The sequence below is a fragment of the Fibrisoma limi BUZ 3 genome, from assembly GCF_000296815.2.
Lineage (GTDB): Bacteria > Bacteroidota > Bacteroidia > Cytophagales > Spirosomataceae > Fibrisoma > Fibrisoma limi.
The window spans coordinates 1-57,671 of sequence record NC_019017.1 but is presented as its reverse complement, the minus strand read 5'-3'; the positions used below and the strand labels follow the sequence as shown (position 1 = coordinate 57,671).

Below are 57,671 nucleotides of genomic sequence, written 5' to 3'. Positions count from 1 at the left end.
GATCAACAAAGAAGGTCAACACAAATGCTCGTTAATCATTGATGAGTTACCGACAATTTATATGCTGGGTCTGCACAATTTAATTAACACGGCACGCAGCAACAGGATTTCAACCTGCTTAGGCATCCAGGATAAATCACAACTTAAACAACAGTACGGCGATAAAGAAGCCGAAGTAATGTGGAGCACCATAGGTAACATTTTCGCCGGTCAGGTGCTGGGTGAGACGGCCAAAGACCTCTCCAGTCGATTTGGGAAAATTCGGCAGCAATCCCGATCCGTGTCCATCAATGAGCGGGATACCAATATTAGTTTGTCGGAGCGAATGGAGCCGATGATTCCGGAAAGTAAAATATCGACGTTATCGCAAGGTTCGTTTGTGGGAAGTGTAGCCGACAATATTGATCAGCAAGTAAAACTCAAGACGTTTCATGGACAACTGGTGGTCGAACCAGACATGCTCAATCAGCTAAAAAACCTTGCCAAAATTCCTGTCCGTCCCGAGATGGAAAAGTATACGGATCAGGAAATGAATCAACTCGTGGCTGACAACTTCAAGGAAGTTAAACGAGATATTAAAGCGCTGGTTGAAGCCGAGCTAAACCGGTTGAGTAACGACCCTTCGTTACAACACCTGGTCAGCCAGTATCAGGAGGCCGATGAAGATTAATCTATAAAATCTCAGTTCTATGTCATTATTTAGCGGATAATTAACACGAATTAGACGCGGAGAATAATGTTGGAAAGTTTACATACCCGATTGCGATTAGCCCGCGTTGAACTGGGCTTGACCCAGGCTGAGGCAGCCACCGCCATTGGTATTAAACAACCCATGCTTCACCGCGCTGAAACTTCAATGGAGATCAGTAGTAACCGGTTAATGCAGATCCTGAATTACTACGTGAATCAACGCAGCATCAACCCCGCTTGGCTACTTAGCGACCCCAACACGGCGTTTACCATCATGGCCACCGAATCGAACGTTAATGAGCAAAAGCTTCAGCTCTTAGAGGTTTTTCGGGAAGCGTTGGATGAGCTGGACAAACCGAATCGGTAGTCCACTATTTTCTGGTTAGGGTGGTGGTTTGTTTTGCCGTTTTTGACAGCAAAAAGCAGTAGGGTAGGGGATCAACAACCTGCCCGTTGTAGCGAACGCCATAGTGCAGGTGTGGGCCGGTGGTCATACCCGATACGCCCACCCGGCCGATAACCTGCCCTCGCTGGACAAAATCGCCAGGTTTAACCGAGCTTGATAGTAAGTGGCCATAGAGCGTTTGATGTCCTCGACCGTGCGTTAGATAGATGGCCAATCCTATTCCGTCAGGTTGGTTGATTACTTGCCGACAGAAGCCATCCGCAGTTGCATATACGTAGGTCCCCAACGGTGCCGGTAAATCGATGCCCGCATGCGAAACAAGACTGCCCAAGACCGGATGTTGACGCATTCCAAATCCTGAACTCATTCGGGTCCTGGCCAAGCCCGTTACTTTACTGGCTGGCACGTAAAAGGGTAAAATGGAAGGAACGTCACGTAACCGGTACAAAGCACGATCCCGATCAGTAACGCCTTTTTGACTTGTTTCCGTACGACTACTGGACGATACCCGACCAATTGCTAGGCTATCGACGTACCGTAGAAAGTGTAAACTGTCGTTTTCTGGCTTAGCCGCTAGGGATACAGAAACGGGCCTGGATAAGCTGGCCAGCGAGTTGGTCTGATCCAGGTAGGTAATTGGAAATGAATGCCCACCGGAGTGGGCAGACGTGTCAGCAGAAACTGGTTGTGAATAGGTGGAAAGCTGGGCGGGCGAGGTGAACACCCCCTGCGAAAAACCAGCATTTGAGCCAATCAACAACGGAATGAAAAGAAGTATCTGTGTCGAAATACGCATAAACAAAAATACGTAAATCACGCTACAAGTATGGCAAAACGAAACAATCCCAAGCCGGCACCTTCCCTTAAAGTTACCCCCCTCGAAAGGGAAGCCCCCGAAGCCGAACAACTTAAAGAACAGTTCTATGAACTGCTTTTGCCGGAGGAGTTTCAGGAACTTCGACAGTATTTAGGAAATGATGGCTTTTTAAGCAACGATGAAATAAGCCGGGCCTTGCGGGACGGGCGTTTAGAAAAGGATGAACTTGCCGAAAAGGTTAAGACGCTGAATGTTCCCCAAGACAAGGATTTGCAAAAAAAGATGGTGGACTACCTCTGGGAGCTTCACCTGATTGTACAAGATCCGGTTTTTGACCGTATTCAAACGGATCGGATCTACCGGGTTGAAAAGATAGAACCTGCTCTACCGCTACCCGATACGGAACGAAAAGTTGGGGATGAGCAAGCCAAACAAAAACAACCGGATAGGAGCCTTGAGATTATTAATGGAGGACTGTTGGCTAACTTCTTACACAATTTTAAGAAAGCGTACAATCTGGAGGAAAACCCTCAGCTAGACATGGATAAAAAAACACGCTACCAATGGCAGGATGTGGAAGCCTCCTTGGAAAAATTCGGTCTAACGCGGCAAATGCTCGCCGAAACAGGTAATCTTGACCGGCTATTAAAGGGCGAAAAAACGGGAGTTATAGATTTCAAGGCTGAGTACAACGGTCAGGACACCCCGCTACGAGGTAAGATTTATTTAGTAAACCAAGGGGAGGAAGTAAAGCCCTACTTTCAATCCATCAAGCAATCGGTGATGGTGCCCGATCAGAAATGGGGGTACAGCTTTAGCCAGGAGGATAAAGACACGTTAAAACAAAAAGGGGAGTTAGGGAAACAAGTTGAATTGGAGGACCAATCTACGAAGCAAAAATTCAAAGGGTATGTAGGAGTGGATCAAGAGACCAACTCCTTGATGGTATGGCGCGCTGACCGGGTTCACATTCCTGTTCAAATAAAAGGGGTTACTTTGTCCAAAGAACAGCAGGAAACGCTGGAGCAGGGTGGTGCCATTCGTTTGACCGGTTTGACCGGTGAGAACGGTCAAAAGTTTGATGCCGATGTCCAGGTGTCAGCAGGTAAACGAAGCCTAAGCTTTTCGCCCCCATCGGAGGCAATCAAGCAAACCATTGATCTAAGAACGGCGAAGGAAATGGAACGCACCTCCGATCAGTTACAGGGCACGTCGGCCGGAGGTGCTACCACGAAAGACAAACTACCCGAGCAGAAACTTAAGAAAGCAGAATCAAAAAATAAGGGTATTGACCCCGAAATTGCCATAGTCGGGGAACCCATCGCTAAGAAAGAGCCAACTAAGAATCGAAGTCAGACTAAACACAAAAAAAACCAGAAGGATCAAGGTCTCAGTGTTTAACCAGCTTAGCTTACTGTCTTGACCAAGTAAGCGTAACGGTATGCGTCTGCTTGTCGGGGCTGTCGACTAAATCAATGTGGCGGTGCCAGATCATCGTAGTTTGATCAACCGTCACATTGAAATAATCGCCGGATGCGTAAGGTGACAAAACGCTCAGGGTTGAGCCGGACGCTTTCCAGGTACCTCTTTCGGTAAAACCAAACAGGGTCAGCGTCCGAGAATCACAATTGTCCGTAGTTGTCCTTGCTATTTTTCCGGCGCTGGTCATGTTCATGCGAAAGGTATCGATACACTCGTCGCCAATCTGTTGACGATAAGCAGCTAGCAGGTCAGTAACATTTTTACCCCAAACGCCTGTTTCCGGCGGGTCAGTGGTTAACGCCTGGAGTTTCCAGCTACCGGCTACCAGCGCCGGATCGAACGCGGGAGTTACCTGGTCACCACCTGATTTTTTACAATTCCAAAGGAGGGTAAGTGTTGCGAAAAGAATCAAACGTTTCATATGTTATTTGTTATTAATTGGATAAAAAATGCCTACCTACAACCAACCCAGTTTTCAGGATTATCGAAGTCAGATATCAATTATTGAACTGGCTCTCCATGCGGGGTATGAATGGCAACCCAAAAAAGGGAAGACGATGCCTGTACTCTACAACCAGGCATTTGATGATCATATTGTAATCAAGAATCCAAATGATCCAGCCAATCAAGTGTACTTCAAAACCGGTTCGTACTCGGATCGCGGTACGCTGATCAATTTTATTTCGAACCGGCTAACGAGCTGTTTCAGCCAGTATAATAACCCCAACCGGACCCCGGCGCAGTGCATTAATGATGTACTGAAGGATTACTTAGGTATCGTTCCTGAACAAAAGCAAACGGTTAAAAAGTTAGAAAACTTTATTCATACAAGCTACAAAGAGGCTAGCAATGAAAAAGAATTTTCTCTCGAGCACTATAAGCTCAGTCAACTACCAGCCAAAAATTACCTGACCCAAGAACGCCACATCCTGCCCGATCTACTCACCTCGGCCCAATTTTCGGGAACAGTGGCTACCCAGCGGGTATATTTTGACGAGGGTAAGCCCGTTTCTTTGGCCGGTAATGAGCAACCCCCCAATGGGGAGCGGGTCCTGGAGAATATTGCGTTTCCTTATATTCCCGGCGACGGCGAGGCCATCAACGGTTTAGAGCTGCGCACGTCAACCTTCAAAAGCCATGCAGTAGGCTCCGACCGAAGGAACGGGGTGTGGATCTCCAACGCTAACGAAACCCCTACCGAGCGGCTCGTTGTTGGGGAGAGCGCTATTGACCTTTTATCCTTCCGCCAACTGGAGCTAAGTACGGGCCTGCATCCCCAGACCGACAGCCGGTACGCTTCGATTGGGGGGAGCTTGTCACTGGATAACCTAACGACGCTGGAGCGATTCATGAACAAGTCAACCCAGCTAGTATTCGGTTTTGATAACGACGATAAGGGAGCTCGTTACGCACTTACCGCCTTAACGGCTTTGTCAAAAGATAGTTTAGCCTTGACTCAGGCCAGCCAGCAAGGGTACGTAGCCTTACAGGTGTCTTCACCAACGCTCCAGCGCGTTTTTTCCGCCTTAATCGAAGAACACAACCAAACAATGAAAACCTATATGCCCGAAACGGCAGGTGAGTTAAGTGCGGATATAAAGAAAAATATGTTTCATTGGCGAGGGGACACCAAAGTGCCTACCCTGGAAATTCCAATTAATACTGCCATTCTCAACACGGTAAATAATCACCTCATTCAACACGGTCAATTCTCGCGTTCGGTCGCCATCGCGCGGCCCAGGGGCAAGGATTTCAATGAAGACTTAAAAGCGGAACAACTTCGCCAGGTGAAGCGACCCATTCTGATAATTAATCAGGAGAAAGGGCAAGTTGTTGGTCGATTTGCTAGTGAGGAAGCCGCCCGGCTTTATATCGAAAAGGACTTGCCCAAAAAAGCATTACCGGTCGGCACTGAACTGCAAATTGTGAAGGCAGGCCCTAATCAATTACGTCCTATCCCGCTGGGCGAGGTTCGACTGACACCAGCCGGTATTGAAAAAAACTTTGCGGAAAACTTTAAAACGCAGGCTAACCGGCAACGCCTTGAGCCTAATCTAGGCAACGAGCAGCGTATATAATAGGGTTATTGACTCTGCCTTTATCCCTAAAATACGGTCCGCTCCAAGCAGCTTCCTCCCCGTTTACTTGCGTCAACCCCTTCAACATTTTCAGCGCGTATAGCTATGAAACTACTAATTGTGGAATCTCCCAATAAAATTAAAAAGCTTAAATCGTTACTTGGCTCCGGCTACGAGGTTGCGGCCAGCGTAGGGCACATCCGCGACCTACCAGCCAAAGAGCTGGGTATCAATCGGCAGGCTGGTTATAAGATGGATTACCAGGTATATAGTGAAAAACAGGATGTCGTAAAACGACTGCATTACCTTGTGAGTCAAATCGGTAAAGAGAACGTGTTGCTGGCCACCGACCCAGATAGGGAAGGAGAGGCCATTGCGTACCATTTGTCACAGGTCTTACAAATTCCCTTGGCGCAGGCGCAGCGGGTTACGTTTCAGGAGATAACTCAGAAAGCCCTGCAAAGTGCTCTCAACAACGTGCGGGGGTTAGATCTGAAATTGATCTCGGCTCAAGAGGCTCGCCGGGCAATTGATCGATTGGTAGGCTACGAAATATCACCCGTACTCTGGAAAAAACTTGGCGGAAAGCTCTCGGCAGGCCGGGTGCAATCAGTAGCCCTCCGGTTAGTCGTCGAGCGGGAACGAACCATCCAGGAATTCGCCGAAAAATTTTCGTACCGAGGCAGTGGCGAATTTATAACCCCAGCCGGCGAGATAATCAAAGCAACGCGTCCGGCCATATTCGCCGATGAAGCAGCCGCGCGTAGCTATCTGCAAAGTGCCGATGCCAAATCGTTTGTTGTGGCCGACGTGCAAACTAAACCCACTGAAAAGACGCCCCCAGCTCCCTTTACGACCTCAACGCTGCAACAGGACGGCATCAAAAAGTTTAAGTGGAATGCTAAGAAAGTTATGGACGTGGCCCAAAAATTATTTGAGAGCGGTCATATTACCTATATGCGTACGGATAGTCCTAACTTGAGCGAAGAAGCCGTAGCGGCCATAAAAGCGCACGTAGAAGCCAATATCGGTACGGAGTATTTTCTGGCTCGTCGGTTTAAATCGAAAGAGTCTGCCCAGGAAGCCCACGAAGCTATTCGGCCGACACACTTTGAAAATTCGGCCGCTGGTGATGATGATGATCAGCAGAAACTATACCGGTTGATCTATACCCGCGCGCTGGCCAGTCAAATGGCAGCGGCCCGTTACCAGCAAACGGTGGTCACCATCGCCGAGCGCGACCCCCAGGATATTTACCAGGCAAAAGCCAGCGTACTCGAGTTCGACGGCTTTTTGCGGGTCTATCAGGAAAGCGACGAGGAGGATGCTGAAAAAGAAGAAACCCTAACCGCAGCTATATCAACAGGCGATGCGCTAACCCACCAACAGCTTCGCATCAAACAAACCTATACCATGCCTCCACGACGCTACGACGAGGCCACCTTAGTTAAGGATCTGGAGAATCGGGGGATTGGCAGGCCCAGCACCTACGCCAGTATTTTAGCCAATATTACCAATCGCCAGTACGTTGAAACGGCTACCGTTGCGGGTCGAAAGGTGCAGGCGCTGGTCCTCACCTGGCAACCGGGTAAGGGCGTACGCTCCACTAGTGAGTCTGTGTCAATGGGAGGAGATAAAGCTAAATTGGTACCAACCTCAATCGGCAATTCGATCACCGAATTTTTAGAGCAACACTTTGGCAGGATGGTCGATTATGAATTTACGGCCAATGTTGAGGAAGAACTGGACGAAATTGTGGCAGGCAAACGCAAGTTCATTGATGTTGTGAGCGGCTTCGATACCAGTCACCGCCAGCAAATCGAAGCGGCCAGTCAAACCGTAGCGGATGCCGCCCCGAAAGAAGGGGCCAGCAAGTTAATCGGTGAGTACGAGGGAAAGCCAATCCGGGCTGGCCAATCAAAATTTGGTACGTACATTGCTTACGACGGTCAGTTCTACAACCTGCAACATGTAGAACCCGATCAAGTGACTGTCGATCATCTTCATCAGGCGATGGCCCAGAAACAGGCGGCTAAAGCCCTCAACGAAGCAGGTTTAATCGCTAAAGTGGGTAAGAAATACGAAGTTCGTAAAGGTCCGTATGGTATCTATATTACAGATGGTACCGTAAAAGCTTCAGTACGAAATAAAACGGAGGAAGAGGCCGCAGCCCTGTTGGCCGATGAGTGTAAAGAAATTATTAAAGGCTACCTGGCTTGGGTAAAAGCAAAGAAAGTGAAATCGTGATCTGCTCATAATATTTACCACTTAGGACAGAAGCTTTCTCGCTTCTGTCTCTTTTTATAAATAGGGTAAGGTGTGTACTTGATTTTTATAGTATAATACTTGCTCAAAAAAGTACGTTTTCGTAGGTTTATGACATAATCAAAGAGCAGACCATGAAAACGATTGTAAACGCGCAGGAACTGGTTCAACTGGTTGAGCAATCTCATCACTTTTTTACCTCGATCGGGGGCATAACGCTACCAATTAAACGCGAAGTCGTTCAACAGGCACTAACGGAAGCCCCAACGCAGTGCAGTGTTGGTTACCAAGCGGGTATTTTATTCATCTACTCCTGGATAAGGGATGGAATCAACAGCTAGTATGAAATCAACCGGTCACACCGTCGCTTTTGAATCGCCCCTTAATTTCGAATACAGTTCTGGGTTTACGGTCCCCATTAGCGACTTGGCGAAATCCGAAATGGAATTGTTTACCCCCAATGGCGAGCTTTGCGAAACTGAACAGGGCCTAATTGAGTGGGTGTATAACGTGGGAACGGCTGATGAGGACGTTGTACACATTGGCGTTTCCTGGGAGGGGTGGGCGCTTGTAGATTACGACGGTGTTTTTGAACTACCAAGTCAGGCAATTCCTCTACTTGAGAAAGCAGGTGTACAAGTGGGGCCGGATTTTCGGCCTGAGCCGGAATAAGATTTGATAATCAATTAATTTGATGATTTTTGTACTTAAACAAACGAGTATTAAACTTGTTTATTTAAGTACAAAATGTTATCTTTCTTCTGTAATCAAAGAAGAAAGTCATGAATCAACCACAAGCGCCACGTGAATCCGGTACCGTCTACCTTATCCATCTACATGAAAAAATGCATCACTCCCAGCATTACATTGGATTTGCCCTTAACGTTGAAGGACGCTTATACCATCACCGCCGTAACCGGGGAAGCCGCTTTTTAGCCGCAGCTAATGAGCGGGGAATAGGCTACGACATTGTTCGGCAGTGGCCAGGGGATAAGCACTTGGAACGGCAACTAAAGAATCGGAAAAAAGCCCGGTTGCTTTGCCCAATTTGTAACAAAATTCATTGATGTTTCACCTGAGCCGGGACCAGCGCCCGGCTCTCAATCCGATACCTTATGTCGCTGTTAACCGATAAAACCTGTGAGAATTGCGGCCGAGTGCTTCGGGCCATGAATCCGCAAAAAGGATCTTCTTACTATTATCCTTGCGCCTGTAACCGGCCCATCCGAACGATTTCGGGTGTTGTCCTTCCAGGAACGGAGCAACACGAGCAAATTCTAGCCAGCGGCTACTGGAATTTGAATGACTTGTTGACGCCCCAGCCCCAGAAAACGCTACAACTTAACGTCGAGAACGGATATTGCCAACATCGCACGACGCAGGGTGATAATTACGGTATAACCTGTATGGATTGCGGAGAGGCCATCGCTGGCTACGGTTATTGGGGGGAGGGCTCTACCGTCTGTAAACATGATTGGGCACGTTTGGATGAGGAATCAGACGAGGAGATGTGTATGTACTGCCAGGCAGTACGATCCGCTCCACCAAAGCCAGTAGCGCACCGGTGGCAAAAAGGTGATTTAGGCATAGTTAACAATACGTTAGTGTTGTTACTGGAAGAAGAGCGGAGCGTCTGGATCAGTCAGCGGGGCGATTGCGGCTATTATCCGACTTCAGGAATTAAATTCATTCAGCGTATTCCCTTGCCGTACCGGTTCGTTGATTGGAAGCAAACAATAGCGGACTACCTAGGGGGCAAATTCACGTCTTATTTTGCACTCGCTAATTTATAACCCTATAAACCGCAGCATACCCTTTTTTCGACGGTTAGGCTTAATCGATGGCTGTTCCATCGAATGACGGTTTAAGAAAGCTATTACCTAAGCGATTGGGTTTGATTACAGAACCGAAGAAGTACAGTTAGTTGACTGTACTTCTTTTTTTACCAAATTGGCACTATGCAACTAGTAGGACTTTTTGACGAATGGTTAGAGACCTTAACTAAGTTTAAAAATTTGCTTATCCAGCAAGTTAAAAAACATGGACAGAATAAGGTTCTAGCTCAAATTATGGTGTTCGATAAAACAAGTCAGCAGTCAAAACCCATGACGCGCAGCATGTATAATGCTCGGCTTTTGCATTCTCAGCACTGGCCGTTAGGGTTGGTCGAGCAATTTGCCCAGGTGCTGGCTTGTCCGGAACTACTGATGCTGTACCAAAAACAGGAGGCTATCATTAGCCAATTACCAGGTCAGTTGTCCGCTTATATTAAAGCCGCCAAAACGTCAAACGTGTTCGTTATTCATTTACTCGGAATTAATCAGGCAACTTTCTACGCCAAGCAAAAATCCCCTAAGACGTGGCAACGCGATGAACTTGTGCGCATTGAGGAGATTTTTACCACAATCAAATCGCTTGAACCGCCAAAGAAATGAGTTAACCCTAACCCTTTCGGATGTTTAAGCCGAGACGGTTCAAGGTACCGGGTTGAGGTAAACCTTTAATCTGGACCTCTCGTCAGAGATGGTTGAGTTACTGAAAAATTCATTTCCAAGGCAACCAGTTAGGATTTTCAACGGCCATCTTGTATGAACAAAACTAGTCGACTACTCGAACCAATTATACCGTTACTCTGTGTGATCGCAGCATCGTTGCTGTTGAAAGGAGCTTATACCGGTCCATTCCTTGAGCCAGATGGCGTGAGCGTCACATTAGCCGCCAGGTTGTGGATGATAGGCCATATGTTGTTGTTGTACCCATTTCATCATTATATCCTGTTAGGAACCCTATCCTGGAGCCTTGAGAAAAGCTCGCCTTCGGTGACAAAGCGTGATAAATAGCGCTTATTCGTGGGCGGTTTATTCATCGCGGCTAGTATAGGGATTGAGTTTAGTTTACAGACTGTCACATTTCCGAAAGTCCTTTGGTTTTCTCAAGTAATACGAGACTTATATACCGATATGTTAATCGTGGGTCTTTTGATATCTTTTATTTACGGTAGTGGTATCCGAGTCAGTTATCCTAAGCGGATGCAGTGGTCCCTCAACGCCCGTAAAAAGCAACGGTCAGTAGCCGCCTAGGCTGAACGATAAGTTCACTTCAACAAGGAGGATTTAGAAAGCACTAACCAGTAAGGTCTAATAAAATACGTTAAACCGCTCATTCTTTCAGCGGTATGTTTACATATTATATAAACATACCGCTGATTCGTTACTGTACACCTCGTGGTATCAATACGCAGTCACATAACTGTCTGTAAATTAATAATATATAAAAGGGTGAAAGGTGGTTTTAGGCTAAAATAATTTCAAAATTACAAATAGTATTCTTTGTAAAAATGTAAAAAGTGCGTATCTTTAATACATAATCAAAGAGTAAAAAACACCTTAAAGTCATGACAATCAGCACCGAAACCAGCTTCGATTTTGAGTTCAAATACACGCCAGGTGTGCCAGCAACCCGTGATTACCCAGGCGATGGCCCAGAGGTAGAAATCCTGACAGTACGGCTAAACGGAGTCGTAATACCCATAGAAGCGATTACGGCTGAACAGTACGAAGAAATGGTGCAGCACGTTCACGAACACTATTACTAAGCATAAGCCCGACGACCCAGCGGGCTAAGTCTGGGTCAGTTTCACTTTTAACTATTGCCGCACATGAACTCTTCTAATTCTCTTCGTAACGACGCCCTTATGCTGGCTAACCAGATCGTTAAGCAAACTGGAATGAGCTTTGGTAAAGCCCAGAAACAGGCATGGGCGACCCTCAAATTAACATCACTGATGCATCAAAAGCCGGTAAGTTTCTTCTACATCAAGGGAGACGGAACAGAACGCTTTGCAATAGGTCATTACGGAGCCGCTGAGCCTACTCCGGTCAATGGCAAACCGACTAATTCGATTGTCGTCCGCTACTTTGATACCCTTGCCAACCATTGGAGATCATTTAGGGCTGATCGACTCATAGTCTGTTAGCCCCACACCCCGAAGGCCGGACGGGGTTTGTTCCAGCCATTTTACATCTTTTACATTCTTGATCATGGCTAAGTCCAACACCCCTGCTTTAGTAGAGACTACCAACTCGTTGAAACCGTATCAAAAAGTGAGTGAGTTAACCGGCGAGGTTATTAACAAATACAAATACCTGGAGGGCCACCCGCGTCAGTATCGATTTGATGCCAAAGAAGGTGTGTTCAATATCAATGGTAGCGAAAAGCTCGGTCGGACGTTCACGTTCCAGCCAATCGCTTGGCGCATTTTCAAGGACAATATTCTTAACATGGGTGTCAAAAATTGGGCGGAACTCTTTTTTATTGATGAAAAAGATTGCGTCTCATCCATCCTGTTTCACGGCTATTCGGTCGATAACATTTTCCGGTTGATCGAACCGCTTTACTACGATGATCTTACACTGGCGGATGTAGTCATCACGGCAATTGCTGAAAAGAAAGAGAACACCAAGATTCAGCCAAAGGGCGTTTATTACATCGCTACTTTTTCTTACAAGATGGCGGAGACACAGCGGTCTAGCGAATTGAAACAGTTTTCGCGGGAGGTAAGAATATTCCGTCAGGAGACCCTTACTGACATCGCCAGTTTAAAGACAGCATATAATTTCTATAACCCGTTTGCCAACGGTGAGGTAGTTGATGAACTACCAGCAGGGGTAACCCCACAGGGTCTACGGGACGCAGTAGAAGAGCATTATACTCAGGCCGAAGCCGTCTAATAAGTCCAATTCCGGCTTGCTGAGTTGAATCACCGATGCCGGAACGAGCCAGCAAGCCGGAACCTAACTAAACCGTTTATCATGAATTACCTCACTACTGAGTTAACCGAGAAAGAAGTAGGTGCCATCGGCAAACTATTACTTAACGCCTGGAGTGCAGAATATGCTTTACGGTTGACCCTAACAATGCGGGACATTGACTTCTTGAAAAGTTCGGTCGAGTGGATTTTTCCCCAGGCGTATTACGCGGCTTTCTTTTCGGCTCGCGCGGTGTTGGTTTGCGATGGGTTACAGATAGCCAATCAAAAAGGGGTGAATCTGAAGATGAACCAGCGGGCCGCAACCGGTTTTTACGGCCCCAGCGTAAGCGGTGTTCATTCATTCTCCGCCCTAACCGTCTACCAGTTAGGGAATAACATCAAGCCTAAGTCAGTTACTGGTATCCAAGCGATCAAGTTACAGCGCAAGTTGGTTACTGACGTTCACGCGATTGCCCAAATTCATGAGACGTATATATATAACCGTTTGGGTGTTGAAGCGTCTAAACGCATCATCAATGCGCTGCCAGACTATTTAAAGAACGGCTTTGTTGGCGATAGAGCGACGCTGTTACGTCAAGACAACTAATCAAATGAGTTATTCCGACTATGGCCTTGATGTTGTTAAGACAGCCAAGGAAGAAGGCAAACAAAGCCGGTCGTTCTTTTGCCCCTGGACGCAGGCCCGTTACACCGGCAAAAACTTTTATCTCTGCTTCGCCGACTGGATCATCAGTCGGCCAGCCATCCGGGCCTTCCAGCAGCAGGAGCCCGAAGCCGCCGAACCGGACGACCGTTGCCAGAAGTGTAATCAACCCGTTGCTCTACTGCACTACACGGCCGAAGGATACACCTTTGAAACCGGCATGAAACTCGGTATCTGTCCGAACTGCGTGGCCGCAGCTGCTCACTATATTTTTGGCGATGCCCTATGAAAAAGCACCGGTATCAGTGGATTATTAGCAATAACCCGCTTTGTGACAATCCGACTACGCTCGTCTCCCAAAGTAGTCGCCCAGTGACGTTCGTTTTCTCCATCTACTACGGCTTCTTGAGCAAGAGCTGGATAGAGGGTCAGCATTATCTGGCTGGTTGGCGATTTTCCTGTAACATCTGGTTTAGCAACATTGCCAGTTGTGAGGGACGAAGTGGACGGACGACGGTATGTTTATCGCCCAGCTTCGATGAACGGGGTTACTTGTACTTTGACAGCGACCACGCGGTAAGGGCCAATAATCCCCGCTATGCAACCGAAGAACAATGCATTGAGGCCGCTATTGAGCACGTGGCCGCTCGACTGGATACAACGTTGCTTCGTTACCCAGACATTGTGTACTATTTAGTACGTCCCGAATTTGACTTCTTCTTTAGCTTATACCAGGCGTTATGCGACAAAAAACAGTGGCTTGACGAGGTGCGTCACCCCAAAAAATTCGTTGGGTTAGGCCCCCAGCTCCAACTCTTTTAAATGAGAGAAACCAGCCCAATACCGGCTGGTTTCTGCTGTATTCTATAATCAAAGAGAAAAGCCACGACCTTAAAGAAGCGGAGTTCTCAACCCTAAAATTACGGATAGCTTAGGGTTAAAAAGATGAACGGGCAGTTTTATTTATTCCTATTTTACATTATCACAAAGTATTATATTTGCAATAATGTAAAATAAGCGTATCTTTAACCCATAATCAAAGAGAAAACCACGACTGTTATGAACTTCATTAAAATTGACCCCTACGCTTGCACCGTTACCACGGTAGAGGGTGACGGTAGTAACGAGAGTTTTTGCCAGTTACTCGGCAGCGAATTTTGGGACGTGTGCGCCCGGCAGCATAATCACGATGCCTTGTTGGTGGACGATGATGCACTGAGTCGAAATCCTCAACCCCCGGCATTTTCCTTTGATGGCATTGCTGTGCACGGCATTGCTATTGTTACCGGATGCGACTGGGACGGAAAGACAACCGAGCCTACGTTCACCGTCGAGCAGGTTGTCGAGCGAATAACCTGGTTAGGCGCTGTTCAGACAAAACCTGCCCTTGTCTGGAAAGCATGGTAATCACCGGGAAAGTCCAGCTTAGGGCAGGCTTCCTCTTTAACCCTTTTCTATCATGTTAAGCTACCGCGCGACCCCAAGAATTGCCAACAGCGACTTAAGTGAGTTTAAGAACGTGCGCTTATATGGCCAGCTTCCTCAGCAGAGCCAATCCCCCGCTCTTAGCTTTGGTACTCGCTTTCACCATCATCTGCTTGTTGATCGGGATACACTACCCAGCGGAGTTGGAGCTACTCCCATGCTACGGATGCTTGACGTTATGCGGAATCATTCCCTGTTCGTGGAATTACTGGAGCAGGCTATTCCGGAAATTCCTCAGTATTGGGACGATACGCTAACCAAGTTACCCTGTAAATCGCAGCTGGATCTGTTGCTACCGTCGGATGAACTGATTGTGGATGTCAAAACTACGTCGGCTAGCAGCCAGTCCGAGTTTCTGGACAACTGTCTGCGGTACGAGTACGATCGGCAAGCCGCTTTTTACAGCGACGGTTGTCAACACTCCGTTCGGCGATATATCCTGTTTGGGATACAGAAACAAAAGCCGCATCGGGTGTTTGTGGTGGAGTTGAAGACGGATGATCCCTTTGTTGAGGGAGGACGGCGCAAATATCAAAAGCTGTTGGCTAACTGGAAACAGCAACCCTATATTCCGACCTCATGGCAGATCCTATCTACCCCTTAATTAATTGACGTATGGCTTATTTTATAAAACTGACGCATTCGATCAGTGCTAAGAATCGTCTTCAGGAAGCGGCTCTTAAGTTGGCTTACTCGCTGGACGACCTTCAGCTGGAGTCACCTGATGCCTTAAAGCAGTTTGCTGAGGACCGTATCATGTGGCTGAATCGTTCCTTTAATCGCTGCACGGCGCTCCGGGTAACTTTCCAGACCTCGTACCGGGGAGCGGGCTATCAGCTGTACATATCGGATCTGGTAACGTTAAGTATATATGCTATCAAAGGGCAATTTTTGGCAGAACCCACTGCATCGGCGCGAGTCGTCGAGCGGGTTAACTGCGAGGCCGCTGGGCCACAGCTAGGCTTATTTGTAGAAACACTCGAACCAAGTCATGACTAAACCGATCGATACAATCCAACGGGCATTGCAGGACAAATTTCCGGTAGAGCGGGTGAGCGATCAACAGTTGCAATGGAGGACATCAGAGTCGGTGCTGGTTGAAGTTACTCACTGGTTTCACGCGCTGCAGATCGCACGAAATAACCAACAAGTGGCCACCTTTTATAAGGTGGCCGAATGCATTAGGTACCTTTTAGCTGAGTAAGATGGCCTACATACACTGCCGGGTCGCCGTCGCGGACAAAATTTCTGCCCGAGGCCGGAACGATCACGGATCGGGGCGATGATCAGGAGCGCATTCACGGTCAGATAGACCAGTTACAGCAGCAGATTCGGGCGCTTCGACTTGAATTTAAGAAGAGCGAGAAAAGTTTAACCAACTTTTGCTTCAGTCCGGACTTTTGGACGGAAGAGGAAGTGGAAACGGCCAAAAAATGGGCTACTGAAGAAACCCGTAAACGAAACGAAAACCCATGAACCAACCGCTAGAAAAAACAACCTACGACGTCGCCGGGGTGATGGCCATCCCGGCCGGCAATGCGGGCAACTGCGCCCGAGAACGACTATTTGTGGACGGAGTTGAACTAACCAACTAACCCTCCACGAGAGTCTGGCAGTTGCCCGCTATTCGCCTAATGGATTTGCCTGGGGCTATTCCGGGAGAGGAGCCGATCAAACGGCCCTGGCCATCTGTCTGCATATATTTCGAAATGCTGCCCTTGCCAAAGCCATTTGTCGGTCTTTCCGGATCGCTTTTGTGGAGCAGTGGCCACTGGCGCAACCATTTAACCAAACGATTGACATCACTGATTTTTTACTTGATCACTGGCAGTTCATCGCCAGCGTTGATCAACCGAGTCAAAGCCCGCTCAATACACATGAAACCTGATCCGACGTTTTTAGAACACGAACGGCTGTTTAACTCGGTCGAGGTCGAGCTGGTCCGGCGCTGGGCCTTCAGCCAGGTGCCGGCTATGTTTGATCAGCACGAGGCCAGCGTGCTCAAATGTTTCGTAAAAGCCTGGTGGAATCTTTACCATGAATCCGACTGCGCGTTGAACAGTAAGAACCGAACGATCTGGCAGCGCTCCCAGGAGTTACCGGCTCCTCCCTTGGACACGACCGCCCTGTTATCGGCGCTGCTTCGTATTCGACAATTGGTCGTTCAGGAAGCCCTGCTGGAATATCGCCCGTTTGAGCAATATGAGGAGTCTGCCTTGGGTGGCTTAAACGTTTTGATTCACTATTACACGCAAGCTAAACCCGAAGTCTGATGAGGTTGACCACTCAAAATTCTATCTTTGCTTTTATGGCAAAGCAGAAAAAAGAGATAGGTAAAGTAACCCTGAGTGGCCCAGAGCTTGACGCGCAGTTACCCCATGACGCCGAGATCTTGCGAATTGCTAGCCAGTATGCCGAATTTGAAAAACAAGTGGATCAACAGGTGAATGAATGGCTCTCCAAGGTTGAGTTGCGGCACCTATCGGGCTCGGAAAAATCAGCTTATTTGAAAAAATTAGGGCATCGGCCCCTGACTAATGAGGACCTGGCTACCCTGGTGCTTCTCTATGGAAGTGATGCCCAAAAGCAATTCATTAGCGCCTTTGAGGACGCCAAGACCAAACTGACCGCGCGTTTGGCAAAAACGGCCAACCTTGGCCTAGTGTTGAAGCAGGCCGGAGTCAATTACAATACGTATTATAACCGGGTAGGCAAGCCTGATCTTTGGAAGCCCAATGAAATGATCGAGATAATGACCGTATTGAAACGGCTTAAATTATAAATGGTATGCGATCGATCTATATCCCGATCGGTATCAACTGGCCCAAAACTACGTAATACAATCAATTAGTGCTATAAGCAACTACCGGCCAATCGGTGGTAACGTGTTGCAACAGCTTAAAGGAGCACTGACCTAAAAGACACTATGAAACTACCCATAAAGCCGATACCCTTAGACCAAATTCTTCACTTTATCTATTCGTATCGCCAACTTGAGAAACTACCCTTAGAAGACGGTTTTGCCGAGTTACGTGCGATCACCCCGAAAGTATTAGGCGATAATGAACGTGAGTTGAAAGAACTACGTCAACATTTTCGCAACCAATGGTATGATAAGGAACGCAGCTTTGGGCAATTCTATTTAAATCTGGCGCATTACCGGCAGGTTTATTTGCTAAATTTCTGGGGGATTCAGGATTGGCAGGATGAGGAATACTTAGGCACATGTTTACGCAATCCGTTTGTTCGGATCGCGGGTCGACCACCCGCTAAAGCGTTTCAGCTCCATCAACTGGTTAAGTACATGGAGAATCACGGCATTAGCTCACCACTTACCGACGGGGTTATGCTAACAAATTTACCCGAGATGGAAAAGCGATTTGGTAATTCGGCAAACTGGGGAGACTACGTACTATCAATTCCTGACCCGGAGCCTATCCTTCGCTACATGATTGGTTATGAACCGGAAGCCGGGTATGACTTTGATCCAGAGATACTGCAATAGACTGAACCTACTACAAGGTGTTCGTAACGAGGCCCGTAAAGCCAGGTTACTGGTATACGTATGTAGCCTGTTGGTCGCCCCCGGCGTCAGGGGGCAAGGTGAGCAGACGGAAACGCAATTTATCCTAGCTCCCAGGGTTAGTTACAACTGGTTGGCCTTTCAACCAACTTATTCAAGTACACAAGGTCCCGTTCTATTCTCCTACAACCCTGAGCCGCCCAGTCAGATTGTGACCCTAAACGGCCAACGTGAGGGCATTTCTATCCGGCCGTTTCGCTATGGATTAGACCTGGGACTAAAGCAAATAAATGGGCGAACTAAGACGGGCTGGTCTGTTTTGGCCGGTGTGGATTGGGGGCGACAGTTTTACGGCTCACTAAGCGAACGATCCTTTTCATTCAAGGGAAATCGGATTACAGGCTGGAATGTTTACCTCTCGTACTGGCAATTAAATGGTGCCCTAGCCTACCACTGGGAGGATGTTTTTCCGCAGTTTGAAGGAACTGGTGCTTTTATTCGACTAGGCGTCAATCAAGCCCATTATTTGAATTATGTAACGCCCAAGCTACCCATCCGTGATCAGTTTACGATTGATTTTACCGAAAACGGTCAGGGTGATAAGGTAGTGCGAAAGCAGTACGCCGGTAACGTGTTGTCTCTAACTCCAGAAGTTGGCGTAAGCTACGGGTTACTCGAGGTCTCCGTGTCGGCCAGCTTGCCGCAAACGATAGCGTTTTCGGAACAGCATACATTTTTCCGGAATGATCAGGTAGAAGGGGTCAATGAGATTGGCTATCGAACCGGTGGCGTGTACGTCAACGCCCGGTTAATGTTGCCGGTAGTGCGTCATTGGAAGCATATTCGTGCAAAGCGAGCTCAACCACAAGTGGTACCTACTGAACCTCCAGTAGTTTATCGCAAAGGTCAGACGGTACGCTTAAACAACGTGTACTTCAAAACATCGTCAGCCGAGTTGCTTGCGGAATCGTATCGCGAACTTGATCGCTTGGTCGATCACATGCTTCAAACCCCGACGCTTCGTATCCGGCTTGAAGGGCATACTGATGTAATTGGCAATGCCGCGCTGAATCAACAGCTGTCGGAGGACCGGGTGGCCACGATTCGTGAGTACATGATTCGTAACGGTGTTGCCAGTCATCGTGTCGAGACAGTTGGTTACGGCGACTCCAAGCCATTAAAACGTAACTGTTCTCCACCAGAGGGATGCCCGGAGAACCGGCGCGTTGAATTTGTCGTACTTACTAATTAGGATGTACACGTTATCGTCAATGCAAGTTTGTCAAAGTTATACCTTATTTACTTTGTTAATATCACACCATTTTGGCCAGCCAACTACTTAAAAAACGAGTCGAGTTCGACCGAGAAAACGCCTTACAATTGTTAGCCAAAAGATACTTTGTTCGTCTGTTCCGACGACAGAAATTTTCTTATTTAGCAACTAAGATCTCCTCCCATCGCGTCGTATATCGTTTAGATAAAAACTGCTGCTTCATCGGCCAATCAGGGTTATAGCGCTGGGATGCCGGGCGAACCCGGTCCTGACCATGCCGATAATTGATCCGATCCACCACCTTGGCTAGCTTTCTCATCCGTTCATCGGAGCCTGCTGTAAACAGATCCGGTTGCCAGTAGCCAGCCGGCACAATACCATTTAAGATTACGCCGACCTTTTGGTACTGGTACCCAAACCGAAACACAGCCTCTAGGGCTGCATGGGCATACTTAAGCATTTCAGCAGTGCTGTTGGTAGGGTGGGGGAGCGTTACCGTTTGCGCGTTGTAATAATACTTGGCTGGCTGGCCGTTGGGGGATTTACGATGCCGGTTCGTGTGAAGGAAGACCGTCACCGCTTCAGCGGCTGAGTCTTGCCGGCGCAGCTTCTCGCAGGCCCTGGCCAGGTACGTCGTCAGCGCATCAGCAATCGTATCCAGATCTGGAACTAGTCGGCCGAAGGATGGCGCGGTCATAATTGATTTTTTGGGCTTGGCTTCAATCTCCAGCATTTTGCACGGTCTGCCGCGCAGTTCGTGCGCCATCCGTACTCCGTTGACGGTCAATACCTGGCTGATCCACTCGTCATTGGTGTCCCGGAACTGGGCGGCTGTCGTGATGCCCACTCGCTTAAGTTTGGCGGCTGATCGGTCTCCGATGCCCCACAACTCACCTACTCCAAATTCCGCTAGTGCCTGATCAATAGCTGCTTGGTTGGTTAATTCACACACTCCTTCAAGTTCTGGTCGACGCTTGGCATACCAATTCGCTACCTTTGCCAGCGTTTTCGTTGGTGCCACACCAATCGACACCGGTATGCCAATCCATTGCAATACTGTCTCGCGAATGGTTTTTGCTAGGCTTTTGATGTCAGCATAAAGAGTTTGATAAGCCTCGACGACTAAAAATGCCTCGTCAATGCTGTATACCTCGATTTGGTCGGCAAATGTTGCCAGGGTACGCATCAGCCGCGCCGATATGTCCCCATAGAGCGTATAGTTGCTGCTGAAGACCCGCACGTCATGTTGTTTTCGGATCTCCTCGGTCATAAAAAACGGCTGGCCCATTTTTATACCAATGGCTTTTGCCGGATTTGACCTTGCGACCACACAGCCATCTCGATTGCTGAGCACAATAACTGCTTTCCCTTTTAATTCAGGGTTGAATATGCTTTCGCAAGAGACGTAGTCGAGTAGGCGGAGAGCATTGCTGCCCTCCACCCCTCTAAGAACCGTACGTGAGAGTTTCCCCTCATACGGCTCAAGCCTCACTAACGCCCGGCCTTCACCAGACGCGGTTTCTCAACGGTAAGTCCAAGGCCATGGACCTTACGATGGCAATCCGGGTGCAGCAATACCCGATTCTCTGACGTGTCCGCTCCGCCCAGCACACGGGGTTGGATATGGTGATTATGCCAACCTGTCTGGTCAGTACTGTACTCCGAACAGACCGGGCAACGACCGGTCTGTTCGCGCCAGAGATAGCTTAACTGCTCCCGACCCCGAAACGTGGCTTTCATGCGTTCGGTAAGCCGATGCTCAAAGTACTCTTCCCAACGTGTATCAAAGGGGTTGGCAGCCTCTTTGATGCGGACATGACGTCGAATTTTTACATCCGAGGCATAGAACAGATGCGGCTCGATGGTCTGGCCGTTCGCTTTGATGGCTTGGCCACTAAAGGTCCAGTTGCGACGACCGTGTCGCCTAAAATACTTCTGTCTTACCCACCGCTTGCCTTTCTTACGGTGTCGACGCAAGGCCCATCGCCACAGGCAGCGAAAGAGTTGTGCGTCCAGCCAATGAAAGGTCTTCGAGCTGCATACATGCCGATAGAAGTAAGCCCACCCCTTGATTTTGGGATTGAGGTAAGCAATCAACTCTCCAGCGGAAGCCGCTTTATGGGCCTTGATAAGCTGGCGCATCGACCGCACAAAGGTCAGTAAACTCTTTTTGGCCGGTTTGATGAGCAACTTGCCGTTGAACTTCCGAAAGGTGAACCCAAGAAAGTCAAACCCCTCCGTGATCGCCGTTAGCTTGGTCTTCGATTCAGAAAGCCGCAAACCGCGCTTGCTCAGAAAGTCACAAACGACGGGCTTAACCTGTTCGTCGAGTTGTTGACGACTAATACCGGTGATGATAAAATCATCGGCATAGCGCACCAAATGGACTTTGGGGTTGAAGCCCCGGTTGGCTCGTTTGCGACACTTGGCAAAGTAGGTTGCTAACTCCTTGGCTAAACCATCTAAGGCCATGTTAGCCAGTACCGGTGAAATGATACCGCCCTGCGGAGTGCCTTCCGCAGTGGGCCACCAGTTACCTTTTTCTAGATAACCGACTTTAAGCCACTGACGCAAAATGGTCTTCTCCATCGGAATGTGCTGGAGCAGCCAGTCATGATCAATACGGTCAAAGCAGGCCTCGATGTCGGCTTCCAGTACCCACTGGGGGCTGTCTTGACGACTCAGCAGACTAAAGCAGCGTTCGACCGCGTCGGCCACTTGCCGAGCGGGGCGAAAGCCGAATGAGCAAGGGTCGGCCGTCGTTTCAGCCACCGGTTGCAAGGCCATCAGGTGCAGGGCTTGCATGGCCCGGTCTTTCATGGTTGGGATACTCAGCGGTCGCTGTTTGCCATTGCGTTTGGGAATGTAAATACGTTTGAGCGGCTGAGGGCAATACCCCCGGCTTCTCAACTCATCGATGGCTTGTCGTTTACGGGGTGGATTAGCCCAGAGTTGACCATCCACGCCACTGGTCCGTTTGCCCTGGTTTTCCGTCACTCGTCGCACCGCCAAGGCTTTGGCACTGAACGAGCGGGTGAGCAGTCGTTGCAAGGCCTTGACCTTACCCCAACGGCCCGCCTGAGTAGCCTTTACAATACGCGCCTGAAGCCGCTTGACCAAGCCGTTAGCCCGTTGCCAGTCAATGGCAAACCAGCTTTCTTCCTGACCGGAAACTGCACCGGTTGCGCCTTGCGGCCCTTCCGTCATCTGCTTTGTCTCCTGCATTGGTTAGTCAGTTTATCTTGTAAAGTGAGACCAGATGGAAGTGGGCTCGCTTTCGCGCGGGGCGATGTCTCAGCCCCTATCCAGTCCATTACAGACTGGCCTTCGCTTTCTCCATCTTCCTTTACCCGCAGTCTCGTGGGTCGGCTTCACAGCGTTCCTACCCCGAAAGGGGGAAGACTACGGGCTTACCGTGTTTCAAGCTCTGAACAACGGATGGGTTAGGCTCTTTCTTTCCGCCGGTGGCCTCCTTTGTCCACGGTTGGGGAAACATTCAACCCCAACACCGGGCCACAGTACCTTTTGGTTCAAGCCTGTTAGCATCGTTTGGCTTGTTCTGCAATAACGGCGTTTATCAAAAGTTCACTTAAGTTAGCCTTACCATCCACGCTTGCCCTATTCCGTTTGATGCTAACGGAACCACCTTTTTCTCACGATTAGGGTGGGTTTTGGTACGTTGTCGGAATGCTTAGTACCGGCAGTTACCTGCCCGCACGTCTTCGTAGCGTACAGCCAGTGGCATGGCTGGTTTTGTCGCGGGACGCCCCCGGCAAAACAATTCAGAACTTGACTTTTCACGTCGCACAAAATTATTGGCGTCGCACAAAAGGTATAATGACTCTGGCTTTTTTAACAACATAAGTCACAGATCCAAAAATCTCAAAATTGTCGCCTGGATGCACGTAAACCGGCTCGTATTTCTCGTTGGCAGTGGTTAGCTCGATCATATCACCGACAAAGCGAATACGCTTGATATAGTGATCGCCGGCCAGCCAGACAAACACAATGCTTTCAGATACAACCGGTTTCGAGCGGTCAACGATCAAAATGTCTCCCCGGTGAATGTCATCTTCAATCATGCTGTCCGTCTCCACCACCGCGAAATGCGTTGTAACTCGGTTCAATCCCAGATAATCATTAATATCCAGGGGGCGTTCAAGATGATTTTCTGCTGGAGATGAGAACATTCATCGTCTTTTTTATATCCAAGCCGCTATAATATAACTTAAACATATACAATACAAATTAATGATAGCGCTTGTTTACAAATCCAGCCTACCAATACTGCTTCTATCAACGAATTAGTCCAGTGACAGCTAACCAAAGTGGGCACAGTTTCCAATGAAATTGCTTTACATTAGACCATGATAAAGCGTTGGAATAGAAGTAGTTTGTAATTAAGAATATCGGTTAATCATAGTTAAGTAGTACCTCTGATTACTGTTAAATTAGGGCATCTGGTTAAGGTTTGCCGAAGCCTTGAATTATGGTGTGGATAGATGCGAAAAGCCCAACCTAATTTAGGTCGGGCTTTTCGCCACGCCACAGGCAGCAAACCGTAGTTGAGACCAGGGAATAGAAGCTGGTAATAATGCTACTGCTCACCTAAAAAATTAATGAGCAAAACCAGCGTTTGTTTATACAGGAAGGCCGATTCAATAAAGTAAATGGCTGTAAATTTTACTTTACAATGAGTTTCAACGAGTTCAAGGCGCTATCCAATGATCAGCAGCTGACCACTGTTTGGCAACAAGGAACCTATCTGTTAAATCGAAAAGTAGGTAAGTCATACTTAAACCTGTACGCGCTCGATACCTTCTTTGTGGAGGTGCGCTATTCCACCCTAACAAACCAAATAACAGGTTGGCGCTGCTTCCAACACACGATTGGATTGGAACCTTATCTGTGGACAATCAATGTCGTTTAAGTGTATAAAGAGTTGCGTTTAAGGGGCGCTTGTTTGAACAATTGTATAAACGACTTTTTATACTGGGCTCCTAAGGGCAATATTTTAGTATGTTGATCAGATTTAAGACCAACCTGGTCTTTTCCAATAAAATCTATTTTGTCATTGGCCACGATAAATGACTTATGAATGCGGGAAAATGAACTCTGGGGAAGTAATTCTTCGATCCTGCTGATCGGCTGATGTACTGTTAAGTATCCATGCTCGGTATAGATCGTAACGTAGTTGCGTTCCGACTGAATCCAGTTGATGTCTTTAAAGCTTACTTTCTGCAACCGCCGTTCCGTATACAGGTAGATGTGTTCTTTAGCCTGTGGGGATTCCCCTGTATTCAATTGACTGATCAACTTCATGGCACTGGCAAGTTGCTCTTTCAAATACTGATTTTCTACAACAGGGTCTTTAGGGGTTGTTGGATAAATCGAGTGGGCTGTCATAACGCAAGCTGAAATTTAAGGATTGACAATTCTTCTCGGTTAATACTGATTGAAATTACGTTGAACCCGAAGAATGGTAACACAATAATTGATGAATGATATTAAATAGGTGGTTAGGGGATAAATGTCATTCTTTTGGGGATGAATGACCTTGACTGAGTGCCGAAATACAAGTATGCGTTACAGGAAAAGGCTCGTAGCTATGTTACCGGGACGCTGAGAGTGATAAAAATTTAACCTAACCGATTATTAAAAGCTGTCTTGGTTTCGTAGTGCCGCGCTAGAAAATGATAAACTATCCACTCGTGTTTTCGTTGGTAGCTCGGGAAAATCCGGTTTATAGCCATGTGGATTAGGTCGGCTATTACGTCAAATTTTTCCACTTTATCGGGTAGGCGCTCAAAATCTAGAAGTATACTTTCAACGGGCGGCCTTATGGTCGAGTGCCGATTGTTCAGTAGCTGTTCCATAAGGGGCGACGCTGTGAACAGGCTTAGGCTGTTTTTGCGGTAGAGTTCGTTGACTTTTTGCTTCAACGCTTTAGTCCCCTTATTTTCGCTAAAAAAGGCTTCCTGCATTGCTTTGGTAAACGACGTCATTTCGCCAAGGGACAAATGAAATGAGGATAGGTACAACTGTACGCTGGCAATGGCATATCGATACCGTTCTAGCTCAGTGGGTTCTTGCTGCTGCTTTAGCCACGTTAACAAGCTCAGGCTGTCTGCACTAAAAATGGTTTCGCAGTGCTCAAGCCAATTTGGGTGGTAACGTTCTACTTCCCGATCGTAGGTTTCGATTGAAACCGATTTTACAATTCCTGATTGCAAATACGGCTTTAAAGCGCGGTTCCACCGGTCAAGGAGTTTGTGAACACCGTAGGGGGTAACTTGGAAACGAATGCGTAGGTGATGGTCAGGATCAGAATAGCGAATAAAAAACATCTTTGAACTCCATTTGTTGGTCATCGCCCGATGGTGTAGGGGAACCAACAGATTTATTAAAATCGAATCGGTTATTTGCTCAGTAGCATACAGTTTCAGAAATAACCATTCGTCTCCAGGAATGAATTTGCGTTGCAGGGGCCCTAATTGATTCTGTTCGCGCTGTGGTTGACCGGCAGAGGTAGGCCGTGAAGAGAAATCCCTTGGAGCAGATTTCATGGGGATAATAACCTCTGAGATATAATGGTTATTCCCTTGTTTTAACCACGGGTTATACGACTCGCCTAACCATTCTTTAAGAACTATCTTTTCGTGTTTATCAACAGCATCAAGCAAAAGGCTTGCCCCTGGCCGAAACGCTAAATCCAGCAGTAGTTTATTTTCACCTTCAATCAACTGGACAAACCGAGGTAGTTGATAGACAGCCCTCAACGTGTCGATTGTTAAGGGCTGTGTGAGGCCAACCGCCGTTTTCCGAATGGTCCACTGAGCGGGATTTAAAATAAAGTTTTTGTAGCGTAGACGAGGTAGCCGGGGTAGTTGGCTGAACGATCCCCAAGACCAAGCTAGTGCCTGAGATTCAGACCGGTGCACGTAAGCCAGAAACTGGTAGATTTCGTCGCCCAGCGCCGGATTGTGCGCGTTACTTAGGCGCGGCCTTATCCGCCGTCCCGTAGGCTTATGGTGAAGTACAATTTCACCATTCGCCCTTACTGATACTAGAAGGTCCTGTAAGTTGATTGTTTTTTCGGCACATACGCCTGCCGGAGTCAGATAAGGTATTTCAAAGGCTCGTAATATAGGACGAGCCACTACGTTTCCGGCCGTTAGGGGCTGGGTGGGCAAATGAACAATTTCGGCTAAAATGTCATCAGGAAACTGTTGTTGTTCCCAATCGCTCAGTTGCTTGGTTAATTCTTCTAACTGAGCATGACCGTGACAGAATCGACCAAAGAAAAAGGCGGGAGAAAGTGTTGCCGAGGAATTAAACGCAAATCGCCAGTCCGACTGTTTCCTAGATTCATAGAACTCCCCGTGTAGATACCATAAAGGGGGCAAGGGGATGATTCTACGGTTTTGCTTCATTTGGTTAATATCTTGATCGGTAATCTCAAGTTCATGCTGTTGCGAGAGAGTATAGCGGCTGTAGAGCGCTTCGCGCAAATTGTCAAATGCACTACTTATTTGGGTAGATCGGGAGGGAAGCTCAAAAGGAAGTTCCTGTAGCCAGGAACCGGTTAGGGGCGACTCGGGACTAAACCCAATACCAACTTCGGGATCAAGAACCGTTAACAAATCTACCGCTTGTCGGTCATAGACCTTTCGGAAACGGTCAATAAAATCCTGAATAGGCAATTGTTGATCGACTTGCAAAATGGGCAGCAACTCGATGAGTTGGCGGCTGATTGTTTGAATCCTTCCTGACTCGAGTTCCAGCCGATCCGGATAGAAGAACAAGTCCGTTTGTATGCAAGCGTAATTCGTTTGTTTCGATTCTGGGGCAGCCGTCAACAACCTTTGCAAATTGTGATGTACTTGCTGTAGCGTGTTCAACTCTAAAGCTTGGGTTTCCAGTTGTCGCTGGGCATTTTGAAGGATGGAATATGTATGCTCCTGAAAAGTCAGATTTTGAAGCTGGGAAAGTATGTAGGCTGTTTGATCTTGCCCGGTTACCGGCATGGATAGGTTACTGACCAGAAATTGATTGTCGATCAAGGCGTGTAAAAACTCGGTTACTTCCCTTTGCCATTCCAACCCGTAGAGTTTTACTAATTCAGCAAACGGCAAAGGTTGATCGGCTCTCAGCCTGAGTACCAAGGTCTGTAGATCCGGTGTGATTGGAAACGATGATAATTCTATTTTTAGGGAGGTATAACTACCGTTTCGTTCCGAAAAACGGTATTGGCTATTGGCTTCGTAAAGGCTATTGTTTAGACTATAGATCAATTGACTGCGTATCTGCCGGTCATCCTCCAGTGCCCGGCACACTGCCTGCAAGATCCTCGTATCTGGTCGGCTAACGGGTTTCCAGGCTTGCGGATTAAATTCGATCACGGATTGAACCCCTAGTCGTCCCACACCGGTCCCGGCAAACAGCCCAAAGGGGGTGGGTCGGCTATACCACCGAAAAACATAGCGCCATAAGGTGCTGCTCAAGGAGTCGGTTAGTTTGTCAGGCTGGTGGATTGCCGTTAGCCAGGCTTGGTAAAGATCAGGAGAAGCCAAAAATAGGGCCTCTTCCGCCCATGGTTGTTGAAGTATAGTCTGAAGGAGCCTGCCTTGGGTAAGATCATTGTCTGCCTTACTTTGCTGCGCTGTTACGATTAAATCACTAATGGGGCGGTAAGGCAATCGAATGACAAAAAATGGATTCAGTTCGTTTTCTTTTTTCATACGAGAGTATGTGAACACCAAATAAAATGCCCCGTTCAAGGGATTGAACGGGGCTAATACTTCTAAATACGGATATACCTAAATAAACACGGTCGACACAATAGTTCCTCCAGAGTTTCCACAGGTTGCTTCATTTTTGGAATCCGGCCGCGTTTTTACCGAGACCATGCGGGACTTAAGAGTTTTTTTAGTAGTCAACTGAAATCGAAAAGAAGTACTCATAAAGTTTGTGGTTTAGTACATTACAAAAATGTACAATGTCCGCAAACAATCAAAGCATATTTATCCCAATTCCTGTTAGTATGATAGTGGTACTAGACTTTGCTTTATGATCCGCTAGAAGCTGGCTGCTTTGACGATTCGCAAGTTGACGCTTATTGATTTTAAAGCGAGACGAGTTGTTTTTCATGGCTTTGCTTTTTTCAGAAAGTTCAGCATCCTGCGCTATTCCTGCTAAAAAAGTTGGCCGACGGCTTTAATTAATTGGTGAATTGACGAATGCGCGTTTGGAGAGGTCGAACTGAGATGCCCGGCTACAGGGCAAGATCAATGGACAGTACCTTCCCAATCCATAAACGCCTGCCGAACCGTATCCCGGTAGGTCCGTCCGATGGGCAACTCCTTGGCTGAAAACAAGGTGATCGATGAGGAATCAACCCGACTGATCTGATCAATGCGCACTAGCAACGAGCGGTGAACTCGAATAAACGCGTCTTTAGGCAACAGGCTTTCCAACTGTGAGATAGAAATCTTTGTTACAACATCCTTCGTGGGTGCGTTTATCAGGCGAATCTTTACATAATTCTCAAGGGCTTCGATGTAATAAATGTTGTCTAGCCGTATGTTCACCTGACTACGGCCGGCGCGTACGGTTAATACTTTACGGTCAATCGAAACATCTTCACTGAGGCCTTTGTCTCCATAACTATGCTCTAATTTTGACCGGTTAAGACGCTCCTCCACCCGATGTATGGCTAGGCTAAACCGATCAAAAAATATAGGTTTTTCCAAAAAATCAACCACCGCGTGTTCGTATCCCTTCAAAGCATATTCCCGATAAGCAGTCGTTACAACCACCAGCGGGACCGGTTTTTCGAGTAAGCTTAGCAGTTCAAAACCACTTAACCGGGGCATGCGAATGTCCAAAAGTAGCAGATCTGGTTTTAGCTCTCGACACTTCTGCAGAGCTATTTGACCATTAGAAGCGGTTCCTACTAATTTTAACGTAGGTATTCGCTGTATGTGATCGAGCAGTAATTCTTGCGAAAGCGGTTCATCTTCGATGACCAGACACCTAATGGGCTGCGGAATATTCATAACGTTTCTCTCGTTTGAGGGGAATAACCAGGTGTACCTGGTAGATCGAGTTTTCCTGTTGTATGTTTAGTTGGTACTGTTTAGGAGTGAACAATAAATCCAGTCGTTTACGGGCGTTAGCAATACCCAGACCCCCACTTAGGGGAGAAACATCATCAGTGATCGGATTTTCAATCGTTACCCGCAAGACGTCTTGGGAGGCATCAATATAGATGTCAATGCATACCCAAGCTTTTTCGTAACTGTTGTTAATGCCATGTTTAAAGGCGTTCTCGACGAACGTGACCAGTAGCAAAGGGGGAACCAATAAGCCATCAGGATCGCCCCTTTGCTTTATGGTAATGTGCTCGTCGTTGAACTGACGGCTCTTTTCTATGTCAATGTAATTTTGAATAAAGGTTAACTCGCCGGTCAGAGGCACGAAATCTTTATTTGTATCGTAAAGCGTGTAATGCATCAGTTCAGACAATTTTCGTAGCAGTTCAGCGGCCTGCCGGTTGGTACGATGAATGAGCGCTAGGATACTGTTGAACACGTTAAACAGAAAATGCGGATTGATCTGGTGTTGAAGGGCTTGGAGTTGATTATTGACCAGAATTTTGTTTTGTTCTTTCTGCCGGATGTTAGCTACTCCCCAGGAGATCGCTTCCCTAATCAATCGAATTTGAAGTGGGAGCAGAATGTAAGAAACGTTATAGGCCCAGATAAACGACAACAAAGAATAATCTGAAAACACGCCGATTGGTCCCATCGGCCCTAGTAAATCATTGATACGTTTGACGTAAGCGGGAATGGGTTTAAAATGGTTCGCCACATAGGTAAACAGGTAGTAATCATAGACATTGAACACGGCGAACACAGCAAGGGTACTGAGCAGTACAATCCCCAATTTCCTGATGGAGACTGGCTTAACAACCCGAAAGCGTTTTAGCTCATTCCATATTGTGTTGCGGTTAATGGACTTAAGGATGATCAATTGACGCAAAAACATGGGCACAATCAGGTAGCCGTACGAGTAAAACAGCAGCATGGTCGTTCCGACATGGGTTACGTACATCAGCACAAACATATCAGGATCGGGTGCTACGTCGGGCTTGACCCGAAGTACCCGGTCCAATGCCCAATAAGCAGCATGGCCATCCCAAAGCCAAAACAGGACGTGTAATAAAATGCGGTCCCAAGTCACCTTTCGGGGAGGGAAGTCAAACAAGGGTTCGCCTGCATTCAGATTTTTAGTGGTATATTGGGTATTCGAATGCACCATTTCTGATTTACTGCTAACTGTTATGAGTTCTTTTGTACGCTGGTTTCTTAATCTATGGATTATATTGGTAAACATAATGAATTTTTGCCTTGGCCAAGCTTTGCCATTTCAAGTCAATGAATTAAAGTTTGGTGAGGGACAACTGATCGGACAGCTTGTTTCTGCCACGGGGACTCCCGTCGCTGGCGGACATCTTGTGTTGTTGCGCCTAGATTCAAGCCTAGTAAAGATTACCGCTTCTGATTCACTTGGACGATTTGCATTTTTTAAACTGGTGAATGGTTCTTATATCATTCGTGCTTCAAAAGTTGGTTATGCAACCGTTGTACGCCCCGTTACAAGTACGGACACTTTAACCAAGCAGCCGATAACAATAACCTTACAAACGCAGACGCAAAACTTAGATGAAGTTACAATTAAAGAAAAGCGACCACTTTTCGAAATTCTGGGTGATCGTATCGTGCTAAACGTGGCTGCCAATCCCGTTTTGTCAGCTGGGTCAACTTTCGATGCACTGGGGGCAGTTCCGCGCATTACAACGAACGCGGTTAACAAAACGATTAGTGTTGACGGTAAAAACGGGATCATCCTCTACCAAAACGGGCGGCAACTCTATTTAACACCTGATCAAATTTATACGTATTTACAAAGTTTACCGGCTAATGCAATAGCCCGGATTGAAATTTTAACCAGCCCATCCGCGCAGTATGATGCCGGGAGTAGTGCCATCATTTTACTATTCACCAAAACATTAACTACAGACGGCTTTGCCGGTGAAGCCAGCTTGAGCACTGGTTTTGGGCGGTATGAAAAAGCGAATGGGTCTGTAAATTTATCGGTACGCCTGAAGAAGGTACAAGGTAGTTTACAATATGAACCGACTTACCGACCGACCTACTTTAGCTGGAACTCCGAGCAACGTCTTGGCCAGACCAAATTCTCCCAAAATGAACGCGTCAACAGCAGGGAGTTTAACCAAGTGTCGTTTTTTAGTCACTTGGTACGGACCAACTGGGAGTGGTTCGTTACAAAATCAATTACGGTGGGTTCGGTCCTCCAGGCTTCCTGGATCAGTGGGCAGGATAGGCCCTCTTCGACGATAACTTACCTGACTTCGGAGTCGGTGCGGCCACGGGTGCAACTTGAATCCGCTACCCAGTTCCGGGAACGAATAACAAACGTAGCGGCTAACTTTAATGTACGTAAGCAATTTAACAACCAGACCAGTTTGTCATCCGATTTTGATGTGGCACGGTACATTAACAATTCTATTTCAACGGCCCATTTTACGCCCATAGCACAGGACAAACTTTCTACCGAATCGGTTCGAGTGTTCTATCCAAATAACGTTTGGATTCGTACAGCGAAGTTGGATCTGACAACCCGAGCCGGGTCAAAAGGCCAACTAGAGCTTGGCGCTAAATACAGTTCTGTGTCAATGGATAACGTTCCCAGCCTGAATCAATATTCGCCCTCTTTCTCCTCACTGATACCTTTGCTGGCAAAGTCGTACGTCTATAACGAACGTATTGCATCTGCTTATGGAAATGTCGCTTACAAGTGGTCGGTTTGGTCGGTCCAGGCAGGACTTCGCATTGAACACACGAATTACGAAGGTGTTGCAGGTCAAACGAGTAACATGAGGAAAAACTACCTCAACTTTTTCCCTTCTGTTTCCCTGGAATACGCCACCCCACAAAAGCATCAAATTACTCTATCAGCCAACCGACGAATCGTCCGGCCAGGCTTCGATCTGCTCAATCCGGCTTACATCTTCTATGACCCCCTAACGCTATATTCGGGTAATCCAAGTTTGCTACCTCAGTTAACAACCACGCTCCAAGGGGTGTTTACAACGGCTAAACGGCTAAGTGTTGCTGTGGTATACAGTGATACCCGAAACCGTATTGCCGAGGTTGTTTACCGGCTGGACTCGGCGTCGGCTTCTACAGTAGACCATAACATCAATTTTGATTGGGAAAAACGACTGGCGGTTACCCTGACAGTACCCATCAAGGTGTCGAAAGCTTGGTTGCTACAAGCCGTGGGCACGGCAGCTCATGCCCGCTTCTACTCAACATTTCAGGACACCCCTACTTTACTAGGCCAATTGACGGCAACCTTTCGGTTGAATAACCAGATCAATTGGAAAAAATGGTCCGGTAATTTCAATTTCGTTTATCGAAGCAAAGCTGTGGTTGGCTACATGTATTACGATCCGTTGTGGTATGTTGACCTGGGCGTTCAACGATCGTTCGGCGAGCAATCGTCTTTAAAGTTGACCGCTACTGACATTTTTCATACGTTTCTGATCACTAATTATGGTCGTTATCTAAATACAGATATTATATTTCGGCATAGGATAGAAAGTCAGAAGGTGCTTTTGACGTATTCGTTTCGGTTCGGTAATAAAAAAGCGAAACAGTTACAAAATAGAAATTTTGGTTCTGAAAGCGAACAAGAACGCTTAGGAGGTAAAAAATGACCTTAATGAAATTTTATAATTAAATCTCAGCCAATGAGTCATTTTAAGCTGACCGCAACATTTATGAAACAAATTGTTTGGCTTACCTATTTTCTGTACTGCTTGTGTCAACCCGCCTATGGGCAAACTCCTCAATTTGTAACCGACAGTTTAGATATATATATCAAGAGGGGGATGACTGACTGGCAGATACCGGGTATGGCTGTTGGCATTGTTGAGAATGGTAAAATTATCCTAGCCAAAGGGTACGGTGTGCTAGAAGCGGGTACGCAACAATTTGTGAATGAAAACACGGTGTTCCCGATTGCTTCTAATTCTAAATTATTTACGGGCACGGGCTTCGCCCTGTTAGATACCCAAAAAAAGCTTTCGTTGGATGAAAAGGTGATCAAGTATCTTCCCAACTTTAAACTAAACGATCCTATTGCGACTCAGCTAGTTACGATTCGAGATCTGCTATCGCATCGATTAGGCTTTAAGAATTATCAGGGAGACTTTCTATTTTGGGATTCTAGCCTGACCCGGCAGGATGTCGTTACCCGGATGCAACTTCACGTTCCCCCTTATCAGTTTCGTCAAGACTTTGGCTATTCGAATCAAGGGTACGTTGTTGCTTCTGAACTAATTCCCAAGGTGACGAATCAGACCTGGGAGCAATTTATACAAAATCAACTACTCAATCCGCTTGGGATGACCCGAACGTTCATCCTCTACGACGATATGCGCAAGCAGTCGAACGTAGCCTTACCGTATACGACGTGTTGTAATGCTCAAGGAAATCTCACACGAATTCCTTATGACAATCTTGACAATTTAGGGCCCGCTACCGGTATGAGTTCAACGGTCCGGGATATGACCCTTTGGCTGAAAATGCAGCTTGATAGTGGCCGAGTCGGTAACCGTCAAATTATTCCGTGGGCGGCACTGGAAAAATCCAGGGAAGCGAATACAATTGCCAGTTCCAGTCGAATGACCTTGTTCCCCCTTGGTTTTCAATTCTATTGCCTGGGTGTCGGATTACTGGACTATGCCGGTGTATCCGTCTTTGCGCACGCTGGTGCGTGTTCGGGATTTCGAAGTAGTACCACCCTGGTTCCCAGTAAAAAATTAGGCATTGTTATTCTCACGAATCAAGATCATCACAGTTTTCAAGAGGCTCTACGCTTTCAACTGCTTGATGCTTATTTAGGAGTTCCTTATACAAATCGGCATCAATACTATTTCAACCGGGCAAAAGCAAAGGATCAGAAGAGCCAGGAGGAAATTAAGGCATTAGCGAGCCGGGTTGAGAAAAACGCCAAACCCGCGCTGCCCCTGTCGGCCTACACGGGAACCTATCAGAACAATCTTTACGGTACACTTACCATTACAGCCGAGCCAGTTAAACAAACAAAGCAACGATTAACGATTCGGTTTCAACATCATCCTAATCTAACCGGCCAACTGGATTATATGGATGGTAATCAATTCCGACTTACGTTCTCTAACCCGAGATTCGGTATTTTTCCTGTAACGTTCGTACAAGATTCCGCCCAGGTGAAAAGTATCGAGTTGTCGGCCAGTGAATTTGTCGATAATGATTCCTACATATTTAGTAAAGAAAGGCTTTAATAATCCGGATGTAATTAGTTAAATCTTGGTTAAGTCGTATTGAAGATAATTGGGTATATCTGCGGAAGGTACAAAATTCATGGTCCGGCCTGGGTCGGCACACCGATTGCGGTCGTTTGGCAAAAACAGTCTCACAAACTCAGGCCTGCTATTGAAAATGAGGCTTTAATTCGTGAGATGGCAATTCGAGATTGTGAGGAGGTAAGCTTGGAGCAGCCGGTTTAAATTCAGCGGCCGTATCCTTAAAACGGGCGTTAATTTGGACGTTTACTTTTTAATAACTGTCAACTACTATCCGTAGTATACGCATACTTTGTGGCATTTGGGGGCATACATTCTGAGCCCAGTCCGCCCGACAGGCTGTTAGCTACTTATTCAGTTTAAAGGCGAAGGAAATCAATTTTCCCTTTTCGAATAGCGTCGCCAGGTGTTGCTTTTGGTGCAAAATTTCTTTGATACGAATCAAGTGATCGGCATCCAGACGCATACTGACCGACTGCTCTTTGTAGAACTGACGCTGGGCTTCGTTCATCATGCTTACATCCACTTGCTCTAAGTCGATCTTCAACTGTGTGGCCAGGTCGCTGATCCGGAGAACGTCCGCGTCTTGGGCCGCCGTTTGTAATTGAGCCAGTCGTTGCATAAGGGGTTGTAACTGAACGGGCACCTCGGGTCGGATGGTGGCCACCGGAAAATCTATTCGTTGCCGGTACATGGCATCTGTTTCCGGTTCTGAAAAAGCGGGATTGGTTAAAAATTGCTTATCAGTTAGGGTGCCCAGAAACTGAATCAGGTGCTGTTTCTCGGCGGCAGACAGCCGTATGCCTAGTTTGCCCCTGGCGGTAAGGAGTGGGTCAAGCGTAGCGGATTTAACTACCCCATCCGAGTAATGATCCAGTACTTCTTCCAGCGTGCCAAACCGGCCATCGTGCATGTAGGGAGCCGTAACCGCTACATTGCGCAGGCTAGGTACTTTGAACTTGTAGCGGTCCGAGGTTTTCTGCGTTATTTTTTCCAGGCCAATGTCCGCCCGATTGAAAGCGCGTAAGCCATTATTGCGTAGGGAGAGGTCCGTAAACAGAAATCCGCCGTGGCAGGAATGGCACTTTTGCTCAAACACCGTTAGTCCTTTCTGCTCGTCCTGGGTTAGCGTTTGTTGCTGCTGACCCACGAACTGATCATACCGTGAAGTTGCCGATACCATCGTCAGCATAAACTGGGATAAGGCTTGCAGGAGTTGATCACTCGACACATTATCATTGGCAAAAGCATCCAAAAACTGTAACCGGTACGATTCGTTCTGGCGCAGTTTACCCAGTAGATTAACCAGGTTTTCGCCCATCTCATGCGGATGCTGCAGGGGAGAAACCGGAAACAGATCCAGGGCATGAATGCCACCATCCCAACCGAACTTATCCTGCCAAGCCAGATTCATCAAGGGCATTGAATTGTGTTCGGTCAGCGAGTCATTGATGCCGTGGCTGAGCCGGTGACCGTGCTGGGTAAACGCGGAGGCCTGCTGGTGGCAACTGGCGCAGCTAACCGACCCATCGCGCGAAAGAAAAGGATCGTAAAACAGACGGCGGCCCAGGGCAATCTTGACCTTGGTTAAGGGATATTTGTTGAAGTCATAAACCGGCTCGGGAAAATGAGCGGGCTTGGGGAAAGGCATGGGCAGATAGGGGTTCTGAACGGATCGGTAGGCGGTCGCCAGCAGCAACATTGTGGCCAGGAGCAGAACGGTCATTCGTAGGGGCATGGCAGACAAGGGTTAGTTTTGCGGCTTCTGGAGGGAGAACATTCTACTGTAGTTGTCCGCAATGCGGGCCGCGACGGGCTGCATCATCACGTTTGGGTGTTCGGCAATCCGGATGGAGTGGACCCCATCAAATACTTTAAGCAGGTCGGCCCACAATGCGACCTGCGCGTGGTGGCCCGGAACAACCCTTAACGGCTGATCAGGAAAGGAAAGTGAAACCAGACGGGTGTTATTGGGGGTGGGGATCTTCATGCCGCCAAACTGGCCTACGTGAAAAGTAAATTCGTGTTTACCCGATGTTTTATCCATCGGTGCCTGGGGCGAGAGGCCTTCAAATTTAAAAAAAATATAGCCAGCGTTCCACGACCAGTACATGCCATTGGCTTCCCCCCCAATATCTAAACAGCCTTTTCGCTGGCTAGGCGGCATGGTGTTACGCAGGCTGTCAACACCAATCATGAATTGAAGCCCAGTATACTCGCCAACCGGCACATGGGGTAAAGTAATTTGATGCGAGGCTGGCGCTTCAGCCCTAATGAGAAAGTAACTACTGTCCGGGGGCAATACCCAGGCGGAACCGTCGGCTTTCACCAGTCGAACATTGCTGAGGTAGTAGTGCAGACGCGTAACCGTAAAGCGTTCCTGCTGGGCCGTGACGAACGTTGCTGGCGAACGCGTCAAGTGGCTTGTGCCAACTACATGGTTTACTTGGATAACTACCTGCTGCTGGGCCAAGCTCGGTTGAGCAACCAACGGCAGACTCAGCAGAAATAGCAGCAAGGACGTTTGGCTCATGGTTGCTGGCAGTAAACAGGTGGTCAGCCACAAAATAGTCGGATAAGTAGCTCAATGAAAAACAAAATAGGTGAATCTTAGTAAAAAACTGCTCCCTGCAAGCCAGCCATGAACCCCAAAGAGCTAGTCCATAATGAATAGCGTCAGTTACCGCTCATCACTTCACTAACAATTGTTGGCTATTCAACTACCGAATTTTGCGCTACCGGTACAACATTAGTGCCATCTTGCTCTTTGGCTTTTGCTGAACATGGAGCAAGGAAAACCAGCCAGTTCAGCAAAAATCGGCCATTGGAATAGCAGGTGATTTTCGGGTTAAACCCGGCTACTTACGTATCCGGTTACCCCAGTTAGCGCAGGAGCCGACCCATTGGCAATTCTTCCTGACTACTAGCAAATATATAATTGCCGCCTTCATAGCAAGGAGGGTAGTTTTGCCGAAACGGACGGGGGTGGTGCGCCGGAGTGCCGGCCCAGCCGCATCGGTACCGTACGCGACTGCGGGACCGACTGCGAACGGTACGCCCAGCGTCGGCTGACCGGTCGCGGACCGAGCGGATAATTCTCGGTCCGCCGTGGTTTAAGAGATTTCTTTTTTGACTCCCTGTTGCACAAGCTTTTGCCGTACCTTTGCACTTGTGAAGTGGCTAACAACCCTACTGGCCTTTTATCTGCTGGCTCTCTCGCTGTGGCCATGTGCAGATGAACCCCTACCGACAACCGGTCAGGCAGGCCGGGCTATGGTCGCATCAGCCACACCAACCGAATCCCAGCAGTCGCATCACCACGAACACGATGCCTGTTCGCCCTTCTGTACCTGCGCCTGCTGCGCGGCTACCCTGACGGTCGCCCCTCGACTCCAGTATTCACTCTCTCCCTCCGTCGAAAATGCACTGGTCGCGGTAGCTGGGTTTAGCTACGCTTCCGAACACCCCCTCGACCCCATTACGGCCATTTGGCAACCTCCTCAACTTTAGGTCTGATCACTTGCGCCGTTTGCGAAGGACTGCCCAGCTAGGCCTTGGAAAGGTGTAGTTAGGCGGTTTGTACGCGTTCGGCATCTCTTTTTTGTCAACCTATTCAGACACGATCATGCTGGATCGCATCATTCGATTTTCTATTCAGAATAAGCTTATCATCGGGCTGTTCACCCTCGCCCTCATCGTGTGGGGGGGCTATTCACTGACCCGATTGCCTATTGACGCCCTGCCCGACATCACCAACAACCAGGTGCAGGTCATCACCCAAAGCCCCGCCTTATCGGCCCCCGATGTGGAACGGCTCATCAGCTTTCCCATCGAACAGACCATGGCGACCCTGCCCGATCTGGTCGAGGTACGGTCCATATCGCGCTTTGGCTTATCGGTTGTCACCATCGTCTTTACCGATGCGGTCGATGTGCTGGTAGCCCGCCAACAGGTCTTTGAACGCCTGCAACAGGCCCGCTCCCAGATACCAGCCAATGCCGGCGATCCCGAACTGGCTCCCGTCACTACTGGTCTGGGCGAAATCTACCAGTACGTAATTCGGGCTAAACCCGGCTACGAAAAACGCTACCCGGCGATGGAACTGCGCTCGATTCAGGACTGGATCGTTCGGCGACAGCTATTGGGAACGAAGGGAGTGGCCGACGTTAGCAGTTTCGGGGGGTTGTTGAAACAATACGAAGTGGCCGTCGATCCGCAGCGGCTGAGGGCCACGGGCGTGACGATGAACGAACTGTTCACCGCCCTCGAACGCAATAACCAGAACGCGGGGGGAGCTTACATTGACCGTCGTCCCAATGCCTACTTCATTCGCTCCGAAGGGCTGATTCGTACGGTAGCGGACATTGGTAAAATCGTCGTGCGCCGAACCGACGAAGGCGTACCGGTACTGGTGCGCGACGTGGCGCAGGTGCAGCTTGGTTCGGCGATTCGCTACGGGGCTATGACCCGGAATGATGAAGGGGAAGTGGTCGGAGCTATCGTCATGATGCTCAAAGGGGCCAATTCCTCCGAAGTGATCGGCAACGTCAAAGCCCGCATCGAACAAATTAAAAAGTCGCTGCCAGAAGGCATCGAGATTCACGCTTTCTTGGATCGCACGAAGCTCGTCAACCGCGCTATCGGCACGGTCGAACGGAACCTGATCGAAGGAGCCTTGATCGTCGTCTTCGTGCTGGTCTTGATGCTGGGCAACTGGCGGGCGGGCCTGGTGGTGGCGTCGGTCATTCCCCTTTCGATGCTCTTTGCCGTGATTCTCATGAATCTATTCGGCGTTTCGGGCAACCTGATGAGTTTGGGGGCCATCGACTTCGGGCTGATCGTGGATGGGGCCGTCATTATCGTCGAGGCTACCCTGCACCACATCGCCCTGAAAAACTACCGGCATAATCTGACCCAAGCCGAAATGGACGAGGAGGTGTATGAGTCGGCCAGCCGAATCCGCTCATCAGCGGCTTTTGGCGAAATTATTATCCTTATCGTCTATCTGCCCATTCTGGCCCTGGTAGGAATTGAAGGCAAAATGTTTCGCCCAATGGCGCAGACGGTCGCTTTCGCTATCGCCGGGGCGTTTATTCTTTCCCTGACCTACGTGCCGATGGTGTCGGCCCTGCTGCTGAGCAAAAAGCCCGTGCGGGAAGCAACACGTACAGTCTCTGACCGGATCATGGCCTTTTTCCATCGGCTCTATGACCCGGCTATCCGCTGGACCCTGGGGCATAAGCGTATCGTCGTTGGGCTGTCGGTCGCCTTATTCGCCGTGGCTCTGTTCATCTTCAGCCGCTTAGGGGGCGAATTCATTCCCCAGTTGGACGAGGGCGATTTTGCGGTTGAAACCCGGGTGATGACTGGCTCGTCACTAGCCCAAACGGTAGATGCTTCTCAGCAGGCGGGTGCGTTACTTAGAAAAGAGTATCCTGAAGTGGTTGAAGTTGTCAGTAAGATTGGGGCCAGCGAGATACCGACTGATCCGATGCCCATCGAAGCGGCTGATATGATGGTGATTCTCAAAGACCGAAAGGAATGGACGTCGGCGAGCAGCCGGGAAGAATTAGCGCAAAAAATGCAGTCAACATTAGAGCGGATTCCGGGCGTGAGTTTCGGGTTTCTGCAACCGATTCAGATGCGCTTCAGTGAGCTGATGACGGGCGTGAAGCAGGACGTAGCGGTGAAGCTCTATGGCGAGGACCTGGGCATTCTAGCCGATTACGCGGTTCGCATCGGTCGGGTGGTCAGTACGGTGCCGGGTGCGAAAGACCTTTACGTTGAGCCCGTGTCGGGCCTGCCGCAGATTGTGGTCAAGTTTGACCGCGATGCGCTGGCCCGTTTCGGCCTGAGCATCGAAGAAGCGAACCGGTACCTGCAAGCGGCCTTTGCGGGAGCCTCGGCCGGGCTGGTCTACGAAGGTGAACGACGCTATGACCTGGTGGTTCGTTTGCAGCAGCAAAGCCGACAACGGCTCGAAGACGTGCAGAACTTATTGGTGACGACGGTAGACGGGCAGGCAGTCCCGTTAGGCCAAATTGCCGATGTATCGTTTCAGAACAGCGTCAACCAGATTCAGCGCGAGAACGCCCAACGGCGTATCACGGTGGCCTTCAACGTGCGCGAACGCGACGTGGAAAGCGTCGTGCGCGAGTTACAGCAGAAGCTGGACCGTCAGGTGAAGCTGCCCCCTGGCTACTACCTGACCTACGGCGGTCAGTTTCAGAATTTAGAGGAGGCCCGTGAGCGGCTGAGCATAGCCGTACCGGTTGCCCTAGGCCTGATTTTCTTGCTGTTATTCTTTACGTTTGGTTCGGTGCGGCAAAGCCTGTTGATCTTTTCAGCCATTCCCCTTTCGGCCATTGGTGGGGTCATTGCCCTCTGGCTGCGGGGCATGCCGTTCAGTATTTCGGCCGGCGTAGGCTTCATCGCCCTGTTTGGCGTAGCCGTGCTGAACGGCATCGTACTGATCGGCGAGTTCAACCACCTCAAATCCGAACGCGGCCCGACCGAAGGACAGACGGACTTGCGCGACATCATTTTGCAGGGTACGGCTACCCGGCTACGCCCCGTTATGTTGACTGCGTTAGTGGCCTCGTTAGGGTTTTTGCCAATGGCTTTGGCACAAACGGCCGGGGCCGAAGTACAGCGGCCATTGGCTACCGTCGTCATCGGCGGACTGGTATCAGCTACGCTGCTTACCCTACTGGTACTACCCTGTTTGTATTGGTGGGAGCAAACGGCCGGGGGGACGGGTCCCTTGGGCGCAAAGAGATCGGGTATCACACCGCAGCCGGTCGGAAAATTGACCAGTTGGCTACTGATCGCCGGGCTGGGTGTTGGCGTTGGCTCAATCGCGCAGGCCCAAACCTCGCCCACGGCACTGACGGCTACCCCACTGACGCTGGATGCCGCCCTGAACCAGGCGCTCGCCAATAACGGCTCAGGACGGGTAAGTAGTCTGAACATCGCCATTCAGCAAACGGGTCGGCGCACCGCCCGCGAGATTGGCCGTACCGACGTATCGTTGGTCAGCGGTCAGTACAACTCGCTCCGGTGGGATAATAACGTAACCATCTCCCAGAGTATCCCGAATGGCAAGCTGATCCGGGGACTGGAACGGCTGGCGGATGCGGGTATCCGGAGTAGTGAGTTGCAGGCCCGACTGACCCAAATCGAGTTGCGGGCGCGGGTAAAGGGGACGTACTTAGAACTGACGTATCTGACCGAACGGCTGAAACTGCTGGCCCGGCAGGACAGTTTGCTCGTGGCCTTTCGCCGGGCCACCGACGTGCGGCAGCGTACCGGCGAAGGCACGGGGCTTGAAGTGGCCACCGCCGACAATCTGATCGGGGAAGTGCGCAACCAACTGGCGCTGACTGAAGCCGAGCGGCAAATTGCCCTGACGGGTCTGCAAACACTACTGAACACAACGAGTGGGCTAACGTTGCCCGATGAGCCGCTGACTCGTCGCCCCCTGCCCATACTGGCCGATTCAGCCTTAGCCCAGAATCCAACGCTCGCCCTGCTTCGGCAACAGGTTTCAATTGCCGAGGGGCAGATTGCCGTCGAGCAGGCCCGCCTGCGGCCCGACTACTCGGTAGGCTACTTCAACCAGTCGCTGATCGGCACGCAGAATGTTGATGGGCCGGGCGGCGTTCCGCAGGAGCGCTACTTCGGGGGAGGAAGGCGGTTTCAGGGGGTACAGGTGAGCGTATCGATTCCCCTGTTCCAGAAAGCCCAACGCGCCCGCATCGAATCGGCCCGATTGGGACAGCAACTCGCCGAAGCCTCGCTGGGCTTCAACCAGCGGAATCTGCAAGGTGATTTGGCAGCGGCCATACAGGAGGTACGCAAACAGCAGGCCAGTTTGAGCTACTATGAGCAGACGGGACTGCCCGTGGCCCGCCGACTGGCCGAGGGAGCCGAGAAAGCGTTCCGGGCCGGCGAAGCGGGGTATCTGGAATATGCTCAGGCCCTGACGCGGGCGTACCAGACCCAGACGGGCTATGTAGACACGATCAATCAATATAATCAGGCGGTCGTCCAACTCGAGCAATTGGTAGGCTTGCCGTAACCTCATTCGAACCATGATGTGTACGTTAAATAAAATATCGATCGCTTTGCTCGTAGGACTTTTGTTTTTCACAACGGGCTGTAAAGATCAACCAACCGCAGAAACGACGCAAAAGGTCCAAGAAGCGGAACATGAGCATGAGGAAGGCCCGACCGATGTCGTCGAGCTAACCGACGATCAGCTACGGATTGCCGCCGTAGCGGTAGGCCGCGTGGAATACCGCAACCTCGGCCAGACGCTACAGGTCAATGGACGATTAGCCGTTCCTGCTCAGAGCCAGGTGAACATCACGGCCCTGCAAGGCGGCTTTGTACGATCCATTCCCTTGCTGCCCGGCCAGCCCGTGCGGAAGGGGCAGGTATTGGCCCGGATCGAAAATCCCGACCTCATCGGGGTGCAGCAGGAATACGCCGAAACCCACAGCCGCCTGACGTACTTGGAAGCCGAGTTTGCCCGGCAACAGGAACTGAGCCGGGAGAACGTCAGTGCGCTGAAGGTGCTGCAACAAACAACCGCCGATCTGAAAGCGACCCGCGCCCGGGTGGCGGGCCTGGCGCAACGGATTCGGCTGGTTGGCTTATCGCCCCAGGCGGCCCTGGCGGGTAAGTTCAGTGCTACCTACGTCATTACGGCATCGGTGTCGGGCGTGGTGACCGACATCCCGGCTACGTCGGGGCAGTTCGTGCAGCCCGCCGACGTGATTGCCCGGCTCACCAGCAGCCAGGGTTTGTATGCTGAACTGACGGTATTTGAGAAAGATTTGCCCCGGTTGCGCGAGGGCCAGCGGGTTAGCCTGGTCTTGAATAACGAAGCGGGCCGGGAACGGTCAGGCCGTATTAGCTTTATCAACCGGGCCATCGACGCGGACCGTTCTGTACGAGTGGTGGCCCGGCTCGACCAGCCCGATGCCCGGTTAGCGCCGAATACGTCACTAAAAGGTAGTTTAGACTTGGGCGATAGCCGGGTAACAGCCCTGCCCGAAGGAGCCATCGTATCGGCCGAGGGTAAAGATTACATCTTCGTGGAAACCGACCAGCGAACACCCGAACAGCATGAGCATAAGGAGGGGGAGGAAGAACATTCGGATAAGGAAGAACACGACGATCCGGCGCTCCGGCACCAGGAAGGTGAAAAAGAACAACACGGTACGTCCGGTCCGCCGTCGCGGTTTAAACAGATACCTGTGCGCCGTGGCGTAACCGAAGGCGGCTATTCGCAGGTGACGTTGCCGGGCAATGTGGATATAGCGAAGACACGGGTCGTGGTAAAGGGGGCGTATGCCCTGTTGTCGCAGCTCAAAGCAGCCAGTGGGGAAGAGGAAGGACACGCGCATTAAATAGCCTAAATGATGGACAGTATTCTGATTGGTAGCCTGACGCTGAGTCTGCTACACGCGCTGATTCCCAGTCACTGGCTCCCCTTTGTCACCATCGGGCAAACCGAGCGGTGGAGCGGGCGGCAGACACTGACCGTGACGGCCATAGCGGGCCTGGCGCACACGATCAGCACCACGTTGCTGGGTGTACTGGTCAGCCTGGCCGGATGGCAACTGGCCGAGAATTACCACGAATTGTCGGAGCGGGCTATTCCCCTGCTGCTGCTGGCCTTGGGACTGTGGTACCTGATGCAACATCTGCGCCACCGGCACGTGCACGATCATATCGACACGGGGGCGGTTCGTCAGGCGCGGTCGTTTTCGGCCCTGCTGCTGTCGCTGGGGCTGGCCATGTTTCTTTCGCCCTGTCTGGAAATCGAAGCGTACTTTCTCAGCGCGGGCGCGAAGGGCTGGGGTGCGGTCGTGCTGGTGGCGCTGATCTACAACGTGGTCACCCTGTCGGGTATGCTGCTGATGGTGACGCTCGGTCGACGGGGGTTGCAACGAGTACACCCGCACTGGTTTGAGCATCACGAAAACCTGATTACCGGCCTGACGCTCGTCGGGCTGGCCGTACTTAATTTTTTCATCGAATTCTAAAGTGTAATGGCACACGATCATAATCATAACGACGATCAACACCAAGACCACGACGGACACGACCATCAGGATGTCGAACTGGCCGAGGCCGGCACGACGCCTGCTGCTGACGTCGCGCCGAAGGAAGGACCTGTTCAAACCTGGCACACCTACGCCCCGGCAATCATTAGTCTGGTCCTGCTGCTGGGGGGCATCGCCCTGGATAACTTCGCGCCGGGCTGGTTTCGCGATCCGGGGCGACTCATCTGGTACGTAGCCGCGTACCTGCCCGTGGGCTGGCCCGTCCTGCGCCGGGCGTGGAGCCGGATTCTGTACCGCGACGTATTCACTGAATTCTTCCTGATGAGCGTGGCCACCCTCGGCGCGTTCGCCATCCGGGAGTACCCCGAAGGCGTGGCCGTGATGCTGTTCTACACCATCGGCGAGCTGTTTCAGGATGCGGCCGTCCTCCGGGCACGTCGGTCGATTAAGGCCCTCTTAGATGTTCGGCCAGATGCCGTATCCGTCATTCGCAACGGTACACCACAGACCGTTAAGGCCTTAACGGTTGCCGTTGGGGAAGTGGTCCAGATCAAGCCCGGCGAAAAAGTCGGCCTGGATGGAACCATGCGCTCGGAACAAGGGACGTTCGATACGGCGGCCTTGACGGGCGAAAGCGTTCCGCGCACCATCGCCAGGGGCGAAGCGGTGCTGGCGGGCATGATTAACCGGCAGTCGCTGGTGGAAATGGACGTAACGACGCCCTATCAGGATTCCAAGCTGTCGCGCATCCTCAAACTGGTGCAGCAGGCTACGGGCCGCAAGGCGCAGACGCAGGAATTCATCGCCCGGTTCGCCAAAATCTATACACCCATCATCTGCGGGCTGGCCGTGCTGATCACGGTCGTGCCGTACTTTTTGGTGGCCGACTACCGCTTTGCCGACTGGTTGTACCGGGGCCTGGTGTTTCTGGTGATCGGTTGCCCCTGTGCGTTGGTCATTTCCATTCCACTTGGCTACTTCGGTGGCATCGGGGCGGGGTCGCGACAAGGCATTCTGTTCAAAGGGTCGGTATTTCTGGACTTGATGACCCAACTCAAAACCGTTGTCATGGACAAAACCGGTACGCTCACCAAAGGCGTATTCAAGGTGCAGGCGGTAAAGCCGGTGGGCATCGACGCGGGTGAACTGGCCCGGCTGACGGCCGCCCTGGAAAGCAAATCGACCCACCCGGTGGCCACCGCGGTTATTGAGTACGCCCGTAGGAACGGCGGAGAAAAAGGCTACCTAACCGCATCCGTCGAAGGAGTCGAGGAGATTGCCGGTCACGGCCTGAAAGGAAAGGTCGAAGGGAAAGACATGCTGGCCGGGAATGCCAAGCTGCTCCGTAAGTTTAACGTATCGTTCGACGAGGTCCTGACCCAAATCCCCTACACGATTGTAATGACCGCCATCGACGGCAAATTTGCTGGTTACTTCACCATTGCTGATGAGGTGAAACCGGATGCCGTAAAAGCCGTACAACGGCTTAAAGCGGAGGGTATTCGCACCGTGATGCTGTCGGGCGACAAAGGGGCGGTGGTCGAAGCCGTGGCCAAAGAGGTGGGCGTGGAGGAATGGCACGGGGATCTGCTGCCCGAAGACAAAGTAAAGCAGGTTGAACGCTTGCAGGCCGAACAAGCGACTAATCCGAAGGCGAAGCTGGCTTTCGTCGGGGATGGGGTGAACGACGCGCCGGTGGTGGCCCTGGCTGATGTGGGCATGGCGATGGGTGGGCTTGGCTCGGATGCGACCATTGAAACCGCCGACGTGATCATTCAGAACGACGAACCGTCCAAGATTGCTACGGCGGTCGAGATTGGCCGGGCTACACGCCGGATCGTCTGGCAGAATATTACCCTATCCTTAGTGGTCAAAGCCATCGTACTCCTGCTGGGAGCCGGGGGCGTTGCCACCATGTGGGAGGCCGTTTTCGCCGACGTGGGCGTTGCGCTACTGGCCATCCTGAACGCCGTGCGGGTACAGAATTTAACATTCAAGTCATGATCGTTACCCTATCTTCGGTTTTAGGTGCTTCGGCTGAGTTGGCTTATGAGCAGGTTAAACGCCCGGTCCTGCTTCACTACGTCGCCCATCCGTTGATTCGCTTTGTGCCCCAAACCCCGTTTCCGGCCATTTGGCAGGAAGGCGAGTATGAAACCAAAATGCTGCTATTCGGGCTGATTCCGCTTGGTCACCAACTGATTCGTATTGAATTGCCTGGCCTGGCTGACGACGGCTCATTTCGGGTACGGGACAATGGGCAGGGCCATCTGGCCCGTACCTGGGATCACCGGATTCACATCGATCCGGTTGATACCGGACGGTGCCGCTACACCGACCGGGTGACGGTTCAGGCGGGCTTACTAACCCCCTTCGTCTGGCTGTTCGCACTGGGCTTTTATGCCTGGCGGCAGTACCGCTGGAAACGGCTGGTACGATTGAATTTTCAACCCATTAATCATTTATAACATGACACGCACAATCTCTTTATGTTTATTTCTCCTGTTTCCCCTGCTGACGCAGGCCCACAGCTACTGGCTTGAACTCAAAAGCTCCGGCAAGGTCGGCGAACCCCTGACTGTACAGTGTTATTTTGGCGAGCTTGACAATGGATTGCGGGAAAAAGGCTCTATGCTGAACGGCATCAAAGCCTTTACCGCATCGGTGCTGTTGCCCGACGGTACAACCGAGCCGCTCAGATTAACACCTGCTGAGAACTGCTATCAGGTGCAGTTTACGCCCAAACAGGCGGGTACGTACCAAGTCCTGTTAGTCAATGACACCCGCGCCGTGCAAGATTGGACCAAACATAACCTCGGCATCGTGCGCCCGCGCGAATACCTACGGGCTATCTGTCAGATCGGTAGTGGAAAGCTGTCTGCTAAACCGGTGCATTACTTGGACGTAACACCCCAGAACAAACCAGCCATTGGTAAGTCGACTACGCTCATGATCACGAAAGACGGTGCCGCCTATGCTAACGCGCCGGTCAAACTAACGATGCCCGATGGTAAGCAGCGTAAGCTGACCGCCGATGCCAACGGATTACTGACACTGACCCCAAACGAAGCCGGGCAGTATGTGGTGGATGTGGACTTTATGGATAAAACGCCGGGCCAGTACCAGGGCCAAGACTATCAGGCTGTTCGCAATAAAATGGCCTTAACCCTGACCGTGCTGTAGTGGCTGAAAAAATGGCTTACCGTACCGACAATGCTGCTCGAATCAATCATCACCTGCCCACAGTGCGGTCATGCTCACTCCGAAACCATGCCGACTGAAGCCTGTCAGTTCTTTTATGAATGTATAGGCTGCCAAACGGTCCTGCGACCGTTAAAGGGCGATTGTTGCGTCTTTTGCTCGTATGGGTCGGTCGTTTGTCCGCCGGTTCAGCAACAACGGGGCTGTTGCTCAGTAATTTCACAGTCACATACCAACGATTGAAGGGTAATCAGGCGCAATAGGTCAAGTTCAATGGCCAATCGCCTGATTTCCGCTCGTTACAACTTACTATAACGGGTAAGCCGGGGGTCTGCGTACCGGGGGTCTTTCATAAACTCAGGATCGGACAGGGTTTTTAGAAAAGCAATAATTTTTTTCTGCTCATCGTCGGTCATGGGAATGCCTAGTTTCTTGCCCTTTCGTAGGCGGGGGTCTAACGTGGGCGAATCTTCAATGCCCGTGGCGTAATGGCGTAGTACTTGGGCCAGTACCGTGAAGCGGCCATCATGCATGTATGGTCCCGTGTACTGCACATTCCGCAAACTGGGGACCCTGAATTTATAGCGGTCTTTTTTATTAAGTGTAACCCGGTAGCGGCCCTCGTCGCGCGTGGCGAGTAGGCGTACTTTCTGTTCCTCGGTCATGCCGAATTCCAGTTCCTCCCGTTTGCGGGTAGCCGCCAGGCCGTTGTTGCGAAACGAATAATCGGTAAATAATTCGCCTTGGTGGCATTGGCTACACTTGCTGCGAAACAGTTGCAGGCCTTCTTTCTCCTGCTTGGTCAGCAGGGTGGTATCTTCACCTCGACTATAGCGGTCATAGCGTGAACTGGCCGATACCAGTTGGGACATGAACTGGGTGAGGGCTCGCAGGAGCCGCTGGGAGGTGATCTCCCTGGTGCCGTAGGCTTTATCGAACATTCCGTTATAATCAATTCGGGAATGTTCTAACTTGAAACGAATGGCCTCAATGTCACTGTTCATCTCTGCCGTATCCCGCAGAGCCGTCAAAGGGGTAAAGTCAAGATGGTGAACCCCACCATCCCAAAAGAAGTTTTTGGCCCAAACCAAGTTTTGAATGGGTGGGGCATTGCGTCGACTCAATCGATCATCAACCCCGTGGCTTAAGCGGTGTCCATGGTGGGTAAACGCATTAGCTTGTTGATGACAGGTGGCGCAGGCAATCTGACGATTACTGGACAAATCCCCATCATAAAACAGGACGCGCCCCAACGCCACGCCCGCGGCCGTTATCTTCAGGGAGGTATCTAACCGGGGCTGGGGAAAATTAGCCGGAACCGCCAGCGGAATAGGCGGGCCGATTACTGTTACGGTTGGGGCGGGCTGGGGCGGCTTGGTTGTCTGACAGGTCTGGGCCAGCAGCATCAACGTTCCGATAAGCCCGAAGCAGTAAAACAAGATTTTCTTCATTACTGATTCTGAATCGATTGCAACGAAAACATAGTGGCGTAATTATCGGCTACCTGTTTAGACGCTGGGGAAAACATAATGGAAGGGGTCCGGCTCAGGCGGATTGGATTGGGTCCGTCAAACACTTGGTTGAGGTTGACGGCCAAATTCACCTGAGGGACAGCACCCTTGCCAACGGTAAGCGCCCGGGGGAACAATACCCTGACGCGTTTGAGATTATTCAGTCCTGGTTCGTCATAGCCCCCAAAGCCCCCGATATGGTATTGGAAGCTCCGCCGGCCGGAAGGATCGAGCGGAGCCTGGGGTGAATATCCTTCCATCTTTAAAAAAATATAGCCTGAATTCCACTCCCAGTACATCGCCCCATCCTCCTCGGTAACTTCCGTGGGATCTAATACGCCGGTTCGGTGACTGATATCGGAAACGCTCCGTAAACTATCCACGCCCACGATAAACTCCACGCCCGTATAAGTGCCCGGTGGAACCTGAGGCAGGGATAGGGTTTGGGAAGGACGATCAGCCGCCCGAATTAAAAAATAACTGGAGTCCTGGGGTATTGCGTAGGCAGCTTGCTCCCCGCGCAGTAAGCGCACATTGCTGACGTAGAATGCCAGCGAAGAAAGAGCATAGCGTTCCCCAAACCGATTGGTATAGCGTAACGAATCCAGTGTTAGGGGTTGCTCATCAACCTGGAGGGAAAAATGAATGCTTACCCGGTGCCGATCACCAACCTTAGTCGTCGGTGTTCGTTGGTGGGGCAGCGCCACTAAGCTACTTAACACCAGCAAGATCAGTATCAGTTTCATTGGCCGTCGTAATGTCGGGTAGTTCTTCAGCACTAAGTCGTTCACCGGAAAACAGGGCCATCGTCCCCAAAACCAGAGCCATCGGTTGATATAACTGGTGGTTACTATTAACTAAGCCCTAAAGGTATTACCTTTAGCTATACCTAAAAAACCATTGCCTAAGGAATACACAGCTTCGGTCTACTTCGGTTTTTGGCTGGCTAATCAGATCCTCAGGTCCTCCTAGGTGTCGATGAGGACCAATTGATTGGCGGTGCTACGTCAATGCGTTCGTACGGTGTTTGATCCTACGGGATGAACACGGACAGGCTGATTCACTCGGCCCATATGAGCCGCCAGCATCCGGTCCTGGGTGAGGGCGGTGAGTCGCACGGAATCAGCTCCTTCACCCTGGCCGATCAACTCGCCGTAGTGATTGTACAGCAGAAAACCGCGACTTTGTCGGCAATACCGACACAAGTGTAACACAAACACCTCCTGACCCCGCCAGCGGGCCTGATGTACTTCCCAGCCGTAGTGGTAGGGTGGCCAGGAGCGGGCGTTTTGAATCATGCGTTGTAACCAGCGAAGGTTACGGATGGGCTGGCGGCACCAATGATGAGTAACCGGGCGAATGGACAGTTTTGATGAGTGGAGCCACGCCCGACCCTCGGGACGTGTTCCGGGTTGGCCAGCGAGCAAAATCAGCGTAAGATACAAGGCAACGTTCATGGGGAGGAGGTTTACGAATAGTCAACAGAAAGATCAAGCAGAAATTAGCTAACGTACGAGGGACTTTAAACGGACCCTCGTTTCCCAATTCGTTAGAAGTAAGTCGAGAAGCCGAACTGAAAGCCGGCCATGCGAGCTGGCGGATTGCCCAGCACGTCTTTTTGCCAGTGATAGCGGTAGTTCGCCCGAATCACGGTCGTGGGGGAAGGCCGAAAGCTCAGCCCCGGCACAATAGCCCACAGGTCATCGCCGAGAGAATCACCGGTTTCGGCGAACGTTCCCACGTTGTAATCCACCCGCTCAATGCGTAGCGCCCCATTGATGACGGCCTTCTTCCAGCCGTAGATCGGCTTTCGCAGAAAAGGATGCACAATGTCGATCCAGCCGCCCTGCTGCATGCGGCCGAATTGCTGGGTGTAGGTCGCCGGTACGTCGATCCTGGCCCAGACTAACTCACTGTTAATGAAGGTGCCCGTTGGCAGGGTCGTATTAAAGTCCACGGCCCACACGTCCACGCGCCGACGCTGGTCAAGCACCAGCCCGTCTACCTGAAACATGTTATAGACGCCCCCCATCCACGACACACCGATTTCGCCGATCCGGCGCCGTTTAAAAGCCGTCTTGAGCGACACCAGCGGCACCCCGTTGAAGCTTTCGTCAAAGCGGTCCCGGTTGGCTTTGGTGGCGGGTAGAAACGTCCGGTTCTGGGTGTTGGCGATGATCTGGTCATCAAATCCGTTGGTCAGGTAAGCTTCGTAAGCCCACACCCAATCGCGGGTGTACTTCTTGCCGTAGATGCCAAAGCCTACGTTGCTCCAAGTCGCGGGAATAATCGTGACCGAGGAGATCGGCCGGTCAATGAATTCCCACTTCGGTCCGTCATGGTTCTGGTTGAACGAGCCAATGGGGTTCATGATGATGCCCCCCCGCAGGGTCAGCAGCGGGGTTAGCTCGATGTCCATGGCCGCAAACTCAATATTGATCTCCTTGGTACCATCCTCGAATTCCAGCTCCGAGAGAAACTTGATACGCCGGTTGATGCTGGAGGCCAGAAACAACGTCAATCGGCGCATCTGGAACGACAGCCCGTCCGTCACCCCGTCGGTCTGCATGTACTGGCTGTTGGCTTCTAAATAGCCGCCTACTGACACGGGCACTTTGTTGGCCGTCAGGAATGGCCGGTCGTAGGTAGCATCCATGTTCAGTTTGAGCATGCCCTGCTCGGGCTTGCCCTTGCGCAGCGTTGAATCGCGGTAGAACAATTCGGCAAAAGCCTTCGGCATGGGCGTCGAATCGGCCACTACCGGCTTGGTCGTGGTCGCGACTGATGGAGAAATGACCCGCTCCGGCGATCCGGGCGAGGCCACCGCTGAATCAGTTACGGCCGACTTGGATACGGCCGACGGGTCCGTTGGTGCAGAAGGTACCGATTGGGCATACCCAGCGAGTTGGCTCAGCAGCAGCCCGATTAGTGCATATAGATTTCTCATAATCAGGCGATGTTGATATAGATATACTGTTCGTCCGTCGTTACCTGGTAGCGCTTGAGGCTTTCTTCGGCCGGTCCTTCGGTTACGCGTCCGTCCGTGTCGTATTCACTGCCGTGGGCCGGACAGGACAGGTAGCCGTCGTGGGCATTCAAATCATTGCCCTGGTGGGTGCACTGCATCAGTACGGCTGTGTAGTTATCATCACCCAGCCGACGCAGGTAGATGGGGTGCGCTTGGTTTTTCATCTCCACGACCATGAAGGACCGTTTCCGTTTCCCCTTGTCACTAAGGTCAAACTCTTTCTTGCTGATCTGAATGGCCCAGCCTTTGATGCGGGGGGCCTGGGCGTAGTATACGCTGGCACAACTAGTCAGGGCCACCGACAGCGCCGACCCACTCAGGCAGGCGATTCCGCAGGTCTTGAGAAACTGCTGTCGGCTCACCGTTTTTTGGGTTTCCATGAAATAAAGAAGGATTAGGTTTACAGGGAATCCAGAAATTCGAGCAGGTCACCCCGGTCCTTGTCGTTCAACTTACTGTATAGGTTGCGACTCCGGGCAGCCTCGCCCCCGTGCAGTCGGATGGCTTCATCGACCGAGCGGGCGCGACCGTCGTGGAGCAGAAACAGCTTACCCCCCTGCGAATTCTTGGACAGCCCCAGCCCCCACAGCGGTGGCGTCCGGTATTCGCCCGTTTTAGCGGTGCCCTCCGTGTAGCCATCATCCAGCCCCGACCCCATATCATGCAGAAGCAGGTCGGTGTAGGGAGCAAAGGTCTGATTTGACAGTACGGGGAGGTCGGACTGGGGAGTTTTCCATTCAGGTGTGTGACACTTACCACAATCCAGCGCCAGAAAGAGCTGGCTGCCCGCGGTGACGGCCGCATCCTGCGGGCGCCGTTGCACCGGTACTTTCAAGGTCCGCAGGTAAAACACCACCGCATTGACCTTGGCGGTCGATACCTCCGGGTCGGCCACCGCATCACCCGCCTGAGCGGACACGGCGTGGTTAATGGGATCTTCCAGGTCGAACTCGCTGGTGATACCCATGTCCTGCTTGTAAGCGTTGACCGTTTGTTGGAGCAGGTCAATGGCGGCCGCTTTTTTGCCAAACCGTCCGATATACCGCCCATTCTGCGGCTTGTGAAACCACTGCGGCTTGAAATAATCCGGTGGGTGAATCCAATTGGGTACGCCTGATATACCGTCGCCATCCTTGTCCAACGGGTCGGCATTGGCCAATATCTGCTCGTCAGCGAGCGCGGCCAGCAGCCCCAGACCCGTATTGGCCGGCGGGGTAAATTGGGCAAAGGGTGCTCCGCTGGGAATTTGTTCGGGCGTATGGCCGTGGATGGCCCGGTTCTGGAGCTGCGGCCCGCCGAGGTGCATAAACTGGTTGCCCGTCTCGTCGTTCTGGCCGAAGCGCACGAGCGTGGAAAAGGGCGTACCCTTGCCGTCGCCGGCGTGGCAGGAGCCGCAGGAGGTGGCTACAAACGTGGGCCCTAGGCCCGTAGTAGGCGTAAACACCTCATCGTTAAAGGCCACGTCCCCCGCCAGGAACAAGGCGTTTTGTTCGGGCGTCAGGTCAGCAATCGGCCCGTCGAGCAAGGCGTCGTCGGCGGGTTCGTCGGGCAAAAAGGTTTCACAAGCGGCTGTGCTAAAAATGGACAGGGAAACAAATAGATATAGCAATGTTGTCTTCTTCATGAGTTATTGAAGTTTGGGGGAAGTAAATAACAGGCGTCGGGCTACGGCGTCACCTGCCGATCATTCACCCGCGGGTAAACGACAACCAGGCGCAGCAGGATAACCCCGGCGCAGTCAGTTCAGAAAAGAAGACGAAGCAGGCGGCCCGCGCAGGGTAGGTCGGGCTAGGGCAATGGTTTGGATGCCAGGTTTGAGCCGGATGAAAACGGGCCGGATCATGAACCGAACCAGCAGCAAAAAGGCCAGCAGCAGGGCAAACGTGGGCAGGAACACCGCATTGCTGATGGCATCCAGCAGGAGCAGTTCGTGGGTCTTGTGCGGATTAGGCGACAGCGGACACGATTTATTGAAGAGGTTGTAGGGGTGCGCGTGGGAAATGATCTGCCCGTTGGCCAGGCGGTGGGAATGGCGGAACACGATGGCGTTGAATTGCATCAACACCAGCAGACCCAGTAGTAGCCGGGCGATTTGTTGCCGTATGGTCGCGTGTGCTAGCAAGCTGTTTGTGAACCCATTCAATGCAATGTACAGAAAATACTTAATAATACGTTTTTATACTTACTCATGGGTGGGGTATCCTGTACAACCGGTACAAAACTTTCGCACACAAAACATAACGTACTTGCTTCCAAGTATTTATAGCTAAAATTTCAGATAAGCAGTGCCTATAATTATTATTAGGTATACTTCATATGCTACTGATTGAGTTGGACAGCCACTAGAAAAATCAGCCGCGTCCCAGCGGGGAACCGCACGGTGGCCTGATAATTTAAAAGGCATATTCTCAGAAAAGGCTCCCCCGTGATACGGAGAAGGTCAGCAATTGTAGCTTTTATGGGGCGTTTGAGGAGATGCTTTCCTAACAGTTTTACTGAGCATAGGATCGGGCATAACCAAACAAATAGGTCAGGCTCGGTAAGTCCAGCGCCAGCTGACCGGTCGCGGTGAGACCGCCCATGTGGACGCTTCGGTAGATTTCCGATATGCGTTAGGTGTGCTGGTTTAAACACTTCATTATTTCAATATATCCTGCTCAAAAAACACTTAGTTTAACAAAGAATTTCTACCTCTTAACGCTTATATAATAAATTCAATACCTTGATTTGTTTGTTACCTATGCCCAATCTACTTCACTTTTTCTTTTTCTGTCTTTTTCTTTCAGCCAATTGCCAGCCGTCGGATACTAGCCGCGTCATAGCATCCGGTCATTTGCCAGTTATAACGGCTGACGAGCGGGGAACTCTGCACATGGTATATGGCCAAGATTCAACCATCTACTATGCGGTGTCTACTGCTCAATCGACTCTATTGGGACGGCCGGTTGCGGTGGCGGTGCTACCAGGCTTGGTAGCCGGAGCCAAGCGCGGTCCGCAGCTCGCGGTAACTGACCAGTTCGTTGTCATAACGGCCGTCAACCGGGCGGGCGATGTGTTTGCGTACTCGCTGGATCGGCGAACTGGCAAATGGTCACCTGCCGTCAGAGTCAACGATGTACCGGAAATTGCCAAAGAAGGCTTTCAGGCTGTGGCCGGTGTAGCAGCTAATACGTTTCACGCAACCTGGCTCGACCTCCGGAGCGATAAAAGAAACAAAATCATGATGGCTACTTCCCACGACGGGGGAAGAACCTGGTCGGCCAATCGGGTGGTGTACCGCTCCCCCAGCGGCACCGTCTGCGAGTGCTGCAACGTATCGATTGCGGCCAAAGGCAAAGAGGTCTATATTCAATTCCGCAATTGGCTCAACGGCTCCCGTGATCTCTACCTGGCCTATTCAGCCGACGGTGGGGCGACTTTTACGCCGGCGCAGAAACTGGGTTCCGGCACCTGGAAGCTGAATGCCTGCCCGATGGACGGCGGAGCGGTCGTGCTGTCATCTACCGGACAACCCCTCACCGTCTGGCGACGGGAAAACACGCTGTACACCTGCCGACCGAATGAACCGGAACAGGCCGTAGCCATCGGCCGAAACGTAACGGCGGCTGTTGGCCCGGCAGGTACCGCGCTGGCCTGGGATGAGAGCGGACTAGTTCGGGTAAAGTTGAATGAGGCCCAACCGGTAGTTCTGGGTAAAGGTCAGAAGCCTAGTATTGCGATCTCCAATAAGTCAATGGTATGTGTCTGGGAAGTTGATGGAAACGTAAGGATGGCCATTATACGTCAATAACCTTTGGCAACCTACTCGCGTCGAGGCACGTCAACGGCCCGTAAAGGACAAGGTTACGGGCCGTTGGCTTTTGGGATGAGCCGACTAGGCGGCCATACTCACCATGCTGCGACAAGCCTCGGCACACCGGCGACAGGCTTCAGCGCATTGTCGGCAGTGATCCATATGGGCCGCATGCTGTTCACACTCTTCGGCGCAGGCGTCACAAACCTGGGCGCACAGTTCGCAGACCTGATGGGCGAACTGGCTCCCGCTGGCCATAAACGTCACGGCCGTGTAGCACAGTTTGGCACAATCGCGGTCCAGCTCGATACAGCGGGCCATCATCTTGACATCCTCTTCCTGAAGACAAGCCTGGGCACAGGCATCACAGGCAACGGCGCAGTTCTGACAGGCGTCGATGCAATCCTGGTAGTTCTGGGGTGCTAATTGGTTAGCCATATTCTATATATTTTTATTGGTTTCCTGTAGTAACCCTAAATTACCCGATAGGTTGAATAGGGATTTCCCATTGGCTCATATTAAAACAGTATTCCAAAAATTTTGTAAAAGCTTATTTGAATCCTGTAATTCGCTTTACGTTGGGAACGACTAAGTTTGTAACGTGAAGGTGTATACTCGTACATTGGCTTGGTATAAGCGACTTGTCTGCCTCTGGCTGGCCGCCTTTGTGCTGCTGGGCAGTGTTGGGCATGTCGTCGCTGAGCACTGGTGCCAGATGCGAGGCAAAAAGATGCAGTTGTTGCTCACCAACAAGGACTGCAAAAGCCAGTGCCCCGACAACCTGGAACTGACCAACCTGACCGGTCCTGTCATTTACAAGACCCCCTGCTGTAAGGATGTCCAGCGGTTTGAGCGGCTAGAAGCCAGTAGTCAGTTCTCCATTGATCACTTTCAATTTCCTTCTGTTCTGGCAGATTGGCAGATTGCTCAAGCCTCAACGTGGCTGTTTGCCGTCTTGCGAAGTACGCCCCCCCCTTGTTCCAATTTCTTGCAAGCGGACGATCCCCCGATACGATCTGGCCGGTATCGACTTCTTCACTTCTGCACGTGGCTGATCTGAGCCAATGAATTAATGCCATTCCTGCTGGTAGGTGCGCTGATGCGTCTTCACCAGTGGTTTCTGGCGTTTAGTTTCCCCTCCGGCACCCCGTGAGGTTGGGTTCGAATACCTCTCCGGAAAACATATTTTT

General features: G+C 50.5%; 55 protein-coding genes and 1 pseudogene (1 of these 56 running past the window's edge). 37 read left to right on the top strand and 19 right to left on the bottom strand.

From position 1 onward, the window contains the following. Positions 1-670, top strand: the final stretch of a protein-coding gene (locus tag BN8_RS30900; RefSeq protein ID WP_040007230.1) for a YWFCY domain-containing protein. The gene continues 1,430 nt to the left of window position 1, outside the view; 670 of the gene's 2,100 nt are visible here — the last part of the coding sequence; the start codon falls outside the window, past its left edge; the stop codon is at positions 668-670. A 66-nt stretch (positions 671-736) separates the two neighbouring features. After that, positions 737-1,057 carry a helix-turn-helix domain-containing protein gene (locus BN8_RS30895; RefSeq protein ID WP_015056921.1) on the top strand — a complete coding sequence of 107 codons (321 nt, stop codon included), beginning with the start codon at positions 737-739 and terminating at the stop codon, positions 1,055-1,057. 4 nt (positions 1,058-1,061) lie between these two features. Here the strand turns inward: BN8_RS30895 and BN8_RS32130 are convergent, their stop codons facing one another. After that, on the bottom strand, positions 1,062-1,892 hold the full coding sequence (locus tag BN8_RS32130; protein WP_051041177.1) for a M23 family metallopeptidase: 831 nt from the start codon (positions 1,890-1,892) through the stop codon (positions 1,062-1,064). 30 nt (positions 1,893-1,922) lie between these two features. Between BN8_RS32130 and BN8_RS30885 the strand changes: the two genes are divergently transcribed. Then, on the top strand, positions 1,923-3,314 hold the full coding sequence (locus BN8_RS30885) for a DUF3945 domain-containing protein (protein WP_015056920.1): 1,392 nt from the start codon (positions 1,923-1,925) through the stop codon (positions 3,312-3,314). Positions 3,315-3,324: 10 nt separating this feature from the next. Here BN8_RS30885 and BN8_RS30880 read toward each other — a convergent pair whose 3' ends face one another. Further along, positions 3,325-3,816: a hypothetical protein gene (locus BN8_RS30880; protein WP_015056919.1), complete on the bottom strand. Its 492-nt coding sequence runs from the start codon at positions 3,814-3,816 to the stop codon at positions 3,325-3,327. 28 nt (positions 3,817-3,844) lie between these two features. Between BN8_RS30880 and BN8_RS30875 the strand changes: the two genes are divergently transcribed. The 22 genes and pseudogenes from BN8_RS30875 (at position 3,845) to BN8_RS32125 (ending at position 19,412) form a co-directional block, all read left to right on the top strand. Next, the gene (locus BN8_RS30875; RefSeq protein ID WP_015056918.1) at positions 3,845-5,473 is read left to right on the top strand and encodes a toprim domain-containing protein; all 1,629 of its coding nucleotides are present in this window, start codon (positions 3,845-3,847) and stop codon (positions 5,471-5,473) included. A gap of 105 nt (positions 5,474-5,578) precedes the next feature. Beyond that, complete coding sequence (gene topA, locus BN8_RS30870; RefSeq protein WP_015056917.1) at positions 5,579-7,720, top strand: type I DNA topoisomerase; 2,142 nt, start codon at positions 5,579-5,581, stop codon at positions 7,718-7,720. Between the two features lie 152 nt (positions 7,721-7,872). After that, entirely contained in the window at positions 7,873-8,079 is a 207-nt protein-coding gene (locus BN8_RS30865; protein WP_015056916.1) for a hypothetical protein, read from the top strand. Position 8,080: 1 nt separating this feature from the next. After that, entirely contained in the window at positions 8,081-8,410 is a 330-nt protein-coding gene (locus tag BN8_RS30860; protein ID WP_040007229.1) for a hypothetical protein, read from the top strand. Between the two features lie 497 nt (positions 8,411-8,907). Next, the gene (locus tag BN8_RS30855; RefSeq protein ID WP_040007227.1) at positions 8,908-9,531 is read left to right on the top strand and encodes a hypothetical protein; all 624 of its coding nucleotides are present in this window, start codon (positions 8,908-8,910) and stop codon (positions 9,529-9,531) included. 165 nt (positions 9,532-9,696) lie between these two features. After that, a complete protein-coding gene (locus BN8_RS30850) occupies positions 9,697-10,173 on the top strand; it encodes a hypothetical protein (RefSeq protein WP_015056911.1) in 477 nt (158 codons plus the stop codon). A 959-nt stretch (positions 10,174-11,132) separates the two neighbouring features. Then, entirely contained in the window at positions 11,133-11,333 is a 201-nt protein-coding gene (locus BN8_RS30845) for a hypothetical protein (protein ID WP_015056910.1), read from the top strand. A 63-nt stretch (positions 11,334-11,396) separates the two neighbouring features. After that, positions 11,397-11,714: an SH3 beta-barrel fold-containing protein gene (locus BN8_RS30840; protein WP_040007225.1), complete on the top strand. Its 318-nt coding sequence runs from the start codon at positions 11,397-11,399 to the stop codon at positions 11,712-11,714. Positions 11,715-11,778: 64 nt separating this feature from the next. Next, positions 11,779-12,468: a hypothetical protein gene (locus BN8_RS30835; protein ID WP_015056908.1), complete on the top strand. Its 690-nt coding sequence runs from the start codon at positions 11,779-11,781 to the stop codon at positions 12,466-12,468. A gap of 81 nt (positions 12,469-12,549) precedes the next feature. Further along, positions 12,550-13,095: a hypothetical protein gene (locus BN8_RS30830; RefSeq protein ID WP_015056906.1), complete on the top strand. Its 546-nt coding sequence runs from the start codon at positions 12,550-12,552 to the stop codon at positions 13,093-13,095. A 4-nt stretch (positions 13,096-13,099) separates the two neighbouring features. Next, complete coding sequence (locus BN8_RS30825) at positions 13,100-13,441, top strand: hypothetical protein (RefSeq protein ID WP_040007224.1); 342 nt, start codon at positions 13,100-13,102, stop codon at positions 13,439-13,441. Then, on the top strand, positions 13,438-13,974 hold the full coding sequence (locus BN8_RS30820) for a hypothetical protein (protein WP_015056904.1): 537 nt from the start codon (positions 13,438-13,440) through the stop codon (positions 13,972-13,974). Before BN8_RS30825 ends, BN8_RS30820 begins: the two co-directional genes overlap by 4 nt. Positions 13,975-14,211: 237 nt before the next feature. Continuing rightward, the gene (locus BN8_RS30815) at positions 14,212-14,559 is read left to right on the top strand and encodes a hypothetical protein (RefSeq protein ID WP_015056903.1); all 348 of its coding nucleotides are present in this window, start codon (positions 14,212-14,214) and stop codon (positions 14,557-14,559) included. Between the two features lie 52 nt (positions 14,560-14,611). Next, positions 14,612-15,241 carry a PD-(D/E)XK nuclease-like domain-containing protein gene (locus BN8_RS30810; RefSeq protein ID WP_040007222.1) on the top strand — a complete coding sequence of 210 codons (630 nt, stop codon included), beginning with the start codon at positions 14,612-14,614 and terminating at the stop codon, positions 15,239-15,241. An 11-nt stretch (positions 15,242-15,252) separates the two neighbouring features. Next, on the top strand, positions 15,253-15,636 hold the full coding sequence (locus BN8_RS30805) for a hypothetical protein (RefSeq protein WP_015056901.1): 384 nt from the start codon (positions 15,253-15,255) through the stop codon (positions 15,634-15,636). Beyond that, entirely contained in the window at positions 15,629-15,841 is a 213-nt protein-coding gene (locus BN8_RS33460; RefSeq protein WP_015056900.1) for a hypothetical protein, read from the top strand. The genes BN8_RS30805 and BN8_RS33460 overlap by 8 nt, the downstream gene beginning before the upstream one ends. 268 nt (positions 15,842-16,109) lie before the next feature. Continuing rightward, positions 16,110-16,232, top strand: coding sequence for a hypothetical protein (locus tag BN8_RS33790; protein ID WP_015056899.1), 123 nt, complete (start codon positions 16,110-16,112; stop codon positions 16,230-16,232). 11 nt (positions 16,233-16,243) lie between these two features. Next, positions 16,244-16,525: pseudogene (locus BN8_RS34000) on the top strand (DUF6166 domain-containing protein); the annotation flags it as partial. Further along, positions 16,515-16,910 carry a hypothetical protein gene (locus tag BN8_RS30795; protein ID WP_040007220.1) on the top strand — a complete coding sequence of 132 codons (396 nt, stop codon included), beginning with the start codon at positions 16,515-16,517 and terminating at the stop codon, positions 16,908-16,910. The pseudogene BN8_RS34000 and the gene BN8_RS30795, both read left to right, overlap by 11 nt. Before the next feature lie 35 nt (positions 16,911-16,945). Further along, a complete protein-coding gene (locus BN8_RS30790; RefSeq protein ID WP_144051874.1) occupies positions 16,946-17,419 on the top strand; it encodes a hypothetical protein in 474 nt (157 codons plus the stop codon). Between the two features lie 144 nt (positions 17,420-17,563). After that, positions 17,564-18,142 (top strand): hypothetical protein, encoded by a 579-nt coding sequence (locus tag BN8_RS30785; protein WP_015056896.1) that lies wholly within the window; start codon positions 17,564-17,566, stop codon positions 18,140-18,142. Beyond that, positions 18,096-19,412, top strand: a complete 1,317-nt coding sequence (locus BN8_RS32125) for an OmpA family protein (protein WP_015056895.1) — start codon at positions 18,096-18,098, stop codon at positions 19,410-19,412. The genes BN8_RS30785 and BN8_RS32125 overlap by 47 nt, the downstream gene beginning before the upstream one ends. 178 nt (positions 19,413-19,590) lie before the next feature. On the opposite strand, the gene BN8_RS30775 is transcribed toward BN8_RS32125, so the two are convergent. The 7 genes from BN8_RS30775 to BN8_RS32120 form a co-directional block, all read right to left on the bottom strand. Further along, positions 19,591-20,874 (bottom strand): Y-family DNA polymerase, encoded by a 1,284-nt coding sequence (locus tag BN8_RS30775; RefSeq protein ID WP_040007273.1) that lies wholly within the window; start codon positions 20,872-20,874, stop codon positions 19,591-19,593. 50 nt (positions 20,875-20,924) lie between these two features. Further along, positions 20,925-22,658 carry a group II intron reverse transcriptase/maturase gene (gene ltrA / locus BN8_RS30770; RefSeq protein WP_229368502.1) on the bottom strand — a complete coding sequence of 578 codons (1,734 nt, stop codon included), beginning with the start codon at positions 22,656-22,658 and terminating at the stop codon, positions 20,925-20,927. A gap of 587 nt (positions 22,659-23,245) precedes the next feature. Continuing rightward, positions 23,246-23,623, bottom strand: coding sequence for a LexA family protein (locus BN8_RS30765; protein ID WP_015056892.1), 378 nt, complete (start codon positions 23,621-23,623; stop codon positions 23,246-23,248). A gap of 736 nt (positions 23,624-24,359) precedes the next feature. Next, a complete protein-coding gene (locus BN8_RS30755) occupies positions 24,360-24,839 on the bottom strand; it encodes a LytR/AlgR family response regulator transcription factor (protein WP_015056890.1) in 480 nt (159 codons plus the stop codon). A gap of 233 nt (positions 24,840-25,072) precedes the next feature. Beyond that, positions 25,073-28,174, bottom strand: a complete 3,102-nt coding sequence (locus tag BN8_RS30750; protein WP_144051873.1) for a lantibiotic dehydratase — start codon at positions 28,172-28,174, stop codon at positions 25,073-25,075. Positions 28,175-28,720: 546 nt separating this feature from the next. Then, complete coding sequence (locus BN8_RS30745; RefSeq protein WP_015056888.1) at positions 28,721-29,491, bottom strand: LytR/AlgR family response regulator transcription factor; 771 nt, start codon at positions 29,489-29,491, stop codon at positions 28,721-28,723. Next, the gene (locus tag BN8_RS32120; protein WP_051041174.1) at positions 29,469-30,755 is read right to left on the bottom strand and encodes a sensor histidine kinase; all 1,287 of its coding nucleotides are present in this window, start codon (positions 30,753-30,755) and stop codon (positions 29,469-29,471) included. The genes BN8_RS30745 and BN8_RS32120 overlap by 23 nt, the downstream gene beginning before the upstream one ends. Before the next feature lie 22 nt (positions 30,756-30,777). On the opposite strand from BN8_RS32120, the gene BN8_RS30735 reads away from it, so the two are divergent. After that, entirely contained in the window at positions 30,778-33,240 is a 2,463-nt protein-coding gene (locus tag BN8_RS30735) for an outer membrane beta-barrel protein (protein ID WP_192579115.1), read from the top strand. A gap of 63 nt (positions 33,241-33,303) precedes the next feature. After that, positions 33,304-34,851 carry a serine hydrolase gene (locus BN8_RS30730; protein ID WP_040007267.1) on the top strand — a complete coding sequence of 516 codons (1,548 nt, stop codon included), beginning with the start codon at positions 33,304-33,306 and terminating at the stop codon, positions 34,849-34,851. Positions 34,852-35,218: 367 nt separating this feature from the next. Here BN8_RS30730 and BN8_RS30725 read toward each other — a convergent pair whose 3' ends face one another. Continuing rightward, complete coding sequence (locus BN8_RS30725; protein WP_015056884.1) at positions 35,219-36,610, bottom strand: cytochrome-c peroxidase; 1,392 nt, start codon at positions 36,608-36,610, stop codon at positions 35,219-35,221. Between the two features lie 12 nt (positions 36,611-36,622). Beyond that, entirely contained in the window at positions 36,623-37,405 is a 783-nt protein-coding gene (locus BN8_RS30720) for an MbnP family protein (RefSeq protein WP_040007215.1), read from the bottom strand. A 638-nt stretch (positions 37,406-38,043) separates the two neighbouring features. Between BN8_RS30720 and BN8_RS32700 the strand changes: the two genes are divergently transcribed. From BN8_RS32700 to BN8_RS33730, 8 genes are all read left to right on the top strand, one after another. Beyond that, positions 38,044-38,382 (top strand): DUF6660 family protein, encoded by a 339-nt coding sequence (locus BN8_RS32700; RefSeq protein ID WP_083882558.1) that lies wholly within the window; start codon positions 38,044-38,046, stop codon positions 38,380-38,382. Between the two features lie 115 nt (positions 38,383-38,497). Further along, positions 38,498-42,952, top strand: coding sequence for a CusA/CzcA family heavy metal efflux RND transporter (locus tag BN8_RS30715; protein WP_040007213.1), 4,455 nt, complete (start codon positions 38,498-38,500; stop codon positions 42,950-42,952). 16 nt (positions 42,953-42,968) lie between these two features. After that, on the top strand, positions 42,969-44,288 hold the full coding sequence (locus BN8_RS30710; protein ID WP_085950561.1) for an efflux RND transporter periplasmic adaptor subunit: 1,320 nt from the start codon (positions 42,969-42,971) through the stop codon (positions 44,286-44,288). A 12-nt stretch (positions 44,289-44,300) separates the two neighbouring features. Continuing rightward, a complete protein-coding gene (locus tag BN8_RS30705) occupies positions 44,301-44,927 on the top strand; it encodes a hypothetical protein (RefSeq protein ID WP_040007212.1) in 627 nt (208 codons plus the stop codon). A gap of 6 nt (positions 44,928-44,933) precedes the next feature. Continuing rightward, on the top strand, positions 44,934-46,952 hold the full coding sequence (locus tag BN8_RS30700; RefSeq protein ID WP_015056879.1) for a heavy metal translocating P-type ATPase: 2,019 nt from the start codon (positions 44,934-44,936) through the stop codon (positions 46,950-46,952). Beyond that, a complete protein-coding gene (locus BN8_RS30695) occupies positions 46,949-47,416 on the top strand; it encodes an Rv1443c family protein (protein ID WP_040007210.1) in 468 nt (155 codons plus the stop codon). Before BN8_RS30700 ends, BN8_RS30695 begins: the two co-directional genes overlap by 4 nt. Before the next feature lies 1 nt (position 47,417). Beyond that, the gene (locus tag BN8_RS30690; protein ID WP_015056877.1) at positions 47,418-48,131 is read left to right on the top strand and encodes a DUF4198 domain-containing protein; all 714 of its coding nucleotides are present in this window, start codon (positions 47,418-47,420) and stop codon (positions 48,129-48,131) included. Between the two features lie 30 nt (positions 48,132-48,161). After that, positions 48,162-48,392 (top strand): GDCCVxC domain-containing (seleno)protein, encoded by a 231-nt coding sequence (locus BN8_RS33730; RefSeq protein WP_083882557.1) that lies wholly within the window; start codon positions 48,162-48,164, stop codon positions 48,390-48,392. 56 nt (positions 48,393-48,448) lie between these two features. Here the strand turns inward: BN8_RS33730 and BN8_RS30685 are convergent, their stop codons facing one another. From BN8_RS30685 to BN8_RS30655, 7 genes are all read right to left on the bottom strand, one after another. Further along, positions 48,449-49,600 (bottom strand): cytochrome-c peroxidase, encoded by a 1,152-nt coding sequence (locus tag BN8_RS30685; RefSeq protein WP_015056876.1) that lies wholly within the window; start codon positions 49,598-49,600, stop codon positions 48,449-48,451. Beyond that, positions 49,600-50,406, bottom strand: coding sequence for an MbnP family protein (locus BN8_RS30680; RefSeq protein WP_040007208.1), 807 nt, complete (start codon positions 50,404-50,406; stop codon positions 49,600-49,602). Before BN8_RS30680 ends, BN8_RS30685 begins: the two co-directional genes overlap by 1 nt. Before the next feature lie 261 nt (positions 50,407-50,667). Next, a complete protein-coding gene (locus tag BN8_RS33060; RefSeq protein WP_015056872.1) occupies positions 50,668-51,117 on the bottom strand; it encodes a hypothetical protein in 450 nt (149 codons plus the stop codon). A gap of 92 nt (positions 51,118-51,209) precedes the next feature. Continuing rightward, complete coding sequence (locus BN8_RS30670; RefSeq protein WP_015056871.1) at positions 51,210-52,607, bottom strand: hypothetical protein; 1,398 nt, start codon at positions 52,605-52,607, stop codon at positions 51,210-51,212. A gap of 2 nt (positions 52,608-52,609) precedes the next feature. Continuing rightward, the gene (locus tag BN8_RS33055; protein WP_015056870.1) at positions 52,610-53,068 is read right to left on the bottom strand and encodes a QcrA and Rieske domain-containing protein; all 459 of its coding nucleotides are present in this window, start codon (positions 53,066-53,068) and stop codon (positions 52,610-52,612) included. 20 nt (positions 53,069-53,088) lie between these two features. Beyond that, positions 53,089-54,312 carry a di-heme oxidoredictase family protein gene (locus BN8_RS30660; RefSeq protein WP_015056869.1) on the bottom strand — a complete coding sequence of 408 codons (1,224 nt, stop codon included), beginning with the start codon at positions 54,310-54,312 and terminating at the stop codon, positions 53,089-53,091. A 114-nt stretch (positions 54,313-54,426) separates the two neighbouring features. Next, on the bottom strand, positions 54,427-54,810 hold the full coding sequence (locus BN8_RS30655) for a DUF8478 family putative metalloprotein (protein WP_040007205.1): 384 nt from the start codon (positions 54,808-54,810) through the stop codon (positions 54,427-54,429). 750 nt (positions 54,811-55,560) lie between these two features. Between BN8_RS30655 and BN8_RS30650 the strand changes: the two genes are divergently transcribed. Then, a complete protein-coding gene (locus tag BN8_RS30650) occupies positions 55,561-56,478 on the top strand; it encodes a sialidase family protein (protein ID WP_015056867.1) in 918 nt (305 codons plus the stop codon). 84 nt (positions 56,479-56,562) lie between these two features. On the opposite strand, the gene BN8_RS32690 is transcribed toward BN8_RS30650, so the two are convergent. Beyond that, the gene (locus BN8_RS32690; protein ID WP_015056866.1) at positions 56,563-56,919 is read right to left on the bottom strand and encodes a four-helix bundle copper-binding protein; all 357 of its coding nucleotides are present in this window, start codon (positions 56,917-56,919) and stop codon (positions 56,563-56,565) included. Between the two features lie 184 nt (positions 56,920-57,103). Between BN8_RS32690 and BN8_RS30640 the strand changes: the two genes are divergently transcribed. Next, on the top strand, positions 57,104-57,541 hold the full coding sequence (locus BN8_RS30640; protein WP_040007201.1) for an HYC_CC_PP family protein: 438 nt from the start codon (positions 57,104-57,106) through the stop codon (positions 57,539-57,541). Positions 57,542-57,671: the final 130 nt, after the last annotated feature.

Bases quoted from the DNA above. Each gene is read 5' to 3' on its own strand.
- BN8_RS30895 (WP_015056921.1), top strand. From the start codon at position 737: ATGTTGGAAAGTTTACATACCCGATTGCGATTAGCCCGCGTTGAACTG.
- BN8_RS32130 (WP_051041177.1), bottom strand. From the start codon at position 1,892: ATGCGTATTTCGACACAGATACTTCTTTTCATTCCGTTGTTGATTGGC.
- BN8_RS30885 (WP_015056920.1), top strand. From the start codon at position 1,923: ATGGCAAAACGAAACAATCCCAAGCCGGCACCTTCCCTTAAAGTTACC.
- BN8_RS30880 (WP_015056919.1), bottom strand. From the start codon at position 3,816: ATGAAACGTTTGATTCTTTTCGCAACACTTACCCTCCTTTGGAATTGT.
- BN8_RS30875 (WP_015056918.1), top strand. From the start codon at position 3,845: ATGCCTACCTACAACCAACCCAGTTTTCAGGATTATCGAAGTCAGATA.
- topA (WP_015056917.1), top strand. From the start codon at position 5,579: ATGAAACTACTAATTGTGGAATCTCCCAATAAAATTAAAAAGCTTAAA.
- BN8_RS30865 (WP_015056916.1), top strand. From the start codon at position 7,873: ATGAAAACGATTGTAAACGCGCAGGAACTGGTTCAACTGGTTGAGCAA.
- BN8_RS30860 (WP_040007229.1), top strand. From the start codon at position 8,081: ATGAAATCAACCGGTCACACCGTCGCTTTTGAATCGCCCCTTAATTTC.
- BN8_RS30855 (WP_040007227.1), top strand. From the start codon at position 8,908: ATGAATCCGCAAAAAGGATCTTCTTACTATTATCCTTGCGCCTGTAAC.
- BN8_RS30850 (WP_015056911.1), top strand. From the start codon at position 9,697: ATGCAACTAGTAGGACTTTTTGACGAATGGTTAGAGACCTTAACTAAG.
- BN8_RS30845 (WP_015056910.1), top strand. From the start codon at position 11,133: ATGACAATCAGCACCGAAACCAGCTTCGATTTTGAGTTCAAATACACG.
- BN8_RS30840 (WP_040007225.1), top strand. From the start codon at position 11,397: ATGAACTCTTCTAATTCTCTTCGTAACGACGCCCTTATGCTGGCTAAC.
- BN8_RS30835 (WP_015056908.1), top strand. From the start codon at position 11,779: ATGGCTAAGTCCAACACCCCTGCTTTAGTAGAGACTACCAACTCGTTG.
- BN8_RS30830 (WP_015056906.1), top strand. From the start codon at position 12,550: ATGAATTACCTCACTACTGAGTTAACCGAGAAAGAAGTAGGTGCCATC.
- BN8_RS30825 (WP_040007224.1), top strand. From the start codon at position 13,100: ATGAGTTATTCCGACTATGGCCTTGATGTTGTTAAGACAGCCAAGGAA.
- BN8_RS30820 (WP_015056904.1), top strand. From the start codon at position 13,438: ATGAAAAAGCACCGGTATCAGTGGATTATTAGCAATAACCCGCTTTGT.
- BN8_RS30815 (WP_015056903.1), top strand. From the start codon at position 14,212: ATGAACTTCATTAAAATTGACCCCTACGCTTGCACCGTTACCACGGTA.
- BN8_RS30810 (WP_040007222.1), top strand. From the start codon at position 14,612: ATGTTAAGCTACCGCGCGACCCCAAGAATTGCCAACAGCGACTTAAGT.
- BN8_RS30805 (WP_015056901.1), top strand. From the start codon at position 15,253: ATGGCTTATTTTATAAAACTGACGCATTCGATCAGTGCTAAGAATCGT.
- BN8_RS33460 (WP_015056900.1), top strand. From the start codon at position 15,629: ATGACTAAACCGATCGATACAATCCAACGGGCATTGCAGGACAAATTT.
- BN8_RS33790 (WP_015056899.1), top strand. From the start codon at position 16,110: ATGAACCAACCGCTAGAAAAAACAACCTACGACGTCGCCGGGGTGATG.
- BN8_RS30795 (WP_040007220.1), top strand. From the start codon at position 16,515: ATGAAACCTGATCCGACGTTTTTAGAACACGAACGGCTGTTTAACTCG.
- BN8_RS30790 (WP_144051874.1), top strand. From the start codon at position 16,946: ATGGCAAAGCAGAAAAAAGAGATAGGTAAAGTAACCCTGAGTGGCCCA.
- BN8_RS30785 (WP_015056896.1), top strand. From the start codon at position 17,564: ATGAAACTACCCATAAAGCCGATACCCTTAGACCAAATTCTTCACTTT.
- BN8_RS32125 (WP_015056895.1), top strand. From the start codon at position 18,096: ATGAACCGGAAGCCGGGTATGACTTTGATCCAGAGATACTGCAATAGA.
- ltrA (WP_229368502.1), bottom strand. From the start codon at position 22,658: ATGCAGGAGACAAAGCAGATGACGGAAGGGCCGCAAGGCGCAACCGGT.
- BN8_RS30765 (WP_015056892.1), bottom strand. From the start codon at position 23,623: ATGTTCTCATCTCCAGCAGAAAATCATCTTGAACGCCCCCTGGATATT.
- BN8_RS30755 (WP_015056890.1), bottom strand. From the start codon at position 24,839: ATGACAGCCCACTCGATTTATCCAACAACCCCTAAAGACCCTGTTGTA.
- BN8_RS30750 (WP_144051873.1), bottom strand. From the start codon at position 28,174: ATGAAAAAAGAAAACGAACTGAATCCATTTTTTGTCATTCGATTGCCT.
- BN8_RS30745 (WP_015056888.1), bottom strand. From the start codon at position 29,491: ATGAATATTCCGCAGCCCATTAGGTGTCTGGTCATCGAAGATGAACCG.
- BN8_RS32120 (WP_051041174.1), bottom strand. From the start codon at position 30,755: ATGGTGCATTCGAATACCCAATATACCACTAAAAATCTGAATGCAGGC.
- BN8_RS30735 (WP_192579115.1), top strand. From the start codon at position 30,778: ATGAGTTCTTTTGTACGCTGGTTTCTTAATCTATGGATTATATTGGTA.
- BN8_RS30730 (WP_040007267.1), top strand. From the start codon at position 33,304: ATGAAACAAATTGTTTGGCTTACCTATTTTCTGTACTGCTTGTGTCAA.
- BN8_RS30725 (WP_015056884.1), bottom strand. From the start codon at position 36,610: ATGCCCCTACGAATGACCGTTCTGCTCCTGGCCACAATGTTGCTGCTG.
- BN8_RS30720 (WP_040007215.1), bottom strand. From the start codon at position 37,405: ATGAGCCAAACGTCCTTGCTGCTATTTCTGCTGAGTCTGCCGTTGGTT.
- BN8_RS30715 (WP_040007213.1), top strand. From the start codon at position 38,498: ATGCTGGATCGCATCATTCGATTTTCTATTCAGAATAAGCTTATCATC.
- BN8_RS30710 (WP_085950561.1), top strand. From the start codon at position 42,969: ATGTGTACGTTAAATAAAATATCGATCGCTTTGCTCGTAGGACTTTTG.
- BN8_RS30705 (WP_040007212.1), top strand. From the start codon at position 44,301: ATGGACAGTATTCTGATTGGTAGCCTGACGCTGAGTCTGCTACACGCG.
- BN8_RS30700 (WP_015056879.1), top strand. From the start codon at position 44,934: ATGGCACACGATCATAATCATAACGACGATCAACACCAAGACCACGAC.
- BN8_RS30695 (WP_040007210.1), top strand. From the start codon at position 46,949: ATGATCGTTACCCTATCTTCGGTTTTAGGTGCTTCGGCTGAGTTGGCT.
- BN8_RS30690 (WP_015056877.1), top strand. From the start codon at position 47,418: ATGACACGCACAATCTCTTTATGTTTATTTCTCCTGTTTCCCCTGCTG.
- BN8_RS33730 (WP_083882557.1), top strand. From the start codon at position 48,162: ATGCTGCTCGAATCAATCATCACCTGCCCACAGTGCGGTCATGCTCAC.
- BN8_RS30685 (WP_015056876.1), bottom strand. From the start codon at position 49,600: ATGAAGAAAATCTTGTTTTACTGCTTCGGGCTTATCGGAACGTTGATG.
- BN8_RS30680 (WP_040007208.1), bottom strand. From the start codon at position 50,406: ATGAAACTGATACTGATCTTGCTGGTGTTAAGTAGCTTAGTGGCGCTG.
- BN8_RS33060 (WP_015056872.1), bottom strand. From the start codon at position 51,117: ATGAACGTTGCCTTGTATCTTACGCTGATTTTGCTCGCTGGCCAACCC.
- BN8_RS30670 (WP_015056871.1), bottom strand. From the start codon at position 52,607: ATGAGAAATCTATATGCACTAATCGGGCTGCTGCTGAGCCAACTCGCT.
- BN8_RS33055 (WP_015056870.1), bottom strand. From the start codon at position 53,068: ATGGAAACCCAAAAAACGGTGAGCCGACAGCAGTTTCTCAAGACCTGC.
- BN8_RS30660 (WP_015056869.1), bottom strand. From the start codon at position 54,312: ATGAAGAAGACAACATTGCTATATCTATTTGTTTCCCTGTCCATTTTT.
- BN8_RS30650 (WP_015056867.1), top strand. From the start codon at position 55,561: ATGGTATATGGCCAAGATTCAACCATCTACTATGCGGTGTCTACTGCT.
- BN8_RS32690 (WP_015056866.1), bottom strand. From the start codon at position 56,919: ATGGCTAACCAATTAGCACCCCAGAACTACCAGGATTGCATCGACGCC.